This is a genomic window from Methylobacterium sp. FW306-05-D, assembly GCF_058782155.1.
The window spans coordinates 1-49,381 of record NZ_JBYSXL010000033.1 but is presented as its reverse complement, the minus strand read 5'-3'; the positions used below and the strand labels follow the sequence as shown (position 1 = coordinate 49,381).

General features: G+C 66.8%; 46 protein-coding genes and 1 pseudogene. 20 read left to right on the top strand and 27 right to left on the bottom strand.

All coding sequences use genetic code 11. The features are described from left to right. Positions 1-171 precede the first annotated feature (171 nt). Positions 172-936 carry a lysis system spanin subunit gene (locus AC3WLN_RS13220; RefSeq protein ID WP_492481862.1) on the top strand — a complete coding sequence of 255 codons (765 nt, stop codon included), beginning with the start codon at positions 172-174 and terminating at the stop codon, positions 934-936. Positions 937-956: 20 nt separating this feature from the next. On the opposite strand, the gene AC3WLN_RS13215 is transcribed toward AC3WLN_RS13220, so the two are convergent. The 10 genes from AC3WLN_RS13215 to AC3WLN_RS13170 all read right to left on the bottom strand — a co-directional run bounded on the left by AC3WLN_RS13215 (position 957) and on the right by AC3WLN_RS13170 (position 8,936). Further along, entirely contained in the window at positions 957-1,637 is a 681-nt protein-coding gene (locus AC3WLN_RS13215; protein WP_492481860.1) for a hypothetical protein, read from the bottom strand. After that, entirely contained in the window at positions 1,637-1,828 is a 192-nt protein-coding gene (locus AC3WLN_RS13210; protein ID WP_492481858.1) for a hypothetical protein, read from the bottom strand. The genes AC3WLN_RS13215 and AC3WLN_RS13210 overlap by 1 nt, the downstream gene beginning before the upstream one ends. 2 nt (positions 1,829-1,830) lie before the next feature. Beyond that, entirely contained in the window at positions 1,831-2,079 is a 249-nt protein-coding gene (locus tag AC3WLN_RS13205) for a hypothetical protein (protein ID WP_492481856.1), read from the bottom strand. Next, positions 2,076-2,681: a hypothetical protein gene (locus tag AC3WLN_RS13200; RefSeq protein WP_492481854.1), complete on the bottom strand. Its 606-nt coding sequence runs from the start codon at positions 2,679-2,681 to the stop codon at positions 2,076-2,078. Before AC3WLN_RS13200 ends, AC3WLN_RS13205 begins: the two co-directional genes overlap by 4 nt. 34 nt (positions 2,682-2,715) lie before the next feature. Next, complete coding sequence (locus AC3WLN_RS13195) at positions 2,716-3,036, bottom strand: hypothetical protein (protein WP_492481852.1); 321 nt, start codon at positions 3,034-3,036, stop codon at positions 2,716-2,718. Between the two features lie 15 nt (positions 3,037-3,051). Next, on the bottom strand, positions 3,052-4,374 hold the full coding sequence (locus tag AC3WLN_RS13190) for a virulence-associated E family protein (protein WP_492481850.1): 1,323 nt from the start codon (positions 4,372-4,374) through the stop codon (positions 3,052-3,054). Then, positions 4,374-4,976, bottom strand: a complete 603-nt coding sequence (locus tag AC3WLN_RS13185; protein ID WP_492481848.1) for a hypothetical protein — start codon at positions 4,974-4,976, stop codon at positions 4,374-4,376. Before AC3WLN_RS13185 ends, AC3WLN_RS13190 begins: the two co-directional genes overlap by 1 nt. 522 nt (positions 4,977-5,498) lie before the next feature. Beyond that, the gene (locus AC3WLN_RS13180; RefSeq protein WP_492481846.1) at positions 5,499-6,071 is read right to left on the bottom strand and encodes a hypothetical protein; all 573 of its coding nucleotides are present in this window, start codon (positions 6,069-6,071) and stop codon (positions 5,499-5,501) included. Then, the gene (locus AC3WLN_RS13175) at positions 6,061-7,395 is read right to left on the bottom strand and encodes a tyrosine-type recombinase/integrase (protein WP_492481844.1); all 1,335 of its coding nucleotides are present in this window, start codon (positions 7,393-7,395) and stop codon (positions 6,061-6,063) included. Before AC3WLN_RS13175 ends, AC3WLN_RS13180 begins: the two co-directional genes overlap by 11 nt. A 689-nt stretch (positions 7,396-8,084) precedes the next feature. After that, positions 8,085-8,936, bottom strand: a complete 852-nt coding sequence (locus tag AC3WLN_RS13170) for a hypothetical protein (protein ID WP_492481842.1) — start codon at positions 8,934-8,936, stop codon at positions 8,085-8,087. A gap of 846 nt (positions 8,937-9,782) precedes the next feature. Here AC3WLN_RS13170 and AC3WLN_RS13165 point away from each other — a divergent pair. Continuing rightward, on the top strand, positions 9,783-10,784 hold the full coding sequence (locus AC3WLN_RS13165; protein WP_492481840.1) for a helix-turn-helix domain-containing protein: 1,002 nt from the start codon (positions 9,783-9,785) through the stop codon (positions 10,782-10,784). 58 nt (positions 10,785-10,842) lie between these two features. On the opposite strand, the gene AC3WLN_RS13160 is transcribed toward AC3WLN_RS13165, so the two are convergent. The 3 genes from AC3WLN_RS13160 to AC3WLN_RS13150 form a co-directional block, all read right to left on the bottom strand. Next, entirely contained in the window at positions 10,843-11,310 is a 468-nt protein-coding gene (locus tag AC3WLN_RS13160; RefSeq protein ID WP_492481865.1) for a Ros/MucR family transcriptional regulator, read from the bottom strand. 70 nt (positions 11,311-11,380) lie between these two features. Then, the gene (locus AC3WLN_RS13155; RefSeq protein WP_492481838.1) at positions 11,381-11,530 is read right to left on the bottom strand and encodes a hypothetical protein; all 150 of its coding nucleotides are present in this window, start codon (positions 11,528-11,530) and stop codon (positions 11,381-11,383) included. Positions 11,531-11,801: 271 nt separating this feature from the next. Next, positions 11,802-12,155 (bottom strand): sensor histidine kinase, encoded by a 354-nt coding sequence (locus tag AC3WLN_RS13150; RefSeq protein ID WP_492481864.1) that lies wholly within the window; start codon positions 12,153-12,155, stop codon positions 11,802-11,804. Between AC3WLN_RS13150 and AC3WLN_RS13145 the strand changes: the two are divergent. Together AC3WLN_RS13145 and AC3WLN_RS13140 are read left to right on the top strand one after the other, a co-directional pair. After that, positions 12,156-12,599 (top strand): annotated as a pseudogene (locus AC3WLN_RS13145) (efflux RND transporter permease subunit); the annotation flags it as partial. Positions 12,600-13,161: 562 nt separating this feature from the next. Further along, positions 13,162-14,559 carry an O-antigen ligase family protein gene (locus AC3WLN_RS13140; protein WP_492481836.1) on the top strand — a complete coding sequence of 466 codons (1,398 nt, stop codon included), beginning with the start codon at positions 13,162-13,164 and terminating at the stop codon, positions 14,557-14,559. 147 nt (positions 14,560-14,706) lie between these two features. Here AC3WLN_RS13140 and AC3WLN_RS13135 read toward each other — a convergent pair whose 3' ends face one another. After that, positions 14,707-15,267 (bottom strand): hypothetical protein, encoded by a 561-nt coding sequence (locus AC3WLN_RS13135; protein ID WP_492481834.1) that lies wholly within the window; start codon positions 15,265-15,267, stop codon positions 14,707-14,709. 241 nt (positions 15,268-15,508) lie between these two features. After that, positions 15,509-15,751 (bottom strand): PilZ domain-containing protein, encoded by a 243-nt coding sequence (locus AC3WLN_RS13130; protein ID WP_492481832.1) that lies wholly within the window; start codon positions 15,749-15,751, stop codon positions 15,509-15,511. Positions 15,752-15,981: 230 nt separating this feature from the next. Between AC3WLN_RS13130 and AC3WLN_RS13125 the strand changes: the two genes are divergently transcribed. Both AC3WLN_RS13125 and AC3WLN_RS13120 read left to right on the top strand, forming a co-directional pair. Further along, positions 15,982-16,224 (top strand): hypothetical protein, encoded by a 243-nt coding sequence (locus tag AC3WLN_RS13125; protein WP_492481830.1) that lies wholly within the window; start codon positions 15,982-15,984, stop codon positions 16,222-16,224. Between the two features lie 290 nt (positions 16,225-16,514). After that, positions 16,515-16,949, top strand: coding sequence for a hypothetical protein (locus AC3WLN_RS13120; protein WP_492481828.1), 435 nt, complete (start codon positions 16,515-16,517; stop codon positions 16,947-16,949). A gap of 118 nt (positions 16,950-17,067) precedes the next feature. Here the strand turns inward: AC3WLN_RS13120 and AC3WLN_RS13115 are convergent, their stop codons facing one another. Next, complete coding sequence (locus AC3WLN_RS13115) at positions 17,068-17,436, bottom strand: hypothetical protein (RefSeq protein WP_492481826.1); 369 nt, start codon at positions 17,434-17,436, stop codon at positions 17,068-17,070. A 369-nt stretch (positions 17,437-17,805) separates the two neighbouring features. Here AC3WLN_RS13115 and AC3WLN_RS13110 point away from each other — a divergent pair, with 369 nt between their 5' ends. Continuing rightward, positions 17,806-18,558 carry a hypothetical protein gene (locus AC3WLN_RS13110; protein ID WP_492481824.1) on the top strand — a complete coding sequence of 251 codons (753 nt, stop codon included), beginning with the start codon at positions 17,806-17,808 and terminating at the stop codon, positions 18,556-18,558. Between the two features lie 56 nt (positions 18,559-18,614). Here the strand turns inward: AC3WLN_RS13110 and AC3WLN_RS13105 are convergent, their stop codons facing one another. The 4 genes from AC3WLN_RS13105 to AC3WLN_RS13090 form a co-directional block, all read right to left on the bottom strand. Further along, positions 18,615-19,217 (bottom strand): transglutaminase-like cysteine peptidase, encoded by a 603-nt coding sequence (locus tag AC3WLN_RS13105; protein WP_492481822.1) that lies wholly within the window; start codon positions 19,215-19,217, stop codon positions 18,615-18,617. A gap of 273 nt (positions 19,218-19,490) precedes the next feature. Continuing rightward, positions 19,491-20,195 carry an alpha/beta hydrolase gene (locus AC3WLN_RS13100; RefSeq protein WP_492481820.1) on the bottom strand — a complete coding sequence of 235 codons (705 nt, stop codon included), beginning with the start codon at positions 20,193-20,195 and terminating at the stop codon, positions 19,491-19,493. Positions 20,196-20,233: 38 nt separating this feature from the next. Next, complete coding sequence (locus AC3WLN_RS13095; RefSeq protein ID WP_492481818.1) at positions 20,234-20,629, bottom strand: YybH family protein; 396 nt, start codon at positions 20,627-20,629, stop codon at positions 20,234-20,236. A 31-nt stretch (positions 20,630-20,660) separates the two neighbouring features. Continuing rightward, complete coding sequence (locus AC3WLN_RS13090) at positions 20,661-21,104, bottom strand: OsmC family protein (RefSeq protein WP_492481816.1); 444 nt, start codon at positions 21,102-21,104, stop codon at positions 20,661-20,663. Positions 21,105-21,438: 334 nt separating this feature from the next. Here AC3WLN_RS13090 and AC3WLN_RS13085 point away from each other — a divergent pair, with 334 nt between their 5' ends. Continuing rightward, the gene (locus AC3WLN_RS13085) at positions 21,439-21,867 is read left to right on the top strand and encodes a PAS domain-containing protein (protein ID WP_492481815.1); all 429 of its coding nucleotides are present in this window, start codon (positions 21,439-21,441) and stop codon (positions 21,865-21,867) included. A 122-nt stretch (positions 21,868-21,989) separates the two neighbouring features. After that, the gene (frc, locus tag AC3WLN_RS13080; protein WP_492481813.1) at positions 21,990-23,240 is read left to right on the top strand and encodes a formyl-CoA transferase; all 1,251 of its coding nucleotides are present in this window, start codon (positions 21,990-21,992) and stop codon (positions 23,238-23,240) included. A 313-nt stretch (positions 23,241-23,553) separates the two neighbouring features. Here frc (AC3WLN_RS13080) and AC3WLN_RS13075 read toward each other — a convergent pair whose 3' ends face one another. Continuing rightward, positions 23,554-23,688 (bottom strand): hypothetical protein, encoded by a 135-nt coding sequence (locus AC3WLN_RS13075; protein WP_492481811.1) that lies wholly within the window; start codon positions 23,686-23,688, stop codon positions 23,554-23,556. A gap of 759 nt (positions 23,689-24,447) precedes the next feature. Then, positions 24,448-25,764: an oxalate/formate MFS antiporter gene (oxlT, locus tag AC3WLN_RS13070; protein WP_492481809.1), complete on the bottom strand. Its 1,317-nt coding sequence runs from the start codon at positions 25,762-25,764 to the stop codon at positions 24,448-24,450. A 737-nt stretch (positions 25,765-26,501) separates the two neighbouring features. Between oxlT and AC3WLN_RS13065 the strand changes: the two genes are divergently transcribed. The 4 genes from AC3WLN_RS13065 to AC3WLN_RS13050 all read left to right on the top strand — a co-directional run bounded on the left by AC3WLN_RS13065 (position 26,502) and on the right by AC3WLN_RS13050 (position 29,625). Next, complete coding sequence (locus AC3WLN_RS13065; protein WP_492481807.1) at positions 26,502-26,909, top strand: CBS domain-containing protein; 408 nt, start codon at positions 26,502-26,504, stop codon at positions 26,907-26,909. A 272-nt stretch (positions 26,910-27,181) separates the two neighbouring features. Continuing rightward, a complete protein-coding gene (locus AC3WLN_RS13060; protein WP_492481805.1) occupies positions 27,182-27,463 on the top strand; it encodes a hypothetical protein in 282 nt (93 codons plus the stop codon). A gap of 66 nt (positions 27,464-27,529) precedes the next feature. Beyond that, the gene (locus AC3WLN_RS13055) at positions 27,530-29,356 is read left to right on the top strand and encodes a hypothetical protein (protein ID WP_492481804.1); all 1,827 of its coding nucleotides are present in this window, start codon (positions 27,530-27,532) and stop codon (positions 29,354-29,356) included. A 107-nt stretch (positions 29,357-29,463) separates the two neighbouring features. Continuing rightward, on the top strand, positions 29,464-29,625 hold the full coding sequence (locus AC3WLN_RS13050) for a hypothetical protein (RefSeq protein ID WP_492481802.1): 162 nt from the start codon (positions 29,464-29,466) through the stop codon (positions 29,623-29,625). Between the two features lie 101 nt (positions 29,626-29,726). On the opposite strand, the gene frc (AC3WLN_RS13045) is transcribed toward AC3WLN_RS13050, so the two are convergent. After that, a complete protein-coding gene (frc, locus tag AC3WLN_RS13045) occupies positions 29,727-31,001 on the bottom strand; it encodes a formyl-CoA transferase (RefSeq protein WP_492481800.1) in 1,275 nt (424 codons plus the stop codon). A gap of 142 nt (positions 31,002-31,143) precedes the next feature. Further along, the gene (gene oxc, locus AC3WLN_RS13040; RefSeq protein WP_492481798.1) at positions 31,144-32,925 is read right to left on the bottom strand and encodes an oxalyl-CoA decarboxylase; all 1,782 of its coding nucleotides are present in this window, start codon (positions 32,923-32,925) and stop codon (positions 31,144-31,146) included. 633 nt (positions 32,926-33,558) lie between these two features. Here oxc and AC3WLN_RS13035 point away from each other — a divergent pair. Beyond that, positions 33,559-34,251, top strand: coding sequence for a GntR family transcriptional regulator (locus tag AC3WLN_RS13035; protein WP_492481796.1), 693 nt, complete (start codon positions 33,559-33,561; stop codon positions 34,249-34,251). A gap of 22 nt (positions 34,252-34,273) precedes the next feature. On the opposite strand, the gene AC3WLN_RS13030 is transcribed toward AC3WLN_RS13035, so the two are convergent. Next, complete coding sequence (locus tag AC3WLN_RS13030; RefSeq protein WP_492481794.1) at positions 34,274-35,314, bottom strand: sensor histidine kinase; 1,041 nt, start codon at positions 35,312-35,314, stop codon at positions 34,274-34,276. Then, on the bottom strand, positions 35,301-36,866 hold the full coding sequence (locus AC3WLN_RS13025) for an ATPase domain-containing protein (RefSeq protein WP_492481792.1): 1,566 nt from the start codon (positions 36,864-36,866) through the stop codon (positions 35,301-35,303). Before AC3WLN_RS13025 ends, AC3WLN_RS13030 begins: the two co-directional genes overlap by 14 nt. Positions 36,867-37,160: 294 nt before the next feature. Between AC3WLN_RS13025 and AC3WLN_RS13020 the strand changes: the two genes are divergently transcribed. From AC3WLN_RS13020 to AC3WLN_RS13000, 5 genes are all read left to right on the top strand, one after another. Next, a complete protein-coding gene (locus AC3WLN_RS13020; RefSeq protein ID WP_492481790.1) occupies positions 37,161-38,255 on the top strand; it encodes an OpgC family protein in 1,095 nt (364 codons plus the stop codon). Next, positions 38,219-39,178, top strand: coding sequence for an SGNH/GDSL hydrolase family protein (locus tag AC3WLN_RS13015; protein ID WP_492481788.1), 960 nt, complete (start codon positions 38,219-38,221; stop codon positions 39,176-39,178). The genes AC3WLN_RS13020 and AC3WLN_RS13015 overlap by 37 nt, the downstream gene beginning before the upstream one ends. Positions 39,179-39,260: 82 nt before the next feature. Further along, on the top strand, positions 39,261-40,619 hold the full coding sequence (locus AC3WLN_RS13010; protein WP_492481786.1) for a lipopolysaccharide biosynthesis protein: 1,359 nt from the start codon (positions 39,261-39,263) through the stop codon (positions 40,617-40,619). Beyond that, a complete protein-coding gene (locus tag AC3WLN_RS13005; RefSeq protein WP_492481784.1) occupies positions 40,616-41,767 on the top strand; it encodes a GNAT family N-acetyltransferase in 1,152 nt (383 codons plus the stop codon). Before AC3WLN_RS13010 ends, AC3WLN_RS13005 begins: the two co-directional genes overlap by 4 nt. 72 nt (positions 41,768-41,839) lie before the next feature. Next, positions 41,840-42,259 carry an FKBP-type peptidyl-prolyl cis-trans isomerase gene (locus AC3WLN_RS13000; RefSeq protein WP_463774068.1) on the top strand — a complete coding sequence of 140 codons (420 nt, stop codon included), beginning with the start codon at positions 41,840-41,842 and terminating at the stop codon, positions 42,257-42,259. A gap of 52 nt (positions 42,260-42,311) precedes the next feature. Here AC3WLN_RS13000 and AC3WLN_RS12995 read toward each other — a convergent pair whose 3' ends face one another. Further along, positions 42,312-43,361 (bottom strand): PAS domain-containing protein, encoded by a 1,050-nt coding sequence (locus AC3WLN_RS12995; RefSeq protein WP_492481782.1) that lies wholly within the window; start codon positions 43,359-43,361, stop codon positions 42,312-42,314. Between the two features lie 1,104 nt (positions 43,362-44,465). On the opposite strand from AC3WLN_RS12995, the gene AC3WLN_RS12990 reads away from it, so the two are divergent. Further along, on the top strand, positions 44,466-49,325 hold the full coding sequence (locus AC3WLN_RS12990; protein ID WP_492481780.1) for an NAD-glutamate dehydrogenase: 4,860 nt from the start codon (positions 44,466-44,468) through the stop codon (positions 49,323-49,325). The last annotated feature ends 56 nt before the right edge of the window (positions 49,326-49,381 follow it).

The window sequence follows — 49,381 nt, the reverse complement described above, 5'->3', positions numbered from 1 at the left end:
GAATCAGTAGCTCCTCGCTCGTACGCGCGACTGACCTCCAAAATTTTTGTTTTCCGAATGGTGCCCGCTGTTCGGAGGGTCCAGGATCGCCGTATACGGTTCATAGAACCTCCGCAGACATCCTCTCGAATCTCCAGCGCCCAAAGAAATTGTATTCAAGGAACAGAGTATATGATGCTCGTCCCTGCTATTATCATCGTAAATGTAGTTGTGCTGTCTATAGCGGCACTGAATTTTATGCTTCCATCCGCCTCTATATTAGACAAGCTTTCGAATCTGCCTGCCGCTTGGGGAGCGTGTTTGGGAGCTCTGTTGGGGCTTTGCGGAGTCGCCTGGACGACGAAAAAGGGTTTCGAAAATCTCATTAAAGCCCAGTCTCATCGCGCCGAGATCGAGCGCGCAGCTCGCGAACACCAGGGGCAACTCAACGATAACGCAGCAAGAGAAGCCAAGAACGCACAGGCTAGAACTGTCGCTGCTGCACTTATGGCTGAGTTCACGACGCTGCTAAACGATATTCACAGTCAGATGACCATACTACGAACCCAGATTGCATTACTCAGAGCGGCTGGCCGAAATCCCCCAGCGTCAATGCTAAGCTTGAGACCAGCAACTTGGCATGTGCCCATTTGGGAGAAAGTCATGCCCGACATCGGTCTCCTGGGCCCATCTATCGCCGGAGATGTGTTTTCAATATATAGCAGAACGAGATTTAAAAATACTGGGGAACAAGTGGCTTTCCCAGACGAGAAAATGGCGATGGCGGTTTATGAGCACATGCACAGCAATTTTCTCGAATGGACGGAAGATCTCGTCTTTGTTAATGCACGGCTTGGCGCTTTTTTCCGCGGCGTCGAAGACACTGGCTCGCTGTACAATTCACCGCAGAGCAAGGCACGTAGAGAAAAACTCGCGATAGAACTGTCTTCGTTCTAAATACGATGGGAACTTAGAAATCAGCCCCGCGGCTTTATATGGTAGGGCTTAATCTGAATCGGACGCGGGACGTCCTGGGCGAACGTCCGCCTTCTGAACCCAGGCTCCGTTGGCTGCGAGATCAAGGGCGCGGGGGTCGACTCCTGGCGAACCTCTGCCGCCTCCTCAGGCTCCTCGCCCATGTCCACCGGGCCGCGCAGATGCGCAGGGGGCGACGCGAGCAAGACGCGCTGCGTCGGTGTCACGTCCCGCATCGGCGGCTCCGCCTCGTCGTCGCTTAGATCCACGATCAGGCCGGGGCCGATCTTCACCCCGACGTTTACAACGGTGCCCGGCCGCAAGTCGGTACCCTCGAGGTGGCGGACAGCTTCCAGGGCCACGCGTTTGTCGGCAGCCGAGGCGTTCGGTTCGAATCCGTCGTCGCGCAGCTTAAGCGCAAGGGCCAGGTTCCTCGGGCCCTCTGCGGCGCGGACGGCTGTCATGCGCCGGAACAGCTCGGCCCGGAACTCTGGCATCGCGATCAGATTGCCGGCCTTCCACTTCGGCACCCCAGATGCGCGGGCTGCATCGGCCCATGGCATGCCTTCGACGAGGCGATCGAGGAACCGCACCTCCGCGAAGTTGAACCCGCGGTCTTTCATGTCGGCTCGGATCTTCCGCCGGGCGGCGATGTTGCTGCGGCGTCGTTCGTTGGGTGTCATCACACATCCCCTGCCATGCTGTCCGCGATCTGCATCTCAAGCGCGATGGCGAAACCGCGTTCGATCTCGTCGATTGTGGCGTCGGGCAGACGCGTCAGGATCTCCGCCGTCCAGCCCGCCGGTGACGTTCCGGGGGCGCACACCTCCCCGTTGACCAGCCATTCGGCGATCTGCGCAGCATGGTCAGCCATGGTCACATCCTCCGGGCCAGGCCAGAATAGGCGCCGAGGACCTGCCGCCGATCGAGGGGGGCGAGGCGGTCCAATGCCTGGGCCGCTGGTTCCAGGGCGCCCGAGTCGGTTTCAGCCTCGGCAAGGCGGAGGCAGAGGTCCCGCGCCCGCGGACCGCAGTAGGCGCGCGCCAGGGCGCGCAGGCTGCGCAACCGGGCGCGCTGTTCGCTCGGGTCCAGCCCGGGCGCCCAAGGGCCGAAGCCGGCGCTCATGCGGCATCGTCCAGCACGCGTCGCGCCTGAGGCGGCAGGGAGAGGCTGGCCCGGGTATGGTCCTCGAGGCTGCCGTAGATCGCGCTCGACGGGCCAGTTCCCATCTGCTCCTGCAGACCGCTGGCTGATAGGGCGGACATGAGCGGGCCGGCGTGCGTGAGGCCGTCGATGATCTGGCCTTCGACGATGCCGAGCGATCGAAGCTGTTCGAGCAGTGCGCGCCGCTTGACCAGCAAGCCGGCTGCCTTCTGCATCGCTGCATCGGCGTCAGCGCTGAGGCAGCCGGCTTCCTCGATCAGAACCTGGGTCGATCGGCAGCGCCGGCGGTAGCTCTCCACCTTCTCCCGCTCGCCCGCTTCGCGCTGGAGCTTCAGCGCTGTCTCACGGGCGGCGGTCAGGTTGCGGCTGCTGGTGTCGAGGAGACGCGCCCGCTCCTCGACCTGGCGCAACTCGGTGATGGCGTCGGCGTCGTCGGTCGCCGCCGCATAAGCGAGTTGGCACCGGCGCTCCTCCACGGAACGGGTCTCCGTCGCGTTGTCCCGGAGGCGCTCGTCGAAGGTCGCGACGTCCCGGGCGTAGTCGGATGAATTCTTGGCGGTCATGGGGGCCTCCGGTCCAGTGGTGGGGGTTGGCCGCTTAGAGCGGCCAGCCGTTGGCGTTCTTCGGGGGCTCGTAGTGCTTTGCGTCGGCGCGCTGCAGGTTCAGGGCGTCGTCGGCGGCCATGGTGCGGACCGTGGGCGGCAACTGGATGCCGGCGAGGTACGGGGCCAAGCCGGCCGCACTGATCGCCTGCAGAAGGGGCATGCGGTCCTGGTGCCGGCCAAGCGATCGGACGGCCGGGATCTGTACCGCCAGGGCGGCCCGTGCATCCAGGGCGGTCTTCAGAGAGGCGAGCGCCGTGTCGACGGCGGCACTCTGGATGAGGAGGGAGGCGAAGTTCTCGCTGTCCGTAGGCATGGTATGTCTCCTGAGTTACGATTCATCGACGTCTGACGTGTCAGCGTCGATCGGTCTGAAAGGCTTGTTGCCCTTCCAGTCCTTCTTCTTCGACGCAGCCCATCCGAGCCTGCGCAGAATGGCGGTGATCCGGTTTCGGTCCCTGGTGTCGACGCGACTGATCGAGCTAAACCCTAAGGAGTCGGCGGCGATGTCACGGACGAGGACGCTAGATTTGCCGATCAGGTACTCGCGGACGTCATCTTCCCAGACATCGGACTCAAAGCGCGCTTCCTGCTCGGGCGCGAACAGCTCGGCTTCTTCCTCGCGGCTCGGCCACCAGGGGACGCCGTTCCGATACTGCACGACGGCCTCGGCCAGGAGCTGATCCCGATCCTGGGTCAGCGCAGCGAGATCGATGCGGCCGAGCTTCACAGGCCAGAAACGGCGCCCGCCGGTCTCATCACGCAGAAACGCGTCGCTGTTCGTCGTCCCCACCAGGATGCAGCGACGAGGCTGGATCACTTCGCGTCGGCCGTACGGAGGCCGAAAGCGCTCCTCCTGACGGGTGGTGAACGCCTTCAGCTCAGCAGCTGTCGCCTTCGACATCTGGTTGAGCTCGGCAATCTCAACGATTGTACGTCCGAGCAGGTGCTGGCTCGCATCCTTCCCCGTGAGCGATTCCGGCAAGCTGTCCGAGAAATGTCGGCCGCCGAGTACTCGAAGCGTGGTCGATTTTCCGGCCCCTTGAGCACCAATCAGAATCGGGACGTGATCAACTTTACATCCCGGTTGATACGTCCTCGCGATGAGAGAGATCAGCATCTTCGGGCCGATAGCCCTGACGTACGGGGTATCGGCTGCACCGGCGTGACTGATGAACCAGGTGTCGAGCCGCTTCACTCCATCCCATACGAGATGGTCGAGTTCGTCGCGGAACGGATCGAATGATGCTTCGTGAGCTACGAGGTCGATGCCGTCGGATATTGCGTCCTTGCCGATGCGCGGCAGACCGCAGTTCCGCTGTACGTGAATCTGAGCCAGGGAGGTGTCGGTGTCGGAAAGCGGCCGGGTGCTGAAGCCCTCGGCCTTCATTCCAGGCAGGGGACGCGTAAGCATGCATGCGCTTGCCCGCTCGTCGAAGGCGAACGCTCCTTGGAACTCAGGCGCGTTCCGCAGCGCAATCTCGGCGTTCGAGGTATTGGCGTAAGGTTGCCCCCGATCGTCCCGAGCATAAGCATCCTGCCAATCACCGGTCGATGCCGAAGGAGGCGTGCGAGCTTGGCGCCGTCCCTTCAGCGGGATCGGCTCGTTTGGCTGGCTGAAAACGGGATCATCGACCGAGGCGAGCTTGCCCATCAGCGGGCCCGATCTGGAATGGAAGCGAGGATGCGGCTGGCCGGCAGCTTGCCGCTCAGTAGACGGGCCAGATCTCGGCCGTGGTCAATGTCCTCCGCCGCGATGGGCCCCAGCGCGTCGGGCAGCCACTCACGAGCCGATGCGCGATCGAGAATGACGACGCCAACGCATGAAGCGCGCAACCAAGCCAGCGGGGTACGGTGCACGCGAAGCGCGCGGCCGCCATAGAAGCTGGCGGGATTGCGTATTTGCGCCAGGCCGAGACCGGTGGCAGCTCCGATTGCTGTTGCAACATCTGCGGGCCGATCAGGGTGCCAAAAGACGAGGTCAGCGACTGTGACGCCATCCGGCTCGAACGCCTCGATGGCAAGGTGGCGTTCACCGTCGGGGTCGATGTAGCAGCGTTCGAGCCCGCGACTGGCGCGGATCAGCCGAAGCAGGCCGGCATGCGCGAAGATCTCCGGAATGGCTTCGCGCGGGATGCCATAGTCGGCGACATGGGCGGTATAGCTGTTGTCGTAGAATTCGGTGCGGATCGCATCGAGTTCCCGATTCCGCACCCACAGCGGAGTGGACTGCGCAGAAGGCTCTACGTTACTCATCACGGGCCTCCCTGCCGACAGCTGCGGCACATCGATCGACCACGGCTCGAGCTGCCGCGCCGAGCGACACCCATGCGTCAGGCTCCGGCTTCTCGGTGGAAGCCGGCTGTTGCTTTGAAGTCGGGTGGCCAATATTGCTTCGAGCGTGATCCGCGTTACCGCGCGGTCCCGTTCCGAAGCCCGTCCGCGCTCCACTCGCGGGCGGGTTTCTTTCGTCGAGCACTATGCAGCGATCTGAACATCGCTGGTCGAGCGACGGCGGCGCTCTGCCTTCCAGGTATCAATCGCCGTCTCTTCGTAGAAAACGAGATGCCCGGCCTTAATATACTCCGGACCATCTCCGGACATCCGCCACTTTGCGAGGGTGTTTGGCCTGATACCGAGCATACCAGCAACAACAGCGCTTGGGATTAGCTTCGAAGGGCGCGGGGTATTCATCAACTTCGTCCCTCGTCATCGCCGGGCAATCGGCCTGAACGAGGAGAAATTTGCAGGAGCCTCTATCCCGCTAAAAGGTAGGTGCTATTGCGGGATTTTGGGATGGTCGCCTTCTTTACCCTGAGTTCGTGCCCGCGATACCCTGTTGCGAAGCGTCTTAGCGCGTTGCTGTATTTCGGCATTGTCGTGAGGGCGTCGTAGTATCTCATCAGTAGAGGCCGCGATGACAATTACAAGATATTCTGCCGCCTCCTTGTCATCGCGCGCAATCCCCTCTGCTTTTACGATGTCAAAAAGCTTCATAACAACATCATCTGTGTAATATTCAGGCGTATGGCTGGGCGGGCCTTTCTTGCTCAGCGCGTTCGGAAGACCAAGGGCGCGGGCTACAGGATCGTCGTAGACAACCTGGAACCCGGGGACGAATTCGCGAGCAAGCTTCTGAGAAATCAGAAACCACGTGGCCGGGCTTTTCAGATCCAAGCCCATGCTGTCCGCTATCAATTCGAACTTGCGCAACATCTCTGCCGACACGTACGGATCGGTTTCCACGATAAGCCTCCCGGCTTCGTCGTGACGAGCCATTCTGTGCTTGGCATGTATTGGCGTCCGCAGTTCCCGATCGAGACTTTTTTCGTCCCTCGCCTCATCCGACATGCGTCTTCCTCATAGCCATGATGTCGGCCGGCTCCTGGCCGGCAAGCGCCGCCGCGATCGATCCGCTGATCGAATCCGATGCATGGCGCAACGGATGATCCGCAAGGTGCGCGTATCTCGATGTCGTCTCCGGCCGCGAGTGGCCAAGTAGCCGGCCGATCACCTGCAAGCCCAGACCGGAACCGGCGCCTACGCTGGCGAAGCTGTGGCGGAGGTCGTGGATACGCACACCGCCAAGGCCCGCATGCGTCGCGATCCTAGTCCACGGCTTGTGCAAATCAGACCGCGGCTTCTCACCACCCGCCGCCTCTCCGCCCACTTCCGCCACCCGGGTGTAGCCTGGGATTACGTAGGTGCCGACGCGCGGCAAACCCGCAAGGATCACCATGGCAGGGGCGCCGAGGACGACAGGCTTCCGTCCTGTCTTTGAGTCGGCGAGGAGAAGCAATCCCCGCTGTAGATCAACCTCCGACCAGCGGAGATGCAAGATCTCACGAAGTCGGCAGCCCGTCAGAAGCAGGAGACGAAGAGCGGCAACGGCGAAAGGATCGATCACCACCTTGCGGTGCTCAGCCCTTGGTCCGCCCCTCAGCTTCTTGTCGGCGGACCAAGGCAGACCGTCTGTTTCTGCAAGCCGCAGCGTGTCTCCCAGAGAGCCAATCTCCTCCATGGACAGGTAGCGCTCGCGCCCTTCCTCCCGGTACTTCTCGATGTCGCGTACCGGATTGACGAAATCCTTCGGCAGAAGATCGGCCTTTGCTGCGTACGTGAACACGGTCCCCAGGAGCGTTAGGACGCGGTTGGCGGTTACTTGGTGATCGCGACCGATGGAACGATGCAGCTTTACGACGTCGGCGCGGGTGATGCTCTCAGCCTTCCGGCTTCCAAGCGCCGGTTCGATGTGGACCTTCACGTAGCTGTCGAAGGTCACCGCCGTCCGCGGCTTCTTCGTCGCCCGTATCTCGCCCATGTAGGCGGCAACAACCTCGCTAACGGTGCCGGCTTTCCTGCTGGTGGAGCGATCGCCGGCGGGATCTTCGCCAAGTTCGACACTGGCGAGTAGGCGGCGAGCTTCACGCCTGGCCTCTTCGGGAGAAAGCGTCGACATCGAGCCGAGCGTCAGGCGCTTCTTCGAGACGCCGCGCCCTCCGCCATCAGGGCGGTACTCGATGATCCAGGAGCGGCTACCGGAGGGCATGGCGCGCAGCCCGAAGCCCTTCAGTTCCTCGTCGAAGAAGATCGTGGGCCGGGCGATAATTGGCAGAGTTGCGAGCGTTCGGCGGTTGAGACGTACGACGGGCATTCGAGTGATCTCCGCGACCATGTCGCCACCATGTCGCCACCGCGACAGGAACGAGCAGGAATGAGGGGAGATGCAGAGGAACTAGCTAGTCAAGCGATCTCAACGGCTTAGGAATGTTCAGCAACGTTAAGGAACGTCAAAGAACGTGGATATGTTTATTTCCCAAGCTGAATGTCGTCGGTTCGATCCCGATCGCCCGCTCCATAGATTCCCCCTCGCTTTGTCCTCGGGCCTGTACAGCGGTTTTTGCTGGCATCCTGATGCCTTCCGCTCCGGCACGGTCGGCGGGGACATTCTCTCGCTCCCGTCCGCATCGGCGATTCGAAGAATCGGGGTGTTCCTCCCTCCTCCCCGGACCTCCAGCAGGGAATCGACTCCGACGGTAAGACGTCGGCCGGCTCGTCCCCCCTGGCCAAGCTGTTGAACTCGACGATGCGCGGCGCCCGAGACCTGGGCGATCGCCTCGCCGCCCCCACTCCAGCCGTAGCGGCAGCTTCACATCCGGCTCGAGTCTCGGCAGACAGGATCGATACGACGGCGCACCGGGAGTGCCCGACGGGTCGTTGGAACGACCGCGAGCGTCTCTCGTGGTCAAGCGCCATGGAGCCGGGTCTTTCTGACGTGTCCGCTCGGCGCACGCGATGGCCTGCCGGTGACGCCCCGGCGGCCGACGGTGCCCCCTCCGGATTCGCGGAAGGGGGACCGTCGGATCAGGGCTTGGCGGTCTGCGCTTTCTCGGCGTCCGCAGTGCGGGCCTCCACCGACACCATGAAATCCTCCGGCGTCTTGTCGATGAAGTCCTGGATGCTCCGCTGCAGCTTCGGTGCGTCCTGCGCGGGCGGGCAGCGGGGCTCCGGGCGCTTGTCGACGCCGGCCTGAAGCTCGGCCTCGAGCGGGCCCATCTCGTTGCGCAGGACGGCGAGCTTTTCCCCGAACGCGGCACGCTGCTTGCCCGTCGTGGGGACATCGCATTCCTTCATCGCAGCCTCGAACATGGCGCCGAGGAAGAAGGCCTTGATGCGCGCCTCCGCGGGCTGTGCCGCGACCGGTGCCGCGACGACCTTGGCCGGCGTGGCATCGCAACGGCGCAGGCTCTCGTAGGCCTCCGGGAAACCCGCAAGGTCGAAGTCCGCATCCGCCCCATCGAGCTTCAGGACCATCTTCTTGGCGGCAAGCAGATTCGGAACGATGCTGTCCGGCAAAACCGTGCTGAGAATTTGCCCATCCCCGGTCCAGGTTGTCTTGGCGATGGCAACCTTCTTGTCCAGGAGGAGGGGCACGCGGACCTTTTCGTCCTTGTCCCAGGTCCAGTGCTCGTAGACGAACGTGATGTAGGCCTGTCCGTCGGACAGGATGAAAACGAGTCCGTTCTCCGCATTGTCGTCGGCTGGATCCTTGTACGACTTGCTCATCATGCAAGTCTGCGCCTTCGCGTTTGGGGCGGACCGCTCGATGTCCCAGCCCTTGGCCTTCTCGAAGGGGATTTCACCTTTCGCGAGCGCAGGAGCCGCGACGAGTGTCAGGCAGAGGGCGAAGCCCGTGAGGGTGGAGATGCGCGTCATGGCTGTCCTTCCGGCGGCGGGATGCCCCCACGACCTGTCCGCCGGCGCGGTCGAACGAGGCGCAGAAGGCAGTGCCCGAAGACGATAGCTCTGGATGGCACAGGATTGCCACCGCGCAGTCCAAGACCATCCGACGATCATCGGAAGGTGGTAAACATGACTCATCCGTCGTCGGAGCCGACTTCTCAGACCGGCCGGTCAACGTGAGCAGATCCCTTGATTTGTTTCCCGCTTGGCGGATGATGTCGGACGGAATTTTGCTGTCCCGATCAAGACTCAAATCGCGGAATTCGAATTCTGTTCAGTATCGAGGCCGGCAACTCCGCGACCCTTGCGCCGCCGGGCGGAAGCAGCGTCGAGAGCAACCTCTCGGTTGGTGGTGAGCGGACCCGTCCACTGCCCGGCTCGGGCGACTTCGGGCCGACCCGCATCGACGACCGACGCGGCGGGCTGACGGGCCGCGCGAGGATTGCGTTGATTTCCCCGACGCATTGAACGACTGACTTGGATCAGATCTGTCGCGATCAAGGCGATCGAGGCCCTGCAGCATCGCCCTGTCGAGGAACGGAAGGACTGGTCCGTCGCGGCGGCAGCCAGGGCTCGTGCCTCGGTACTCGAGAGACAGACCGTCGCGAGGGCGATGACTGCCGGGATCACGCCTGTCGATGCGAAGACAAAACTTCGGGCCCACGGGGCTCCAGCAGATAAGGAAGGTGATCGATCCGCTTTCGTGAATGCAGAACGATGCTGCATCTTCCCCAGCCGAAACACGGCTCGAGCCGTGACTGTCGGACCGCTCTTGACTAGAACTCGATCAATCCGACGATCCGAGGTTCTGCAAGCCGCATGACCATCGTTCCCACCCTGAACTTCAATACCGATGGTCTTGATCCGGCCCATGCGTTTGCATCATGGCGGGATCTGATGGCCCCGATCATCCGGGTCGAGCAATGTGAGGGGGCCGCGCCACCGCGCGGCAATCTCTCCTGCACGATGCTCGGCGACATCCTCGCCAGCCGGATGGTCTTCACGCCGCAACGCATGATCCGAGACCGCCGCCACGCAGCGGTGACCCCCGATCACCTGACGTTCATGCTCTACGTCTCGGGAGGATTGACGGGCGAGATCGCAGGCTGCGCGGTGCTGCAGCAGCGGAACAGGGTGATGGCTGCCGACATGGGGAGAGAACTGGATGCGCGGGGCGCGCGCTCCAGCGCGATCGGGCTGACAGTCCCTCGCCGGCTCCTGGCGGAGATCGAGATCGAGCGCATCCCGATGTTCTTCGATCCGGCGCGCAATAGATTGCTGCTCGCGCGCCTGCATGCGCTGTATCGGCTTCTTCCGTCGACACGGATGGACGACATCGGGGATGTCGCGGCCGAGCTGACCGGGTTCGTGCGGCGCCTCCTCGACGGATCCTCGGCCTCGGACGTTCTCCAGGGGCGCGAACTCGACGCGGGCCTGGTGGCGATGGCCGAGCGCCTGATCGACCTGAACCTGCCCTCATCCGAGCTCTCTCCCGCTTGGCTTGCCGAACGTCTGGGAACGTCACGGACCTCGCTCTATCGCGCGTTCGAGCGGACGGGCGGGGTCATGCACCGCGTTTGGGAGAAGCGGCTGGAGGCAATTCGCACGGCGTTGGAGGACCCGCTGGAAACGCGGTCGATCACGCGCTTGGCGGGCGAATTCGGGTTCAGGACTCTCGTCCATCTGAGCCACGCCTTTCGAAGCCGCTATGGCGTGGCGCCTCGCGAATGGCGCCACGCCTATCCTGGTCGTTCGGCTCTGACGTTCGAGCGGTCCCCCGCCCAGGCGCACGACTGGTACGAACGACTCGGCCAGCGCTGATCCTTCGGCGAAGTCTGCCGGGCCACGAAGGGTGAATTCGCCGCGGCAGCATCCGTAGCTATGCCGCCTTGGTGCGCTGCTTGCCTCTGGGCTGCTCGACGTCGGTGCGATCGGCCGCCCGCCCGAGGCCGATGGACTTGGCCAGTTCAGAGCGACGCGCCGCGTATTCCGGAGCCACCATCGGATAATCGGCCGGAAGACCGTAGCGTTGCCGGTAGCTCTGCGGATCGAGCCCATGACCGGCCAGGTGCCGCTTCAGGGTCTTGTAGGTCTTGCCATCGAGGAAGCTGACGATCCCATCCGGCGTCACGGATTTGCGGATCTGCGAAGCGCTCGGCTTCTCGGGCGCGACGTCTTCGGCACCATGTGGGGCGCCGGTGACGAGGCCGGTCAGAGCGGCGTGAACGCTGCGGATCAGGTCTGGGAGATCGGTCGGCCGAACCGGGTTGTTCGACACGTAGGCACTGACGAGGTCGCCAGTGATTGCGATGAGATCGGGAGTTTCCTGAGTGGCGCCATCAGACATATCGATGATCATCTCCATCTATTTCAAGTCAAACTGGACCTTTATCACTTTCCATGAGCCATCGCTCTGGTTACGATCCGATTAATGGCCTTCGGCCGAGGCTATTGGGGCAGACATCGCCGCAACCGGTGATTTCAGCGCCGCCGAGCCACACCGCGACGGCGTCGAGCAGGCCGAAGCTGTGATCGATCCGGCTGAGCGGATACGGCCCGCTGTCCATTGGCGGATCTGATCCTCCCCCCGGTTTCACGGACACCTCCGATCCGCTCGTTCCGGGCGGGGACGGTGTTCGATGGCCAAGACGAGACGCGGGTTCACCCCCGAGTTCAAACCGAAGTCTTCCCCAGCGGCTCTTCCGCTACGCCAACGCTCCCATGGAGGCCTTCCTCCAGACCCTCAAGGTCGCGCTCGTCCGCCACCGACGATGGAGGACCCGGGAGGCGGCTCGCCGATCGCGCCGCGCCCGCATCGGCCGCGCCGTTCAGTCCTCTTCATTCAAGGCAGCCCATCTCGGGCGGTGCCGTCGAACAGTTCAACGAACAGGTCTGTTCGGCCCTGCAGTACCATTGCAGCGAACCGCGACTGATGCAGGAAGCCGCGCAGTGCTTGTGCGGCACGCCGATGGGCTCGGTGACCCGGCCGCCCGCGGGCGTGAACTTGACGGCGTTGTCGAGAAGGTTCGACACCGCCTCGAAGATCAGGCTGCGATCGCCCGCGACGGGCGGCAACCCATCCGCGACGTCCAGGACCAGGGCGACCCCCTTCTCCTCGGCCAGCGGCGCGAACAGCTCCCCCGCTTCGCTCACCACCAGGCGCAGGTCGACCGGACCGAAGCCGGACGCCACGGGGGCATCGCCGCCCTTTACTTGCGCGACCTGCCGTTCTCGGTCTCGGCGGCCATCGGCTTCATCGCCACCTTCGGCATCGCCATCCTCAACGGCGTGGTGCTGACGAGCTACATCCGCGACCTGGAGCGCCTCGGCCTCGATCCGCGCGAGGCGGCGACCCGGGCCGCCGAGATGCGCCTGCGGCCGGTGCTGATGACCGCCCTCGTGGCGACCCTCGGCTTCCTGCCGATGGCGCTCTCGACCAGTGCCGGCGCCGAGGTGGAGCGCCCCCTGGCCACGGTGGTGATCGGTGGACTCGTCACCGCGACGCTCCTGACACTGGTGGTCCTGCCGACGCTCTATCCCCACCTGGCGCATCTCCGGCTGCCCTGCCGCCGCCGCCGGGCCCCCGAACCCGTCACGCCCGCCCGGCGCGACCGGCCGCCGCGCATCGATCTCTAGGATGCGCGCCCGCCGTCGCTCCCCGGCGAGGCCGCCCTGCACCGAGCCTCCGGTCATGAGCGCGATCTCACGCGCCGCGTCGGCCGGGATGATCCGGAGCTGCACGGGGCACTGTCGAAACGGCCCGCGCAGCGGATGATTGTGCGGTGGTCGCGCGTCTATTGGGAACCTCCTGAAGCTTGGGAGTCGTCAACTTCACCCGCCCGGAGCAATTCGGGCGGGATTTTCGCGCCTGTTGCTGGATTGTTGCTGCGAATCGATTGCGGGTCGTGTGAGATCGACGTGTTGAGGTCGACGCCCGATCAACCGTTAGGTCTCACGCCCATGCCCGCCCGGCTTCGGCCGCGGCGGGTTTCTTCGTTCACCGACGGTCTTTGCTTCGCTCCGGCGGACCGGCATCCGGCCGATCCGCCGCCGGGGCGCGGGTTCCGAGGGCCTCTCGCGCGCGGTCTCGCGCGCGGAAGGCACGCGGAGGCTTGCGCGGGATCGGCCTCGGACGTCAGGGTGGCGCGGGTGGATGTCGGCTTCGATCCGCCGAACGTGGTGATCCGGGACGGGCCCTGTGCTGAAGGCGGTTGATTGGAGTTCGCGCGGGCTCCTGTACCTGGTGGTGGCCGCGGCGCCCCTGCCGTTCGGCGCGATCGAGCCGCTCTGGACCGGCCTGTTCCTGATCCCGGCCGCGCTCAGCTGCCTGAGCGCCCCGTGGGGCCGGACCCTGCCGCCCCTCCGGCGGCCGGCGGCCTGGATCGTGCTGTCGCTCCTGGTCGTCCTCGCCGTCACGCTTCTCCAGTTCCTGCCCGACCCGTGGTTCATCGCGCCGGACCCGATCTGGGCCGCCGTCGCCCCGCAGATCGACCGGACGCTGCCGCCGCGCGCCTCGGGCATCGCGACCCTGCCGTGGGACACCCTCGGCCCGTCCCTCCTGTTCGCCCTGACGGCGCTGCGGGCCCTGCCGATCGGGCTGGATCGCGAGGCCGCCACGCGGCTCTTCCAGGTGATCGCCTGGTCCGGGCTTCTCTACGCCGGGATCGGCATCGTCCAGCTGGAGCTCGAGCCGGATCGCGTGCTCTGGGCCGCGAAGACGGCCTATGTCGGAAACCTGACGGGCCCCTTCGTCAACCGGAACACGGCCGCGACGTATTTCGGCAGCGTCGCGGTCCTCTGGCTCATCCTGGCGCTCCGGGCCTGGTCCGGCTCGACGCGGCTGCGCCGCCGCCTCTGGCGGGCGACCACCATCGCCGGATGTCTCGCCTGCTTCGCGGCCGTGACGCTCACCGGTTCCCGCGCCGGCCTCGTGCTGACGGCGGCGGCCCTGGCGCTGACCCTGATCCTCCTCCTGCCCACCTACGTCACGGTCTGGCGCTATCGGAAGCGGATCGCGCTGGGTGCGGTCGTCGCCGGCCTCGTCCTGATCGAGACCTGGGGCGGCCAGGTCGGTCAGCGCGTCCAGAGCCACGGCTTCGCCGATCCAAGCCGCCTGGAGATGTATCGGATCGCCCTGGCGATGGTGGCGGATCGCCCCTGGCTCGGCCACGGGGCCGGCTCCTTCGAGGCGGCCTTTCCGCCCTATCGCGGCGAGGCCCTGGGGATGTTCGGCGTCTGGGACATCGCCCACAGCACGCCCCTGGAGATCGCCGTCGAGTGGGGCTTGGTCGTCCTGGCCGTCCTCTGCGCGCTCTGGGGGGCGGCGATCGTCTCCCTCTGGCGCGTCTGCCGCAACAGAGGCCGGGGGCGGGACCGGTCGGTCGTGGTCGCGGCGCTCAGCGTCGGGGGGCTCGGCACCCTGCATTCGATGGTCGATTTCTCCCTGCAGATCCCGGGCTACGCCGTGGTGTTCGCCGCCATCGTGGGCTGCGGGCTCGGACGATCCCGGCGCCTGAGCGTCGACAGGCCGGCGCCCGGTCAGCCGCCGGTCCCGGCGCGGGTCGGCGCCGGGGCGGCCTCGGCCGCGCCGGCCTGAGGGCCGCCGCTCCGGACGGCCCGGGCGCGGAGAGCCCCGCCACGGGAGAAGGCCCGGGGCGGAGGCCGCCGCGAGGCCGGGAGACGCTGGGGAGACGCTTGGAGGCGAGTCGCCTGGAGGAGGCGAGAAGCCCGGGCCCGCGGCCGGTCAGGGGGATCGATCCCGATCCCTGCTCCAGCCCCATTCGCGGATGGGCGCCGAGGTGCCGAGCCGTTCGCCCCGTCGCGGCGGCTCGCCGCCGGCACCGGCGCCACCGGCCCGGGGGGCGTTCGCATTGCCGCGCACGATGTCGCCCTGCACGATCGCGTGTCCGGAGGCGACGGCCAGGATCAGCTGTGTCGCGTAGGCGCGCGGTCCGCTTCCCTTCAGCGACATCCCGGGTCCCCCCGGGCGGAGCTTGCTGCCGATGAGGCCCCAGGGCGGCGGCGCGGTGATCCGGCGAATCCCGAGCCCCCGATCGATCAGGGCCGCCGCCGCCTCGACCTGTCCGTCGAGGAGGAGCATCCCCGGCCGGGTGATCCGAAACGCGTAATTGCCGTCGTCGTCCACTTCCACCAGGGAGGCCAGCTTCAGGGACAGGGCCTGGCAGGCGATGTCGACGTGCTCACGGGTGAACTCGGCCTCGAGGCTGAGGGGCTGCAGCGCCAGTCCGGACGTCCGGCAGGAGACCCGTTCGAGGAACAGGCGGCGTTTCGATGGCTGAGACATGTCCCTCGATGAACCGATCGCGCAGGCCGGGCCGATCACGGCCGCCAGCATGGCGCCCGGAACGTTAGAGAGTGGTTGCACCCCGACCGGAAATGCGGCGGTGCGGGCGGCGCCCCGGCGGGCCCTCCGTTCGCACCCGGGGGGGAGAAGACCCGACGCGGCGCGAGACCCTGGCTCGGCGCAAGATCCCGGCCCGGCGCGAGAGCCGATGGTGCCGTCCCTCGGGCCGACGCTCTTCGGCTCAACGCTCCTCGAATGCGACGCCGACCTCGGCCGGACTCCGCCAGGCGACCCGCGCGGGAATGTGCTCGGCGCCGATCTGCAGCGTGAAGCGGTCGGGGATGCCCAGGACGCTCACGACCTTCAGCCGCGCCCCGCCCTCCGAGCGATCGAGGAGGGCGCAGCTCACGGAACCGGAAAAATCGATCAGGATGCGCGCGCTTCCGAACTGCGCTGCGCGCTCGTGCGATCGCCTGTCCTGCATCGTCCGATCCTTCCTCGGCGATCCGCCCTTCCACGCGCATCGTTTCGCCCGGGACGCGTTAAGATTGGGTAGTGCGCCGTCGCCCGGGGGACGACGGCGCAAGGATGCCCGCGCAGACCGCCGCGACATCGAGCGACGGATCGCCATCGCTGTCCCGAAGGGGCGATCGATCCCTTGCTGTTCGCCGATACCGCCCTCTGTGTAGGGACAGGATCGCCCGGGAGGCCGACATGACGAAGCTGTTCATCGCCAAGATCCGGTCCGCGGGCGGGACGAAGCCGCTGGTGACCGTGCGGGCCGCGGCGGAGGGCGAAGCCCGGCTGTTCCTCGAGGCGGCCTATCCGGAGGACGAGATCCTGGAGGTCGCGGAGCCGAGCGGCTGGGCCAGCGACGCCGATACCGGCAGTGCGCCGGGCGATGTCCGCGAGCATCCCGGCGTCGCGTGGCAGGCTCCGTCGAGCCACGCGGGATAAGGGCCGGGCGCGCCGCGCCGGCCCCGAAGGCTTACCGGCCCCGAAGGCTTACCGGCCCCGAAGGCTTACCGGCCCCGAAGGCTTACCGGCCCCGAAGGCTTGCCGGCCCCGAAGGCTTACCGGCCCCGAAGGCTTACCGGCCCCGAAGGCTTGCCGGCCCCGAAGGCTTACCGGCCCCGAAGGCTTGCCGGCCCCGAAGGCTTGCCGGCCCCGAAGGCTTGCCGGCCCCGAAGGCTTGCCGGTGTGGTGGAGGCTTGCCAGCCCGGCGACCGGCGGGTTTCTAGGCGCCCATGCCGATTCGCCGCGAAGACCGCGCCTTCTACCCGATCGACTGGCCCGAACTTTCGGCGGTGATCCGCTTCCGGCGGGCGCGGGGGCGGTGCGAGGGCTGCGGGCGCCCGCATCGCCGGATCGTCTGTCATCTCGGCGACGGGCGCTGGTGGGACGGGGACGCGGACACCTGGCGCGACGGCGCCGGCCGGCGCATCGCCGTCGCCCTCGGGACCGACGACCTGCTCGGCACGGTACGCACCACCCGGGTCGTCCTGGCCACGGCGCACCGCGACCACGACACGGCCAACAATGCCGGCCGGAATCTCGCCGCCTTCTGCCAGCGCTGCCACCTGATCCACGATCGCCCGGAGCATCGCCGCAGGCGCTGGCGCACGCTCTTCCGCCGCAAGGCGATGGGGGACCTGTTCCACGGGCCCTATCCGGGCGCGTGAGTCCAAGATGGAATGCGTGAGCCCGGGACGGACGCGCCGGGCGCGCCCGCGCGACGCCGCCTCACGGAGCGACCGGAGGCACCGCGCGGCCGTCGGTCGGGGGCGGCGGTCCGCTATCCTAGGCGGAGGGACCCGGCATGCCCCGGAGCACGGCTTCGTGCAGGAGGCGGAGCCAGTGAATCGCCTCCCTGGCCTTGGCCTCGGCGATCTCCGCCCGTCGCTCGGCATCGGCGACGAGGGTCCGGCTGGCATTGTTCGCGTCGACGATCGCCTCGATGTTGGCCAGCGTGATCGACCAATCGAACTCGTCGGCTTCCGTCCGGGCGGCGGGATCGCTGCGCCGCGACAGGGTCCCGGTGAAGTTTTCCGGAATCAGGCGGTTCAGATCGTCGCTCGCATGCGGAAACGAGGTGTTGAAGATGTTCCGGATACGGTCCGCCTCCTGATCGATCGAATCGACGGGAACAGGTTTCTGGGCGGGTTCCATCACGCATGCACCTTGGTCTGACGCGGCTAGTCTGCTTTCATTGAAGCGAAATCTCGTAAAGATCGGATTAAAGTCAGTGGCTCCGGCGCGGTCCCGGCGAAGAGCACCCGTGACGCTTCACCCCCGCGAGCCGGCGATGGCGGTGCGGGGCAGGGCGGTGCTGCCGGTGCGGGCGACGCGAGACGGTCCTGCCCGCTGCCGGCGGCCGAGGGAACGGACCGGTCCCGCCCGCCCGTGGCGAGGCCCTGGACCGGCTCTCCAGAATTTCCCACGGCGGGTCTGCGGGATAATGCCGACCGAGGTCGCATCGGCTTGATGTCGCCGGGCCCGTTCACTATCGAGAGCGTCATGGTTGGGGCACGCCGCTGAATGATGAGCTCCGGTGCTGGCCTCGCCGCCGTCATCCGCTGCCTCTGCGTGGCGGCGATCGTCGGCGCCGTCCTTCAGCTTCGTGCCGTCGCCCTCGCGCCCGACAACGGCGCCTCGACGGCGATGTCGATCCTGCGGGGGCACCATTTCGACATCGAGACCCTGAGGGCGCAGGCCAACCGGCGCGACAAGGCGTCCCCCGTCTGCGCGGGGCGCCGGATGCGCCACTGGCTGGTCGTCCGCTCGCAACTGGCCGGCGCGCTGATGCAGCGCGCCGACATCACCGGCATCGACGTCGAGCTGTGGGAACTCGACCGGCGCAGCCGGAACCTGCTGGCCTGCTATCCCCGCGACGGACTCGGCTGGCTGACCCTGGCCTGGATCGAGATGAACAGCACCGGCGTGACCGAGGCCACCTTCCAGAAGCTGCGCAACTCCTACGCTTTCGCGCCCCGGGAAGGCTGGATCGCGGCACAGCGCAACCGCCTCGTCCTCCAGCGCTATGGATCGATGCCGCCCGACCTTCGCGACCGCGCTGTCGCCGAATTCGTCGAACTCCTCGAGGGCCGCTTCGTCGACGAATCCGTGGCCACGTTCCTGTCGCTGAAGCCGGCCCTGCAGACGCTGCTCATCGCCCGGTCGGCCGGCGTGTCCGTGCTCTGGCAGACCAAGTTCCAGCAGGCCTTGAGGCGGCTCGGCGTCGAAATCCGCATGCCGGGTGTCGCGGTCAAGCCCGACCGGCCCTGGCTCTGAGCGCCGCGGCGCGGTGATCGACGCCTCGGCGGGGGCTGGGCCGCCGATCGGATGCGCTAGCGCGCGTAGCCGAGCGCCACGCGGCGGGCGGAGGCCGGCACGTCGAGCCAGGTGTCCGGGTTCCCGGCGGCCTGGATCTTGGTCCAGTGATAGTCCGTCTGCGTCCAGGGCCGGATGTCCGGGTGGAGGTTGTCGAGGACGAGGTCGGCGGAGGCGTGCCGGACGACGAGGACGAGGTGGCCGACGCCCTCGGGCGTGACCACGACCGCCAGCGACAGGGCCCCGATCGGCCAGCCGCGCGCGAGGAGTTCGTGCCGCTTCTGGAGCGCGTAGGTGTTGCAGTTTCCCTGGCGGGCCGTCAGGGACCAGGCCCCGGCCTCCGAGAGACCGGCCTTGGGGGCGATCCGCTGATTCACGGCCTCGTTGACGGAGGCCAGCTCCTTCAGCCGCGCCGGCGTGAGGTCGAGGGGCTGGTCCTGTCCGTCCGGCGTGCAGTCCCGGGGCGCCCGCTGGCAGAACCGCAGGTAGGCGAAGGGCGCGAAGGCCGGCCGTCCGGCGAGGATCGAACCCGCCGGCCTCGGCTGATCCCTCGCGTCGTCCGGCCTCTCCGGCCGGGCGGCGGCGTCGCCGATGCCGAAGATCCAGAGACCGACGAGCATCAGAGCCGCGGACAGCCCGCCCGCCGGCTTCGATCGAAGCGAAGATCCACGCCGTGCCAAACCCAATCTCCACCGAGGCGGACGGGCACGGTGGAGCGACGACCGGTCCCCCCTCCATGCGAGAGGGAAGCCTAGGTCCGGACCCTTAAGAATTTTCGGCCGCCGACGGCCGCGACGCCCGAACCGTCCAACAGGGTTACGATCGAGGAAACGCCGGGATCGGGCGGCGGCCGGCGCGCGACACCGGGGAGGGTCGTTTACGTCACCCGGCGTTCAGGCCGCTCCGTCCGGCGGGTCGGCCTCGGCCAGGACGAAGTCCACGCCCCGCGCCACGACCGCCGGATCGTAGGCGTGCGGACCGTCGTATTCCACGGATGTGACGTCGTAGCCGGCCTCCCGCAATCGCGTGACGTGGACACGTGCACTACGGTCGACCGGGATCTGTTCGTCGCGCGTCCCATGCGACAGGAAGATGCGCGGCGCGCCCGATTGGAGGTGGACGGAAAGGAAGCCGGCGGAGGAAACCAGGAGGTGGGTGACCACGTGCCCGTTGGCGAGGCCGAGGGAGAGCGTGTAGCTGCCGCCGTCGGAATGGCCCGCGAAGACCAGATGTGTCGGATCCAAAAGGTAGCGACTGCTGACCTCGGCCAGCGCCTCGTCGACCCGCTCGCGGTCAGGGCCGTGGCCGCCGATCACGAGGTCCCAGGTGGGAAACACCGACTGGGGCGCCAGCAGCAGGAACCCCCGGGCCTGGGCATGTGCCTCCAGCATCGGCAGAATTTTCTCCGCGCTGCCGCCTCCGCCGTGAAACAGCACGACGAGGGGAGTCGGCCGGCGCGGGTCGATCCCCTCCGGCACCACGAGGATCGCATCGCGTTCGGCGCACAGGCCGAGGCCGTGGCGGCCCGGGGGCAGGGGGGCCTTCGTGGGGAGGCGGTGCGCGAAGGCGAGCCGGCCGGCGAGGCGGGGATCGATCATGCGGGGAACCTGCGTCTCGGGAGCATCGGTGGGCGCCGTCAGCCGGTCTTGTCCGCCGGGAGCGGCTTGATCTTCAACTGGTCGATGAGCCAGCGCCATCCGCCATCCGCCTGACGCCGCGCGGTCTCGGCGGAGATCGTCCCGTTCGGCAGCCGCGCGAAAGTCATGGCGAGATCGCCATTTCTGATCGCCGGAAGGGTCTCGGCGGCGGGGAAATCGGACTTGCGAGCCAGGAGGTCGGCATAGAACTGCCGGATCTCGGCGTGACCGGTGGCCACGACCTTGCCGGCGGCCAGCACCGCCTCGCTCTCGTAGAGGGCGACGAGACCGTCCACGTCGCCCGCATTGGCGCGTTCGTTGAAGAGACGGGCAAGGTCTTCAGGCTCGTGGGCAAGGGGTGCGCTGTCGCTGGACGCGGGGGGCGATGTCGTCATGGCGAATCCTTCCTGGAAGACGCTGGGAGGTTCAGATCAGAAGCGTGCCGGCGCCGTCGCGTACCGAGACCGACACGGGGATGCCGGTCTGAACGCTCTCGGAGACGGTGCAGAAGCGCTGGAACTGCTCCAGCACCCGATCGATGCGTGGCACGGCATCGGCGGTCACCCCGAGGCTGATCGAGACCGCGATACCGGTGATGCGCAGACGGTTCTCGGCGTTGCGGGTGACCTCGCAATGCGCCTCGGCCCGGATGCCGTTGGCCTCCTGCTTGTATTTGCCGAGGGCGAAGACGAGGCTGGCGCAGAGGCAATTCGTGACCGACGAGACGAGAAGCTGTTCGGGAAACGGGCCGTCGCCGTTGCCGATGGGAACGGCCTCGTCGACCACCAAGTGGGGCAGGATTCCACCGAAATCGATCGCGAACGTGTAGCCCTCGATCTGGGTGATCGTGATGCTCGGGCCTGGACCCATGGCGGCTCTCCCCTGCCGGTTCTCATTGCCCGCGACGTACCGGTTTGGTTCGAGAACGCCGTCGGCGCGGCTCGGGCTCCGACGACCGGTTGACGAGGCCCCCGCGATTTGACACCTTGTCCTTGTTGGCATACCAAATACCAACGATTGAGACACTGAAAAAATCAAGTCCTCGCAACGCTACCGGACGGCTTCACGCCCGACGGATCAGGAGAGGAGTGTTCCATGCCGATGGATGAGTGCCGTCCCGCCCGAGAATCGAGCCCGCAGCGTCGGTGAGGCGCAAGGCGGAGACGGCATCCGCAGCCTGGACAGGGGGGATGGGGGTCAGCGCATGACGAGCCCGATCGATTTTGCCGCGCTGGTGGCGGCGGCCGGCGATGCCGTCGTGGTGTCGGACCCGAGTGGTGCGATCACTGTCTGGAATCCTGCTGCGACGCGGATTTTCGGCTACGCGGCTGAGGAGGCGATCGGTCAGCCTCTCGATCTCATCACGCCGGAGCGACAGCGCCGGCGCCACTGGGAGGGCTACGCCAAGACCATGCAGACGGGGGTGACCAAGTACGGCGCCGACGTCCTGCGCGTACCGGCCATACACAAGGATGGTCACACGCTCTCCATCGCCTTCACCGTCGGGCTGATTCACGGGCCCGACAATGCCGTCACGGGCATCGCCGCGATCATCCGCGACGAAACCCAGCGCTGGAACGACGAGCGCGAATTGCGCCGCCGCCTCGCAGACCTCGAATCCCGCGTCGCCTGAAGGGGACGCGCGACATAACGCCGGGACCGCTCACGACGGGAGCCCGGCCAACCCAGAACCCGGATCGACCGGGCATGCTTCGAACTCCGACAAACGTCTAAGCCAACAGGGAGAACGCCACGATGAGCAAGCCGCTCGAGGGTATCAAGATCATCGATTTCACCCACGTCCAGGCGGGCCCGGCCTGCACGCAGCTCTTGGCTTGGTTCGGCGCCGACGTGATCAAGGTGGAGCGCCCCGGGGCCGGCGACGTGACCCGTACGCAGCTTCGCCACGTCGAGGATGCTGATGCGCTCTACTTCACGATGCTGAACTCCAACAAGCGCTCTCTGACGCTCGACACCAAGACCCCTGAGGGTAAGGAAGTCCTCGAGAACCTGATCAAGCAGTCCGACGTCATGGTCGAGAACTTCGGCCCCGGTGCCCTCGATCGCATGGGCTTTTCCTGGTCGCGCATCCAGGAGCTCAACCCGGGCATGATCCTCGCCTCGGTGAAGGGCTTCTCGGACGGCCACCACTACGAGGACCTGAAGGTCTACGAGAACGTGGCGCAATGCGCCGGCGGTGCGGCCTCCACGACCGGTTTCTGGGACGGCCCGCCCACCGTCAGCGCCGCCGCCCTCGGGGACTCGAACACGGGCATGCACCTCGCCATCGGCATCCTCACCGCGCTTCACCAGAAGAACAAGACCGGCAAGGGCCAGAAGGTCGCCGTCTCGATGCAGGATTCGGTGCTCAACCTCTGCCGGGTGAAGCTGCGCGACCAGCAACGCCTCGACGCCCTCGGCTATCTCGAGGAGTATCCGCAATACCCGCATGGCGAGTTCTCGGACGTGGTGCCGCGTGGCGGCAATGCGGGCGGCGGCGGCCAGCCGGGCTGGGTGCTGAAGTGCAAGGGCTGGGAGACCGACCCGAACGCCTACATCTACTTCACGATCCAGGGCCATGCCTGGGCCCCGATCTGCAAGGCGATCGGCAAGCCGGAATGGGAGAACGACCCGGCCTACAACACGGCCCGCGCCCGCCAGGACAAGATCATGGACATCTTCGGCACGATCGAGGCCTGGCTCGCCGACAAGACCAAGTTCGAGGCCGTCGACATCCTGCGCAAGTTCGACATCCCGTGCTCGCCGGTGCTGTCGATGAAGGAGATCGCCAACGATCCGTCGCTGCGCGCCAGCGGCACCGTGGTCGAGGTGCCCCATCCGAAGCTCGGCTCATACCTGACCGTCGGAAGCCCGATCAAATTCTCCGACATGCAGGTCGAGGTGAAGGCTTCGCCGTTGCTTGGCGAGCACACCGACGAGGTCCTGCTCGACCTCGGCTACACCCAGCAGCAGATCGAGCAACTCCACCAAGCCCGCGCCGTCTGAGGCAGCGTGAGGCGGCAGCCGCCCCCTGGGGGGCTGCGAACGAACTGTTAGACGGCGCGTCGAAAGGTGCGCCGTCTCTTTTCGTTTGGGGCGTGGAACTTCGGTGTATCCGCCGGCGAGGTCGATCCTCTGCCGAAAGCTACGATCGCTCCAGGCCGGAGGGCTGGGGCTACGTCCTGAAGCCGACGTCGCACGCTCCTAAGATCGTGGCGAACGATCAGCCTGTGAAATGGCGCCACCGGAAGCATGTCGAAGCGATCGACGGCACTGCACGTGACGACCACACCGTGATCGTGAACCGAAGGTCCTGCGCTCAGACGCAAATCATGACGTCGAGGTGCCGATCCCGCTCCTCAAGGATCAGCATGTCCGCATCGGTGGACGCCACAAGGAAGTTCCAGCCTTCCTTCGACGCGCAGCGATGCCCGGGCGCGACCGCTGTACCCACCAATCGTCCTTGTGCCGAAGCGCGTGGAATTCATCTCGCGCACGCGGAATGCCCACCACATGAGCGGTCGCGGTCCCTCGGTGCTGGGAGGCCATGTTTGGACCGCTGTCACCGCGACCGGTAGGGGGGAGCGACTGGACATCATAGAAGTCTCAATCGGATACCGGCCGGAAAACGGTCGTAGGAGACGGTGATGAAAGACCGTGCCTCTGACGGTCACGACCCAGACGTTAGCTCGTATGGCTACATCTCACGTAAAGTGCTGTCGCGCCCTTCGGGGCATGTGCTGCGATCAGCGGATTTCTTGCCCAGAGGTGATCTGAATGGGCATCAAAGATAGCCTTCCGTGCTCATCCGCGTGCAATCGAGGCCCGAACCATACGGCAAGCCGTGTCATCGACGGGGGAACGAGGCGCGGTGTCGGTGTCTATCGCAGCGGGAAGGTCCCCCAGCGCTTCGTAGGGAAGCCAACCGCTGAAGGGCTCGAGGGCATCCGGCTCGGCTGGGCGGTACCAGCGCCAGACCTGGCGAGCTGCGCTCGGCGCGTACCAGCGACCGGGTCGGCCCTCGGCCAGAATCGGCCCGAGGGTCAGGTGATTGAGCCAGACCCGCGCGACGGATTGCGGAGCCGTACTCATCGGGCGCCAGATCGGGGGCATCGGAGATCTCCGGGGCGATCGGGTGGAATTGAAACGGGCGCGGGGGCCAGGACTTGGTGTCCGGCCCCCGCGGGTCATCCTGGCTGGTTGGGTCAGGCCGTCAGGCCGTGATGATGCGCGGGGCCGGCTTGGCCTCGTCGGAGACGGCGAGAGCCTGCGCGACGACGCGTTTGCGCCAGGGCTTCAGCACCGCGATGGCCAGGAGCGAGGCGAGGATGTTCGCGCCGGCGGCTACCAGGAACACCCCATCCCAGCTGTTGGTCGCCTGCTGCAGGTAATTCGCCACCGGGACCAGGAGCGCGGCGGTGCCCTTCGCCGTGTAGAGCAGGCCCGCATTGGTCGCAGCGAACTTGGTGCCGAACGTATCCGTGCAGGTCGAAGGGAAGAGAGAGTAAATCTCGCCCCACGCGAAGAAGACGAAGCCCGAGAGCAGCACAAACCACAGCGGATCATGGCCCCAGAGGTAAAGCATGTAGATACCGAAGCCTTCCATGGCGAAGGCGACGAACATGGTGTTCTCGCGACCGATCTTGTCCGAGACCCAGCCGAAGAACGGACGAGTGAGGCCGTTGAGGACGCGATCGATGGTGGCCGCGAAGGTGATGGCGACCATGGTGATGCCCATGATGGTCACCGGCACCTTGTCGACGCCGATATCGGCAGCGATCGGCTTCAAGTTGGCAGTGATCATCAGGCCGCCGGCGCCGACGATGACGAACATGAAGTACATCAGCCAGAAGATCGGTTGACGGGCGACTTCACCAGGGGTGTAGTTGCGCCGGGTCTGGATTACATTGGCATTGACGGTGGCGTCCGGGACCTGCCCCTTCTTCGGTGAGGTAAAGAAGAACGCCAGCACGGCGACAACGAGACCCTGGCCGATGCCGAAATTGAAGAACGCGGCCTGGAAGCCGTGATCGGCGATCATCCACTGGATCGGCGCGACGGTGAGGGCCGAGCCAGCGCCGAAGCCCGCGGCGATGATGCCGGCAGCCAGACCGCGCTTGTCCGGAAACCACTTCAGGGCGCTGCCGACACACGTGCCGTAGACCGCGCCTGCGCCAATGCCGGCGATGACTTGGCCAAGATAGAACATATTCAGAGTGCTTGCGTAGGAATTGATCACCCAGCCGATGCCGCAGAGTACGCCGCCGAACAGCACCACGACCCGCGGGCCGTATTTGTCGACGAACCAACCCTCAACCGGCACCAGCCAAGTCTCGAACAATACGAATAGTGTGAAGGCCCATTGAATCGCGGCGCGATCGAAACCAAACTTCTTCTGAATGTCGGGGACGAAAAACGTCCAGCCGTATTGCAGGTTGGCAATCATCACCATGCAGATGACGCCGATGACGAGCTGTCCCCATCGATAACTGTCGGATACGCGCTCGGTTGTGGTGTCCGCCCTCGACATAGCTTTTCCTCCGGTAGGCTCTTGCTGGAACGAGATGCACGATCGGCTCTGCGTCCGATTCCGCACTAAGGGGCCGTTGACCGCCGGACTTATCGCCGGCTTGGTATGTGGAATACCAGCCTCTCTCGCGTCGAACTGATCGTCAAGGGCCGGTTTTCAAGAAATCTATTCTGCAGTGCAGCGTATTAGGCGGATGCCAGCGATATTTCCTAGGCAGATAGTCCCCCGTCAGGCACCCCAGGCGCACGTTCAGTCGAGTTATGGGATCGATCAAAGCTCTGAGCATAATAAACAATGGCCCTCTATCATACCTCAGCGTGTTTCCTGCTCGCGCAGCGTTTCCGCCAGACGCCGACGTTGTCTCGGCGCGGATTCGAGCTTGTTCAAAGTGTGTTAGGCAGCGTTGACCCCTTGCGTCCTGATGGATAATGCAAATTTGGCAGCGCTTGTGCCGTGTCGGCCATCCTGCACGACGAAAGCAGATAATCGCCGTGGTTGCAGTTCCGGCCGAGTAACTAGGGAGTATCTTGCTGCACCGCAACATAAATCCAAATCAAATCAGTGGTTTTGTTGGGTTGCCTGAGGATTTCGTGCCAAGCGTCCGCGGCAGACCGGGACGACAATCCGGCGGATCTGTTTCACATATTTGCACGATAATTCAGAATGCGCATTGACTCCTGAAATTCTGTATACCAATGCTCTTCAACGAAGATGTCACAAGGTGGAGGAGTGGCGCTATGAGCGCGAGCCTGAAGCCTGGCAATGAAGCCTCTCGCGTGCGCTACATCCGTATGAACCGTTCAGTGCGCGAGGCGATGCGCGTTCTCTCTGCGGCGGATGTCGATGCTTTGATCGTCGTCGATGGAGCCTGCGACGAGACTGGTTCACTTATCGGAATACTCACGGAGAGAGAGATTTTCCGTGCCATGACGGATGGCGGCTTGGAGATCCTCGATAGCCTCGTGTGGATGCTGACCACGCCGGAATTCGTGACGGCTGATGTCCGAACCCCGCCAGCGGACCGATTGCAGTTGTTTTGCGAGCACAAGACCAACCACATCGCGATCATGGATGGGCTCAGTTTACACTCAATTCAGAGTATTTGGGATTGTCTCGCGGAGGCTCCACACGCATCGGCTGCCTGATGAAGAATTTCTTCCAGGGATTTGTGCCGTCGGTCTTGGAAAATTTTGCTATCTACTGTACTGCATCGAGCTCTCCGATAGCAAAACGTGCACATGTTAGTCGTAGAACCTATTGGGTTGCACTGCCTTGGCGCGGAAGGCATTTGAAACGAGGTTCTTGCTGCCCTTGATGTTGAGCGAGGCAAGGCTGGCTCAAACGAGCCTGCGCCCATCCCCGCTCGTAGCAATGGCAGGGTGCCACCCGTGGTGACGGAGTTGAAGGAGTGAATCCCATGCGTTTCCTGGCAATCCTCGACTGCCCAGTGATCTTCAGCGGCGAGAATAGCTACGGGATGACCAGCATCGACGTGTGCCCATCGACGGGGATTACGAGCGGGCTGATCAGCCGTCATGTGAAGGTGGTCGATGGCCGCCTGATCGCCGTCTGCATCTGGACCAGTGAGTTCTGCTGTCGCAAGTACTTCGATGCGGCTTGGTACCAGAAGGCGGCTGATCTTTGGGGCGACCAGTATCAGCTTCGCCTCGAGACGATCGAGGAACCTCAGGTCGCCTGAGCGAAGGCGTCCGGCCGGCATCCGGAAGAGGGTTTTTTCGGTCCGTTCAATGCGGAGTGCTTCGGCATGACTGGCCGTGCCCTGGCAGATCTTCGACAGGCCGCCGATGCGGACGGCTATGGGGCCTGGAATCCTGGCATCGAGTCGAGTCTGCCGCGCGCGGTCCTGCCCCTCGCCACAGTCTTCCGCGCCGAGAACGTCGAAACTACCCTCGCTGACGCCTATGAGATGAGCGATGTCAGCGGCCTACCGCTGACCCAAGTCGTCCGTTTCCGGCCTGATCGGCTGGTAATCCATGAGGTTCTGATCCGCGTGATGGCGGATCTCTCCGTGCCCATGGGACAGACCTACGGCGATCTCGGCGTGAACTTTCGCGCGATCGTCTCCACTATCCTTAGCGAGGGCATCGCCGACCATGCCCGAGAGATCACCGCTCGCCACGCGGAGATATGCGCCACCGCCGCCGCGCTCCTCGACGGTGAGATTGCTGCAATGTTGGCTGAGCGGCGCTCGTGCGCCGAGGTACCGAAGCGGGCGTCTTGGCTTCGTCTCTGGCCTATGTGCAACCCGCTGACGGACCGTCGGGCTTTCGAGCATTCGGATCCCATCCGCCGGGCGGAGCGGCATCTCGAGGACTGGCAGGCTCGAGCTGTCGCGGCCGACGATACTCTCGGCATGGCAGCCTGCGCAGCACTTCGCCGCGTCGTCACAAGTCTGGTCGGCCGGCGCGGTTTCCTCATTCGCGACAAGGTACTTCTCGGCAGGCTCGCCGGCATCCTCGTGTCGAATGGTTACGGCAGCGTCGCACTCGGCGAGATGATCGATCCGTGGATTCAGGCGGTGGTGGTGCGGCACGGCTACGCCCGGCTCAAGCCGCAGGCCGCCCCGGTGATCCTCAACGTCAAGGGCTCATCCGCCTCGGGCAAAAGTACGATTCGCCCCTATCAGCGTGCGCTGGTCGAGGCTGTGGGACTCAACTGGTCGGACTTCGCGCTCATTACGCCCGATGTCTGGCGCAAATTCCTACTCGACTACGACAGCCTTGGACCTGAGCGGCGCTATGCCGGGCCGCTGACTGGCCACGAAGTCGAGATCGTCGACAGCAAGCTCGACGGCTACATGGCGCGCAAGGCTGATGCCGGGCGGACATCTCATCTTCTGATCGACCGGTTCCGTTTCGACAGCTTCGCGATCAATCCCGGCACCGAAATGGGGAGCCAACTTCTCACCCGCTTCGGGCGTAAGGTCTACATGCAGTTCATGATCACGCCGCCCGACGCCACAGTGGAGCGCGCCTGGAGGCGCGGCGAACAGTTCGGCCGCTACAAGGCGGTCGAAGACCTGCTGGCGCATAACGTCGAGGCTTATACGGGTATGCCGCGGCTGTTCTTCACCTGGGTTCTGAGGCCCGACAAAGAGGTCCATTTTGAATTCCTGGACAACAGCGTCGCGGAGGGGCAGCGGCCTCGCACCGTCGCCTTCGGGGCGAACGGCGTCATGAACATCCTCGACGTCAAGGTTCTGCTCGACATCGATCGTTATCAGATGATCAACATCCAGGCGCGCGACCCGACGGCAGTTTATATCGGCGTGCCAGCCGGGGAGGCGCCCGGTGAGTTACGCTTCCTGCGGGATTGTTTGCGTCGAATGACCACGATCCGCTTCGCCGACCATGCGACTGGACGTGTGCTCGCACGCCTTGACCATGGATGCCTCACCGGCTTTCTGCCATCGCTCGCGCAGGAGAGCCCGGTTGTGCACCGGGTGCTGTCCACCCTGTGTGTGCTCCCGTCGACTGACGCGAGCGCGGACTTCAGCGAAACCCTGCGTGTCAGCGGAGCATCTACCCTCGGTGCCTGGGGCGAGGGTACGGTGACCGCATGGCCGACCTGACGACGTTCACGAAGGCGTAAGGCCTTGGAAAATCTCGGGTGACCAGCTGTCAATTTGCGGCGCAGCATGACAGGGTTGCATCGCAATATGGCGCCAGGAGATCGTCCGTGCTCGCATCCATCCTCGTCACGACCTTCGCCCTGATCGCTCTGCAGATCGTGCTGGTGGTCAAGCTCGCCGATTGGCTTTCGCAGGACATCGGGTCGGTCGAGGGCCAGAACAAGGTGGTCGTCGGCGCCGGGAACGGCCGCTTCGCTGGGGTCGCCTGAGTCGATCGATCGTCCGAAGGACCGGTCCGCTCAAAAAGGAAGCGCGGCGTCGAGATCGAGGCCGCGCAAGGTGGGAGAAGAGACCGGGTTCAGAGGCGCTGCTACTCGGCGGCGATCTTCCGCACGGCTCCGATCGCGCCGGATTCGGCAATCTTGAGGCGCTCGGCTTCCGAGTATCCCAGAACTCGGGTGAGGATCTCCTCGGTGTGCTCTCCCAGAAGCGGCGACCGGGTGATCTCGGTTTCGCTCGCCGAGAGCCTGATGGGGTTGCCCACCGTGAGGTACTTGCCGCGCGTGGGGTGATCGACCTCCACGACGGTTCCGGACTTGCGCAGGGATTCGTCCTCCGCGATCTCCTTCATGGAGAGGATCGGGCCGCACGGCACGTGAAGGGCGTTGAGAATCTCCATCGCCTCGAACTTGGTCTTCGACATCGTCCAGGATTCGATGCGGGTGAAGATCTCGTTCAGGTGCGGCAGGCGAGCCTTCGGCGTGGCGTAGTCGGGATGGGTCGCCCAGGCCGGTTCGCCGATGACGTCGCAGATCTGCGGCCAGACCGCCCCTTGCGTGATGAAGTAGATGTAGGCGTTCGGGTCGGTCTCCCAGCCCTTGCACTTGAGGATGCGGCCGGGCTGGCCGCCGCCGGAATCGTTGCCGGCACGCGGCACCGAGTCGCCGAACGGTATGCCTTCGCCGAACTGGCTGTATTCCGGCAGAGGGCCGCGCTCGAGGCGTTGCTGGTCGCGCAACTTCACCCGGCACAGGTTGAGAACGCCGTCCTGCATGGCGCAGTCGACCCGCTGGCCAAGGCCGGTCTGGGTCCTCTGGTAGAGCGCAGTGACGATGCCCAAGGCCAAGTGAAGACCGGTACCGGAATCGCCGATCTGGGCGCCGGTCACCATGGGGATGTCGGTGCGGAACCCCGTGGTCGAGGCGGCGCCCCCGACGCATTGCGCCACGTTCTCGTAGACCTTGCAGTTCTCGTAGGCACCAGGGCCGAACCCCTTCACCGAGGCGAGGATCATGCGCGGGTTGGCGGCGTGGATCGCCTCCCAGGTCAAGCCCATCCGGGCAAGCGCGCCGGGCGCAAAGTTCTCGACCAGAACATCGCATTCGTCGATCAGGCGCCAGAGCACCTCGATGCCCTTCGGGTTCTTGGTGTCGAGGGTGATCGAGCGCTTGTTGTGATTCAACATCGTGAAATACAGGCTGTCCACATCGGGAATGTCCTGCAACTGCTGGCGCGTAGCATCGCCCACGCCCGGCCGCTCGACCTTGATCACGTCGGCGCCAAACCAAGCCAGCAACTGCGTGCAGGTCGGACCCGATTGGACGTGGGTAAAGTCGAGGATCTTGACGCCTTCAAGGGCTTTCATGGCACAGGCTCACCTATCCGGGAGACTTCAGCGCAGTTTTCGGAACCGCTCTACGGAGCGCGCGAGGCGGCCTCCGGGAGGCCGCCCGCGTGCGGTGCCTCCGGGGATGAAATCCATCTCCGGAGAAGCCGGTGACTTCGGCTCAAGCGGTCTTCTTGCGGACCACTGTGCTTGTCGGGTTCAGGCTACCGATATTGCCGCTCTCCGTTCCCGCGGAGGGGTCGATCACTGCGTTGATCAGAGTGGGCTTGCCCGAATCCATCGCTGCGTTGACGGCCTGAGAGAGTTCGTCCGGGGTCGTGACATGAACGCCGACGCCGCCGAAGGCCTCCATCATCTTATCGTAGCGGGAGTCCTTCACGAACACCGTCGTGCCGGGATCGCGCCCGGTCGGATCGGTGTCGGTGCCGCGATAGATGCCGTTGTTGTTGAAAACCACGATGCAGACCGGCAGATCGTACCGGCAGATCGTCTCGACCTCCATGCCGGAGAAGCCGAAGGCACTGTCGCCTTCCACCGCGAGGACCGGCTTGCCGGTCTCGACGGCAGCGGCCACGGCGAAGCCCATACCGATACCCATGATGCCCCAAGTACCCACATCGAGGCGCTTGCGCGGCTGATACATGTCGATGATGCCACGGGCGAGGTCGAGGGTGTTGGCGCCTTCGTTGACGAGGATCGCGTCGGGCCGCTCCTTGATGATGGTCCGGAGCGCGCCGAGCGCCCCATGGAAGTCCATCGGAGCCGAGTTTTTCTTCAGCTTCGAGGCCATCTTGGCGAGGTTCTCCTCCTTCTTGGTCCGGATCGCATCGGTCCAGGCCGCGGGAGGTGCTTGCCAGTTCTGGCCCATGCCATCGAGGAGAGCGGAGACGCAGGAGCCGATATCGCCGACCACCGGGGCGACGATCTCGACGTTCGAGTCCATCTCCTTCGGCTCGATGTCGATCTGAATGAACTTCTTGGAGCCCGGTGCGCCCCAGGTCTTGCCCTTGCCGTGTGAGAGCAGCCAATTCAGGCGCGCGCCGACCAGCAGGACGACATCGGCTTCCTTCAGGACGAGGGAGCGGGCCGCACCGGCCGATTGCGGGTGGGTGTCGGGCAGAAGACCCTTCGCCATGCTCATCGGCACGTAAGGAATACCGCTGCGCTCGACGAGGTTGCGGACCTCCTCGTCAGCCTGCGCGTAGGCTGCGCCCTTGCCAAGCACGATCAGGGGACGCTTGGCACCCTTGAGCACGTCGAGGGCCCGGGTGATGGCGCTCGGCGCCGGCAACTGTGCAGGCGCCGCGTCGATCACCTTCACCAGCGACTTGGCGCCGGCTTCGGCGTCCATGACCTGACTGAACAGCTTGGCGGGAAGGTCGAGGTAGACGCCGCCAGGACGACCCGAGACAGCGGCGCGGATGGCGCGCGCGACGGCAATGCCGATGTCGGCGGCGTGCAGCACGCGGAAGGCGGCCTTGCACAGGGGCTTGGCGATGGCGAGCTGATCCATCTCCTCGTAGTCGCCCTGCTGCAGGTCGACGATCTCGCGCTCGGAGGAGCCGGAGATCAGGATCATCGGGAAGCAGTTCGTGGTCGCGTTCGCCAGGGCTGTCAGGCCGTTGAGGAAGCCGGGCGCCGAAACGGTCAGGCAGATGCCGGGCTTCTTGGTGAGAAAGCCCGCGATCGCGGCGGCATTGCCAGCGTGCTGCTCGTGGCGGAAGGAGATGACACGCATGCCGGCAGCCTGCGCGAGACGGCCGAGATCAGTGATCGGAATGCCGGGCACGCCGTAGATGTTGTTGATGCCGTTGAGCTTCAGCGCATCGATGACGAGGTGGAAGCCGTCGATCTGCTCGCCCGTATGATCGGACGTGACACCGACGCCGGTGGCGACGTCGTGGACGGCCTGCGTGGATTCGGAGCCAGCGGTTCTATCCATGATGTTTCCTCCAATTCGGGCGCTTCTTGTTGGATGGCGCGCCATTCTTGATCGTGTAGGGGCTCGTAGGGCAGATGCGGACGGGATCGCGTTCTGAAAGATTTAGAATTTGTAGCCCGGACCGAGATTCAAAATTCGGAATATTACCGATTGAATCTTTTCTGGTCAGTTATTCAGCTTTATGAGACTGGAAAAATACGGAATTATAACAGTCTGCGTCGGAGCGATCACTTGACGCTTGGCGTGCGTTGCGAAACGATCTGAGCCGAGGATTGTGCTGGATACAGTGCCGCTAGTCCCGATCGGACGGTTGCCAGTCCAAGAATGGTGGCATACCAAATACCAAGTGTCAAACTAGATCTGGTCCGGGCGTGAGGCCTCTTCCATCCTCGCCGTCGGGTCGGGCCGAGTACGCGGCGTTGGACGAAATGGATGATGCGGCTCAGCTTGAGTCACCCCCGAGTCGTCACAGCTTGGTGAGGCGACGCAGCTATGTTGTTGTTGCAGGGGGGATATTCAAATCTTGTCCCGGCTCAATCGCTGAGGTTTCCTTGTGTTCCGGAAGCGGGTTCGGCATGTTCCAGACCAAATTGGCGGTGCGTCAGCGTCCCAGCGATCGTTCCAGGTGTAAGCATGGTTGAGTCCACGACCTTTCAGATCAAGCCGCTGGCAGCGACGTCGAGCTTGCGTGCGCTCGCCTACGATGCGCTGAAAGAAGCCATCACGAACATGAATATCTACAGCCAGCGCGATGAGGTCAGACTCGACGAGCGGAAGCTGTCCCAGGATCTCGGTGTCAGCCGGACGCCGGTCCGCGAAGCCCTTACGGTGCTGGAGCAGGAGGGCTTCGTCCGGTTCGAGGCCCGGCGCGGCGTCTTCGTGATCAAGAAGTCGAAGAAGGAGATCGTCGCCATGATCCAGGCCTGGTCGGCCCTGGAAAGCATGGCGGCACGGCTCGCTTGCTCGCACGCCACCGACGAGCAACTCGGCTGCCTGCGGGTGCATTTCCCCGAGTTCTACGAGGGGCGCCCCACCGACCATATGGATGAGTACTCGGACGCCAATATCCGCTTCCACCAGAAGATTATCTCGCTGGGCGGCTGCGACGTGATCAAGGACATCACCAGCAACCTGCTGATGCATGTCCGCGGCATCCGCAACACCGCCTTGCGCCAGGGGGACCGGGCTGCGAACTCGATCAAGGAGCATGTCGAGATCATCCAGGCGCTCGAAGCGCGGGATGCCGAGCGTGCCGAGCGACTGGTGCGCGAGCATGGCCTGGGCCTCGCCCGGCATGTCGAGAAGTATGGCGACTACCTCGACTGACGACGCCCAAAGCGGTTGCGCTTCAGTAGGTCGGGACCAGCCGTTCCTCCGGCAAGGGTGCCTCCATGTGGAAGCGCAGCCCGCTTTCCGCATAGTCGATCGCCACGGTGGCATTGCACTGCTGCGCCAGGACCCGCTGGAGCAGGGTCGAGCCGAACCCCTTGCGCTGGGGTGGCGAAACCGCAGGTCCGCCGGATTCCGTCCAGTCGAGGATCAGGCACCGTCCGGTCTCCCCCGGCACGACGTTCCAGACGATCGAGATCCGTCCGCTGGGCTGGGACAGAGCTCCGTGCTTGGCGGCGTTCGTCGTCAGCTCATGAAATGCCATCCCGGTCGGGACGGCGAGATCGGCGGCCAGCTCGATCATCGGTCCGTCGAGGTGGATGCGCTGACCCTTGGCGTCGTTGTAGGGGCTGAGTTCGTTCTCCAGGAGTTCGTGCAACGGCGCCGTCTGCCAGTAATCCTCGGTGAGCAGGGTATGGGTCTTGCCCAAGGAGACGATGCGGTTCGAGAAGGACTGATAGAAAGTTTCGACGTCGTGGGTCGAGCGCGCGGTGGCGCCGAGAAGGCCCTGAACCGTCGCCAGCGTATTCTTGACCCGGTGATGCAACTCGCGAATCAGTAGGGCCTGACGCTCATGGGTCTTCTGCCTTTCGTCGAGATGGGCTGCCACCTCCCATTGCCGCCGCCGAGCCCGCAGCGCGGAGCGCACCGCGTTGGCGAGCACCGCCGGGTGGAAAGGGCGTTCCAGCAGCGTGACATTGCCGAGAAGGCCGCTCAAGCGCTCATCGGGCGAGGCGCCGCGATGGTTGAGCAGGATGAAGGGGAAATCGGACCACGGGGGCTGCCGCTCGGACCACTCGGCGATCGCCCGGCGGTCGGAGTGAAGGAGCGCCTCTTCGGTGATCACGGCGCAGGCCGCCACATCGAGGTCTGCAACGAGATCGGCCAGACTGTCTTTGATCCGCGAGTCGATCCCGACCTCCGCCAGGATCGCGGCGGCGATCCGCGCGTCGCGCCCGCCCGGCGCCAGGATCAGCGCGATGGGATCAGGCTGCGCCATGAGAACCGGATGGATCTTCGGAGCCTGGCGGGTTGCCGGTGATCCGTGCCGCCAGCGGCGGACGGTCGTCGAGGAGTTCGGCGCGGCTGCCTTCGAAGGTCGGTACGCCAGTGAGCACTCCGCGGAAGTCCTTCAGCACCGCGCCGACTCTCAGACCCTGGGAATCGATCCGGAACTCTCGGATGGTGTCCTCATGGGGACCGGTCCGCTTCTTCAGAACAGAGAGCGCCCGGCGTACGTGGCCAGCCGCCTCGAAGAAGCGCAGCATCACCACCGTATCGCTGACGTAGGTCAGGTCGACCGGAGCTTCCATCCGACCCACCATGCCGTGCTGGGCGAGCACCAGGATCGTCACCACGCCCTGTTGATTCAGGTAGGTGGTCATCTCGTGCATCTGCAGCACCAGGTGGGGCTGCCCACTCATGGCGCTCATATAGCCGGTGAGGCTGTCGATCACCACGACGCGTGCCCGGTCGGTCTCGACCGCGTCGCGGATGCGTCCGGCGAAATCGCCGGCTGAGACGTCGGCCGGGTCCATCTGCTCGATCCGCAGGCGACCGGATGCGATGTGGGGACCGATCGCGAAGCCGATCCCGGCGGCGCGACGCTGCAGGATGCCGGCGGTCTCGTCGAAGCTGATGACCAGACCGTGCTCCCCCCGATCGAGGGCGGCCATCAGGTAACCGAGTGCCAAAGTGGACTTGCCGGCGCCGGAAGGCCCGATGATGAGGTTGGTGGTACCCCGGTCGAGGCCGCCACCGAGAACCGCGTCGAGTTCCGGTACCCCGCAGGCGATGGTCTCGGCCTCGAACTCGGCATGATGGTCGGCTGCGACCAGGCGCGGGAAGATCCTCACGCCGCCTCGCCTGAGGACGAAATCGTGATAGCCGCTCTCATAGGGCGTGCCGCGCATCTTGATGACGTGGAGCCGGCGGCGCCCGGCCCCGTAGGTCGGAGTCACCTGTTCGAGCCGCAGGACCGCGTGGCTGATCGAGTGCAGGTTGAGGTCGTCGTCATCCGAGCTGAGGTCGTCGAGCATCAGCACGGTGGCGTCGTTGAGCAGGAAGTAGCTCTTGAGGGCCAGCACCTGCCGCCGATAGCGAAGGGACCCCTGCGAGAGCAGCCGGATCTCGGAGAGGCTGTCGAACACCACCCGGACCGGGTTCACGCGTTCGATCTCGGCCAGGGCCATCCGGACCGTCTCGCCGAGTTCGAGATCGGAGGAGTGGATGAGGCTCTGCTGCTGCTCGGAATCGAGGCTGAGCTCGGGCGGAACCAACTCGTAGATTTCTATGCCGTCCAGGGACCAGCCATGGCGCCCGGCGACCGACAGCAACTCGCGCCGGCTCTCGGACAGGGTGATGTACAGACCGCGCTCGCCCCGCTTCAGGCCGTCGAGCAGGAACTGCAGCCCGACGGTGGTCTTGCCGCTGCCCGGCCGTCCCTCGATGAGGTGGGCCCGATGGGCCGCGTAGCCGCCGTGGAGGATCTCGTCGAGGCCTGGCACTCCGGTCGGGATCGGCGCGGCATCGCCGACGACGGGGGTCTGCATGGATCATTCCGAAACGTGTCGAAGGAGGCCCACCATAGGTGCGGGACCCCCCGGCGTCGCCGGTATTTATGCCACACCGCACGCAGGATACGCGCCAGAGACCCGCTGCGAGGCACACCATGCCGTGTTCCGCCCTCCCGAACCGCAGAGGAGTCGCCGGAGGCACGCCGTCGCCGAAGGTTGCCCTTTGCAGAAGCGCGGGGGCACCGTATCAGGACCAGCCCTTGCAGCGCGGCCGCGACGTCCAGCGCGCCTAGCGCCTGTCCTTTCGAGCTGCCGGAGTGCGGAGACACGATGCGCGAACCGAACGCGGTGGATTTCTGGCGGGGTCTCGCCCTCGTCACGATCTTCGTGAACCACATTCCCGGCAACACCTTCGAGCGTTACACCTATTCGCAGTACGGCATCTCGGATGCCGCGGAGCTGTTCGTGTTCCTGGCCGGCTGGTCGATCGGGATCGCCACGCGCAACCGCGACGGGAGCCCCGAGCCGCGCCTGAAGACCGTCCTGCGCCTGATGTCGCGCACCATCGAGGTCTATCGCGCCCAGATCACCACGATGGCGCTCGCCCTCGGGATGATCGCGGGCACGGCCCTGGTACTCGACAACCCGCTGCTGCTCGAATGGCACAATGCCGGCGGCTTCTTCGCCGATCCGATCCAGACCATGGTCGGTTTCGTCCTGCTGACGCACCAACTCGGCTTCTTCAACATCCTGCCGCTCTACGTGGTGCTCCTCGGGATCGCGCCGATCTTCGTGCTGATCGGACGGGTGAGCCGCCTCGGCGCACTGCTCCTATCCTTCGGCCTCTATGCAGCGAGCCTCGTCTTCGAGTGGAACCTGCCGTCCTGGCCGGGGGAGGGGGATTGGTTCTTCGACCCATTCTGCTGGCAGCTCCTGCTCGTCCTGGGCTTCACCATGCAGGACTTCAGCCGAACCTCCTCCTGGCTGAAGCGCTGGTCGCGGCGCCTCGTCCCGGTCGGTGTCGTGATCGTCCTCACCGGCATCGTCCTTTCGGTGCTTGAATTGCGACCCGATCCGCTCCTCGTGCCCGATCCGCGCCTCGTCTTTACTTTCGACAAGACCTACCTGTCGCCGGCGCGCGTCATTCATTTCCTGGGCGTGCTCCTCGCCTTCCAGACGCTCTATGCCTTTCTCGCGCCGCGCTTGGGGTGGATCACCACGTTCCTCGCCAGCCTCGGGCGAAACTCGCTGGCGGTCTTCTCGATCGGCTCTCTGCTCAGCCTCGCCGCGCAACTCGTACGCTTCTGGACCGGCGGCGGTGTCGTTGTTGACGTTTTCGTCGTAGGGTTCGGCCTGTTCGCACTGGGTTTCACCGCATGGTTCGTCGAATGGCGCTCCCGCAAGCCGCGGCTCTCATCACCCTGAGCCTCGCTCTCCTCTGCCCTATCGGCGGGGGCAGGGTCCGGGCGCAGGAGCCGTCTGCACATCAGGAGCCTGCCAAGGTGGGGGCTCCGCCGCCGACCGTGGTCTCGCCGCCCAGCGTCGCGGTGCCTGGACAGGGCGCGGATGCGGAGGCCGTCGACGTGACCTTGTCGCCCGAATGCCGCGTGCCCGGCTCGAAGCTCTACACCGTGGCCCGCCTCGGTGCGGTGAAGGCGGCCCTGAAGGAGAAGCGCCCCGTCCGCGTCCTTGCCATCGGGGCGTCGACGATGGGTCTCGGTTCCTCCGCCACGTACCCGGTCAAGCTGGAGACGGCCCTCGAGCGGTCCCTGCCGGATGTCGACGTGGTGGTGGAGAGCCGCGGATTGCAGGGTGAGATCGCTTCCGGTGCCGGCGAGCGGCTGCGCGGCATGGTGGCGGAGCTGGAGCCCGACCTCGTGATCTGGCAGGTCGGCTCACACGACGCTCTGGCGCGGGTCGACCTCGACGCCTTCGGCACCGCCCTCGATGAGACGGTGCAGTGGATCAAGGGCCACGCGATCGACGTCGTGCTGGTCAGCCCGGTCTACACCGCGAGCCTCGCCCAGGACGCCTACTACACGAGCCTCGTGGGCAAGGTGCAGGAGGTCGCCCTGCGGGAGGGCGTTCCCCTCGTGCAGCGCTACGAAGCCATGCGGTATCTCGCCCGCCGCAACGACAAGGGCGAGGGGCACCTGCTCGGCAGTCAGTTCCGCCTGAACGATCTCGGATTGCGCTGCATGGCCGAGCACGTCACCCGCGCCATCACCCTCTCGCTGCTCCAGCCCGATCCGGCCTCGACGGGCAGCGCGGGTCGCCCGGCCCTGACCCTGGCGCCACCGAAGGATTCGGCCGGGGTCAAGCTCGCTCCGGTGCCGGGCGGTCCCTGAACGCAAAGCTTTAACCGCTCGGCTTAACGGCCCCGAAATGGCCGAGGCCCTACACCGTTCCGGATCGGGCGGGGGCCATTCGGTGAGCACAGCGACGGACAGGATCGGAGCCGCCGGGCTGTGGACCATCCTGGCGCGCCTGCGCACCGGCGCGGCCAGCGCCGCGATCCATGTCTTCGCGATCCGCATCGGCGCCGCGGGCTTCGCCTATGTCGGCCAAGTCCTGATGGCCCGCCTGATGGGGGGAACCGAATACGGGGTCTTCGCCGCCATCTGGGTCTGGATCGCGATCCTAGGGCATTCGGCCACTCTCGGCCTGTCGCAGGGCGCCTGCCGCTTCATGCCGGCCGATCAGGCCCGCGGAGACCTGGCGGCCGTTCGGGCCTACCTCGTCGGCGGCGCTGTCGTGACCCTGGTGAGCGCAGTCGCGATCGCTCTCGGCGGCCTCGCCCTTGTTTGGTTGGAGGGCTCCTTATTGGAAGGGCCCTATGCCGCCCCGCTCCTCGTCGCCGCGCTCGTGCTTCCGCTCTTCGCGCTCCAGGATTATTGCGAGGGCGTCGCCCGGGGCCAGAACTGGGCCGTGCTTGCCATCGCGCCACCCTACCTCCTGCGCCAGGGCCTGATCATGGCCACGATGCTCGCCGCGGTGGCATTCGGCGCCCCGGCGGAAGCCCGCATCGCCGTCCTGTGCACCCTCGTGGCCACCGGCGTCGCGGTGGCGATCCAGGCGACTCTGCTGCTCAGGGGCCTGCGGAGAGTTCTTCCGGCGGGCCCACGCCGCTACGCCTGGCGGCGCTGGTTCCGCGCCTGCCTGCCGATCACCGCCAGCGATTTGGCAGGGGCCGCTTCGAGCTTCATCGACGTCGTCGTGCTGAGCCTGCTCGTTCCGCCCGCGACGGTCGGCCTCTACTTCGCCGCGACGCGCATTCAGCAATTCGTGGTCTTCGTGCATTTCGCCGCCACCGCCGCCACGGCTCAGCGCTTCACGGCCGCCCATGCCGCCGGTGATCGCATGCAACTCGACACCCTGGTGACCCTGCAGGCCCGCCTGACCCTGGCCGCGACGGCCGTGATCGGCATCGCCATCGTCGCGGCCGCTCCCCTTCTGCTCGGTCTGTTCGGCCCCGAGTTCCGGGACAGCCTGCCCATCCTCGCTGTCCTCGTCGCCGGCAGCGTCGTCGCCAGCGTCTTCGGGCCCGGCGAGGACCTGCTCAACATGCTCGGCGGCGAGCGCCTTGCCGCCGGCATCGCCCTGGGAATGCTGGTCCTGGCCGGCGGCCTCTGCCTCGCGCTGGTGCCGGCCTTCGGCGTCGTCGGAGCGGCGCTGGGGATGGCCATCGCCACCGTGGTGCGCGCCGTGGCGATGGCCTGGGCGGCGCATGCGGTGCACGGCCTGATCACTCCGGTCCGGCTCGGTCTCCTCGGGAGGCGGGGTCGATGAGCGCTCTTCACGCCAGGCCGCCTGCGCCGACCTATCGCCATACGATCACCACGCTGGCATCCCTCGGGCAGGAAGCGGCGGCCTGGGACGCGCTTTCGGTCCGGTCCGGGGACGCCCATCCGTTCTTCAGCCGGCACGTGATGCAGGCCCATCTGGCGAGCGGTCTGGCGTCGCCGGACCTGCGGGTCGTCCTGGTGCACGGCCCGGATCGCCTGGAGGCGATGCTGCCGTTTCGACGGTCCTACGACATCTCTGGCCTCGGGCGATCCGTGGCGCTGCCGTTCCTGTCGCCCTTCATCACCGCCACCGCGCCGTTGGTGGCGGCGGGTTCGGACCGGCCCGCGATCCTGGCCGCGCTGGTCGAGGGCCTCGCTGCCGCGTCCGGCGGGCGTGCCTGGCGCTGGCCGCTCCTCTCGGTCGAGGCGGCCCCGGGTCGCGACCTGATCGCCGCCATGGCGGCGGCCGGCTGGGATCTCGGCGAGGTCGCGCGGTTCGAGCGCCCGGTCCTGGACCGACGGACCGATCACGCCGCGTTCCTTGCCGGCCACCCGCATCCCTCGCGGCTCAAGGACCTGCGCCGCCGGCAGCGCCGCCTTGCCGAGAGTGGTGCGGTGTGCCTGGTCACGGCGACGGAGGGCCCCGCCCTGGCGCGGGCGGTGGAGGACTTCCTGGCGGTGGAGGAGGCGGGCTGGAAGGGCGCGGCCGGTAGCGCCATGGCCTGTCGCCCGTCGCATGCGAGCTTCGCCCGGGCGCTGTTCCGGGCGGGGAGCGGCCCCGTCGGTGTCCGGGCCGACAGCCTGACCCGGGACGGGACGTCCCTGGCCGTCAGCCTGGCCCTGGTGGCGGGTGGGACCGCCTACCTCCTGAAGACCGCCTACGACGAGAGCGCCCGGGCCCTGGCGCCGGGCCTCGTGCTGGAGGCCGAGATCGTGCAGTCCCTGCACGCGGACGCCTTCGCCGACCGGCTCGATTCGGCGACCCTGGCGGGCTCGGCCCTGGAGAGCCTCTATCGGGAGCGCGACGCCGTGGCGGAGATCATCGCGGTGCCTGCGGGCGGGCGGGGGCTGATCGGCCTGGAGCGGCGCCTCCGGCTGGCCCGGTTCGAGGAGACGGCGCGGGGCGAGGCGCGGCGGTTGCTGCGGCGCTGAAGGGCGCGGGGTTGTGACCTCCTGCCCGGTCCGTGCTACTGCGCCGCCTCGGCATGCCAGACAGGACTTTCCATGCGCCGTCCCCTCGTTGCCCTCACCGGAGCCTTGATCCTCGCCATGACTGCATCCGCATCCGCCGAGACCGTCACCACCCCCTCGGGCCTCCAGTACCGTGACGAGGTCGTGGGCACCGGCCCCGAGCCGAAGGCCGGCCAGAAGGTCAGCGTCCACTACACCGGCTGGCTCGACGAGGGCGGCAAGCCGGGCAAGAAGTTCGATTCCTCGCGGGATCGCGGCACCCCCTTCACCTTCACCCTCGGCGCCGGGCAGGTCATCGCCGGCTGGGACACGGGCGTCGCCACGATGAAGGTCGGCGGCAAGCGCACGCTGATCATCCCGCCCGACCAGGGCTACGGCCCGCGCGGCGCCGGCGGCGTGATCCCGCCCAACGCGACCCTGATCTTCGACGTCGAGCTTCTCGGCGCCCGCTAGGATACCACGCCGGTCGCGTCGAGGTCGCGCGACCGGCGACCTCTCGGACGCGTCACGCCCCGGCGGGTGACGCGGACCCGCCGGCCGGCGGCCGGTAGACCAGGCCGACCTCGCCGGACAGCCGCGCGATGAAGGTGATCCCGGCGGCCTCCAGGGCGTGCCGGATGGCGGTCCGGGTCCGCGGCCGCAGCACGCCGCCGCCGTTCTCCTCGAATCGCTTGATGCTGGACCCCGAGACCTCGGCGGCGGCGGCCAGGTCCGGAATCGACCAGTTCAGCATCGCCCGGGCGCTGCGGATCAGCGCGCCGGAGATGTCGGCCAGGGCGAGGTCGTCGGGCTGGGTCATCACGCTGGCGGTGCTCGTCATGTCGATGACGAGGCCGATCCATTCCCGCACGGTGCGGTCGGGGTTGAGCACCGGGACGGCCCGGCTGCTGACCCAGCGGTAGTTTCCATCGGCCCGGCGCAGGCGGTAATTGGCTTCGTAGGGTTCGTGGCGGGCGAAGGCGGTCGCCCAGGCCTCGGCCGCCCGCTGCCGGTCTTCCGGATGGATGGCCGCGGTCCAGCCGCCGGCATGCCACTGCTCGGCGGTCTGTCCCGTGAGGGCGCACCAGCTCGGCGACGGCCGACGGACCCCGTCCGGGGTCATCAGCCAGACCACGGCGGCGATGGCCTGGACCAGCCCCTCGTAGCGGGCCTGGTTGCGGACGACCGACTGGGTCGTCTCGTGGCGGCTGGTGACGTCGAGGAGGATGCCGTCGGCGCGCACCGGGCCGGCATCCGCGCCCAAGACCACGTTCCCCTTGAACTCGACCCACCGCACCGTGCGGTCGGAGCGCACGATGCGGAAGCCGCGATCGACGGGGATTCCCGTGCGCAGGGCGGTCGAGACCTCCTCGAAGATCGCGCGGTCCTCCGGATGGATGAGGGCCCGCAGCGCATCCATGCCCGTCATCTGCTGCGGCAGGCCGGTGAGGCGTGCGACCCCGTCCGAGATCGAGAGGGAGCCCGTCCGCAGGTCGAAGGACCAGAGTCCGATCTGGGCCAGTTCCTCGACCAGCCGGACGACCTGGCCGTGGGAGGCCGGCGCGGGCGGCCGCACGTCCTCGCGCGCCACAGCAAACCCGGGACGTATCACGCTCGCGGAAAACAAAGGTTCATCTCTCATGATGCGTATGGTTGTGCAGCACGCCGCCGTACCTTCGACTATTATCAGTCAGCGCTCAAGCCGATGCAATTGCAAGGACTTCGGACTTGTAAATTGTATGCATGATATCCCTTTTACGTGACGGGCCCTGTCGCGTGCGGCGGGCTGTAAGGCCCGGTACGGCGTGATGCGACATCGCAGATCTCAGGACATTCCGTCCTCCCGCGTCGATCAGCCCGCGTCTTTCCGGCGCCTCCAGGGCGGGCGCGATGGAACGCCAGGGTTCGCCCGGGGCAGGGCGAGGTTCGGCCTGGGCAAAAACTCGGGTTTGTCCTGCATGTGTCTGAAAAGTCGGGTCTATGATCGCCCGTTCGGCCACCGCGATTGCACCAAGACTTGTCGATCGCGGCCCTTGTCCTCCGTGCCTGCGCTGGAGAAGCCTCGTGGGCCCGGCGCCCCTTGCCTCCGTCCGGTTCGAGGACGGCCGCGCCCTGCAAGATTTGCACGTCGAGCGACACGCCACGGCATGTATCTGCATGCATTACGCATGAAGTCCAATCCCGCAGATTTCGGCTGAAATCAGGAGTTCTTTCAACATTTCGTGAGGAGAGCGGCATAGAGTCTGGAGGTTTTCGGATCGAATACGACCTTTGAGCGATCGGTGACCGGGGCTTCAACGTGCCGTATGGCGCCGTCTTCACCCCCCGGCGACACGCCTCCGGCGGCGCGGACCCGATTCGCCGTCCGGAAACCCCGTCTGCGGGCGGGGCGAAAGCCTGACATCGGGCGCCGGTCGTAGCCGGCCGGAGCCGATCCGGCCTCCCGGCCCTGGAAAGACACCGGTGCGGGTGCTCAAGTGCCGGCCGGACGGCGTGCGGCGCGAGCGAGTCGCCGGCACGGGTATCGACCCGGGCGCAAGCCCCGGGCTGAACGGGATCGGCGACCGAGCGATGCGATCCAGCCACCGGCACGCCGCCCTCCGCCCGCAGGGGCGTCCCGCCTCCGTCCCCCTCGCCGGGGCCTGAGCGCGCCGACGCCCGCCGCAAGGATGACAATCACATGGCTCTGGAACGGAACGCCGCCCTCTCCACCCCCGAGGCCCGGGGCGCACGCACCGACCTGCTCGGCGCCGCGTCCGACCGGGTCGCGGCGCAGGGCGGGCCCGGCGGCTTCGTCACCGACCTGTTCGGGCGCGTGCCCCCCGAGGACCTCGCCCCCTACGCGGCGCAGGATCTGGCCGACCTCGCCCTCGCGGCCCGCGCGCACCTGGCCGAGCCCCGGCGGCCGGGCGCGCCCGCCAACCTGGCGGTCAGCGACCTCGCCGTCCTGCGCGACGGCCGCGCCCGCGACCTGACCATCGTCGAGATCGTCAACGACAACCGCCCGTTCCTGCTGGATTCCGCCCTGGCCGAGCTCACCGAGCAGGGCCTGGCGCCCCACCTCGTCGCCCATCCGATCCTCGGGGTCGAGCGCGACGGCACCGGCGCCCTGGTGCGGGTGGTCGGCGAGACCACGGCCGACACCCAGGCCGGCTTCGCCCGCGAGAGCTTCATCCACATCCACCTCGACCGGCTCGATGCCGGCGAGGCCCGCACCCGGCTCGTCGAGGGCCTGGCCCGCGTCTTCCGGGACGTCGCCCTGGCCACCGACGACCAGGACGCCATGGCGGCCCGCCTCGCCGGCCTCGCGGACGGCTACGCCCAGGCCCCGCCGCCCCTGCCGCAGGGGGAGGTGGCCGAGGCCCGGGCCTTCCTGGCCTGGCTCGGCGCCGGGCACTTCACCCTGCTGGGCCTGCGCGAGCACGGCCTGTCCGGCTCCGAGCATTCCCTGGTGGAGGGCTCCGGGCTCGGGCTCCTGCGCGATCCCGCCGTGGCAGTGCTGCGGCGCGGTGGCGCCCTCGTGGACATGACGCCGGAGATCCACGCCTTCCTCGAAGGCCCGCAGGCCCTGATCATCACCAAGGCCAGCGTGAAGTCCCGGGTCCACCGGGCCGCCCATCTCGACTACATCGCCTGCAAGCTCTTCGGCGCCGACGGCGCCCTCACCGGCGAGGTCGGCATCGTCGGCCTGTTCAACGCGAGCGCCTACACCCTGCCGACCCGCGAGATCCCCTACCTGCGCGAGAAGGTGGCGCAGGTGGCGATGCGCGCCGGGCTCGACCCGACCAGCCATGCCGGGCGCGGCCTCCTCGACGTGCTGGAGACCTATCCGCGCGACGACCTGTTCCAGATCGACGCCGACCGGCTCTACCGCTTCAGCCTCGCCATCGCCCACCTCGCCGACCGGCCGCGCCTGCGGGTGCTGTCGCGGCCCGACCGCTTCGGGCGCTTCGTCTCGCTCCTCGTCTATGTGCCGAAGGACCGCTACGATTCCACCGTGCGGGCCCGGATCGGCGCCTATCTCGCCAGCGAGTATGGCGGCCGGGTCTCGGCGGCCTACCCGTACTTCCCCGACGGGCCGCTCGCCCGCACCCACTTCATCATCGGCCTGCCCGAATCCGGCGCGCCCGAGCGCGACCCTGCCGCCCTGGAGGCGGGCATCGCCGCCCTGGTCCGGACCTGGGGCGACGAGCTGCGGGCGGCGCTCGCCGAGACCCTGGACGGCCCGGAGGCCCGCGCCCTGGCGGCCCGCTACGGCGAGGCCTTCTCGGCGGCCTACCGCGAGAGCTTCGCGCCCCGCGTCGCCATCGCCGACATCGCCACGCTGGAGCGGCTCAGCCCCGAGCGGCCCCGCGCGGCCGATATCGGGCGCCGCGCCACCGACCCGGACTCGCAGATCCGCCTCAAGGTGTTCTCGCGGGGCGCCTCGCTCTCCCTGTCCGAGCGGGTGCCGGTGCTGGAGAATCTGGGGTTCCGGGTCATCAACGAGCGGACCTACCGCATCCTGCCCCCGGGCACCGACGAGGCCGCCCGGGTCTGGCTGCACGACATGCTGCTGGAGCGGGCCACCGGGGCGGCCATCGACCTCGGTCGCCTCGAGACCTTGCTGGAGGAGGCGCTGCTGGCGCTCGGCACGGGGCTGGCCGAATCCGACGGCTACAACCGGCTGGTGCTGGAGGCCGAGCTGCCCTGGCGCGAGGCCGCCCTGCTGCGCGCCCTCGGGCGCTACCTGCGCCAGCTCCGCATCCGCTACGGCCAGGACTACCTCGCCGCCACGCTGAGCGCCCATCCGGGCATCGCCCGCGCCCTGGTGGCGCTGTTCCGCGCCCGGTTCGACCCCGCATCCGAGGCCGATCGCGACGCGGCCCAGGCCGAGATCCGCGCCGGGATCGAGACCGATCTCGCCGCCGTGACCAGCCTCGACGAGGACCGCATCCTGCGCCGCTTCGTCAACCTGATCGAGGCCGCCCTGCGGACCAACTTCTTCCAGGTCGCGCCGGGGGGCGGGCGCCGCGAGGCCATCGCCTTCAAGTTCGCCTGCGCCAAGGTCAGCGGCATGCCGCTGCCGCGCCCGTTCTTCGAGATCTTCGTCTATGCGCCGCGCGTCGAGGGCGTGCACCTGCGCTTCGGCTACGTCGCCCGCGGCGGCCTGCGCTGGTCCGACCGGCCGGAGGATTTCCGCACCGAGGTGCTCGGCCTCGTGAAGGCCCAGCAGGTGAAGAACGCCGTGATCGTGCCGGTGGGCGCCAAGGGCGGCTTCTTCCCCAAGCGCCTGCCGCCGGCCTCGGACCGGCAGGCCTGGATGGCCGAGGGCACCGAGAGCTACCGGATCTTCATCCGGACCCTGCTCGAACTCACCGACAACATCGTGGGCGACGCCATCGTGCCGCCGGCCGACACGGTGCGACACGACCCCGACGACGCCTACCTCGTGGTGGCGGCCGACAAGGGCACCGCCACCTTCTCGGACATCGCCAACGCCCTCTCGGCGGAGCGCGGCCACTGGCTCGGCGACGCCTTCGCCTCGGGCGGCAGCCAGGGCTACGACCACAAGGGCATGGGCATCACCGCCCGCGGCGCCTGGGAGGCGGTGAAGCGCCACTTCCTCGAGATGGACATCGACACCCAGAGCGACCCGATCACGGTGGCGGGCGTGGGCGACATGTCCGGCGACGTCTTCGGCAACGGCATGCTGCTGTCGCGCGCCCTGCGCCTGGTGGCCGCCTTCGACCACCGCGACATCTTCCTCGACCCGAACCCCGACGCGGGCGCGAGCTTCTCCGAGCGCAAGCGCCTGTTCGACCTCGGGCGCTCCTCCTGGCGCGACTACGATGCCGGTCTGATCTCGCCCGGCGGCGGCGTCTATGCCCGCAGCCTGAAGACCGTTCCGCTCTCCCCCGAGATCCAGGCGGTGCTCGGGCTGGCGCAGGACGCCGCGACCCCGGCGGAGCTGATGCAGGCGATCCTCAAGGCGCCGGTGGACCTGCTCTGGTTCGGCGGCATCGGCACCTATATCCGCGCCACCTCGGAATCCGACGAGGAGGCCGGCGACCGGGCCAACGACGCGGTGCGCATCACCGGGGCGATGCTGCGGGCCAGGGTCATCGGGGAGGGCGCCAATCTCGGGGCGACCCAGCGCGGGCGCATCGAGGCGGCCCGCAACGGGGTCCGCCTCAACACCGACGCCATCGACAACTCGGCCGGGGTGAACACCTCCGACGTCGAGGTGAACATCAAGATCGCCCTGATGAGTCCGGAGCGGGACGGGCGCCTCGACGGGCCGGCCCGCAACGAACTCCTGGTGGCGATGACCGACGAGGTCGCCGCCCTGGTGCTGCGCAACAACCAGCTCCAGACCCTGGCCCTCTCGCTGGCCCAGCACCGGGGCCTGCCCGAGACGGGCTTCGCCATGCGCACGATGCAGGCCCTGGAGGCCGAGGGGCGCCTGGACCGCAGCGTGGAGCTGCTGCCGGACGACGCCGCCATCGCCGAGCGCATGCGCAAGGGGGAGGGGCTGACCCGGCCGGAATACGCGGTGCTCCTCGCCTACGCCAAGCTCGCCCTCTACGACGCGCTGCTGGCGAGCCCGGCCCCGAACGACCCCTATTTCGACCGGGAGCTGCAGCGCTACTTCCCCGCCGCCCTGCGCCAGCGCTTCCCCGACGCGGTCGGCGGCCACCGCCTGCGCCGGGAGATCATCAGCACCGCGCTCTCCAACATCATCGTCAACCGGGGCGGCCCCTCCCTGGTGACCCGCCTGATGGAGGAGACCGGCGCCGATGCGAGCGCCATCGCCAAGGCCTACGCGATCACCCGCGACGCCTACGGCCTGATGGAGCTGAATCTGGCCATCGACGGCCTTTCCGGCGCCATCGGCGGTCAGGCGCAGATCGCCCTCTACGCCGAGGTGCAGGACCTGCTCGTCGGCCGGATCGTCTGGTTCCTGCGCAACCTCGACCTCGCGGGCGGCGTCGCGCCCGTCGTCGCCCGCTACCGCGAGGGCATCAGCGCCCTGCAGGCGGCCCTGCCGGAGGTGATGGGGGAGGCGGTGAACCGGCAGCTCGCCGCGCGCGAGGCCGAGCTCGTCGGCCTCGGCATGGCCGCCGCGCCCGCCCGGCGCCTCTCGGCGCTCACCGCCCTGACCTCGGCCCCCGACATCGTCCGGATCGCCGAGACCGGCGGCGGCGCGATGCCGGACATCGCCGCGACCCACTTCGCCCTGGACCGGGCGCTCCAGCTCTCCGAACTCGCCGCGGCCGCGCGGGGGGTCGCCACCGCCGACACCTACGACCGCATCGCCCTGGAGCGGGCGGTGGCCAACATCGCCACGGCGCACCGGCAGCTCACCGCCGAGATCGTCGGCACGGTGGGGGCCGGGGCCGACGCGGTGGCGGCCTGGAGCCGGAGCCGCGGGGCCGCCCTCGACCATGCCCGCGCCACCCTGGAGGCGGTGACCGCCTCGGGGCTCACGGTCTCGAAGGCGACGGTGGCGGCGAGCCTGCTGGCGGACCTGGCGCGGCCGAAGGGCACGGCCGGCTGAGCCGGACGGGTGTCCGCCGACGGGGACACGGGAGGCGGGGCGATGGGGGGCCCGTC

Bases quoted from the DNA above. Each gene is read 5' to 3' on its own strand.
- frc (WP_492481800.1), bottom strand. From the start codon at position 31,001: ATGAAAGCCCTTGAAGGCGTCAAGATCCTCGACTTTACCCACGTCCAA.
- AC3WLN_RS13180 (WP_492481846.1), bottom strand. From the start codon at position 6,071: ATGTCGGATGAGGCGAGGGACGAAAAAAGTCTCGATCGGGAACTGCGG.
- AC3WLN_RS13000 (WP_463774068.1), top strand. From the start codon at position 41,840: ATGCGCCGTCCCCTCGTTGCCCTCACCGGAGCCTTGATCCTCGCCATG.
- AC3WLN_RS13220 (WP_492481862.1), top strand. From the start codon at position 172: ATGATGCTCGTCCCTGCTATTATCATCGTAAATGTAGTTGTGCTGTCT.
- AC3WLN_RS13115 (WP_492481826.1), bottom strand. From the start codon at position 17,436: ATGGAACCCGCCCAGAAACCTGTTCCCGTCGATTCGATCGATCAGGAG.
- oxlT (WP_492481809.1), bottom strand. From the start codon at position 25,764: ATGTCGAGGGCGGACACCACAACCGAGCGCGTATCCGACAGTTATCGA.
- AC3WLN_RS13085 (WP_492481815.1), top strand. From the start codon at position 21,439: ATGACGAGCCCGATCGATTTTGCCGCGCTGGTGGCGGCGGCCGGCGAT.
- AC3WLN_RS13170 (WP_492481842.1), bottom strand. From the start codon at position 8,936: ATGACGCGCATCTCCACCCTCACGGGCTTCGCCCTCTGCCTGACACTC.
- AC3WLN_RS13125 (WP_492481830.1), top strand. From the start codon at position 15,982: ATGACGAAGCTGTTCATCGCCAAGATCCGGTCCGCGGGCGGGACGAAG.
- AC3WLN_RS13155 (WP_492481838.1), bottom strand. From the start codon at position 11,530: ATGGACAGCGGGCCGTATCCGCTCAGCCGGATCGATCACAGCTTCGGC.
- AC3WLN_RS13175 (WP_492481844.1), bottom strand. From the start codon at position 7,395: ATGGTCGCGGAGATCACTCGAATGCCCGTCGTACGTCTCAACCGCCGA.
- AC3WLN_RS13065 (WP_492481807.1), top strand. From the start codon at position 26,502: ATGAGCGCGAGCCTGAAGCCTGGCAATGAAGCCTCTCGCGTGCGCTAC.
- AC3WLN_RS13060 (WP_492481805.1), top strand. From the start codon at position 27,182: ATGCGTTTCCTGGCAATCCTCGACTGCCCAGTGATCTTCAGCGGCGAG.
- AC3WLN_RS13120 (WP_492481828.1), top strand. From the start codon at position 16,515: ATGCCGATTCGCCGCGAAGACCGCGCCTTCTACCCGATCGACTGGCCC.
- AC3WLN_RS13195 (WP_492481852.1), bottom strand. From the start codon at position 3,036: ATGCCTACGGACAGCGAGAACTTCGCCTCCCTCCTCATCCAGAGTGCC.
- AC3WLN_RS13005 (WP_492481784.1), top strand. From the start codon at position 40,616: ATGAGCGCTCTTCACGCCAGGCCGCCTGCGCCGACCTATCGCCATACG.
- AC3WLN_RS13055 (WP_492481804.1), top strand. From the start codon at position 27,530: ATGACTGGCCGTGCCCTGGCAGATCTTCGACAGGCCGCCGATGCGGAC.
- AC3WLN_RS13135 (WP_492481834.1), bottom strand. From the start codon at position 15,267: ATGTCTCAGCCATCGAAACGCCGCCTGTTCCTCGAACGGGTCTCCTGC.
- AC3WLN_RS13015 (WP_492481788.1), top strand. From the start codon at position 38,219: ATGGCGCTCCCGCAAGCCGCGGCTCTCATCACCCTGAGCCTCGCTCTC.
- oxc (WP_492481798.1), bottom strand. From the start codon at position 32,925: ATGGATAGAACCGCTGGCTCCGAATCCACGCAGGCCGTCCACGACGTC.
- AC3WLN_RS13100 (WP_492481820.1), bottom strand. From the start codon at position 20,195: ATGATCGATCCCCGCCTCGCCGGCCGGCTCGCCTTCGCGCACCGCCTC.
- AC3WLN_RS13160 (WP_492481865.1), bottom strand. From the start codon at position 11,310: ATGTCTGATGGCGCCACTCAGGAAACTCCCGATCTCATCGCAATCACT.
- AC3WLN_RS13215 (WP_492481860.1), bottom strand. From the start codon at position 1,637: ATGACACCCAACGAACGACGCCGCAGCAACATCGCCGCCCGGCGGAAG.
- AC3WLN_RS13205 (WP_492481856.1), bottom strand. From the start codon at position 2,079: ATGAGCGCCGGCTTCGGCCCTTGGGCGCCCGGGCTGGACCCGAGCGAA.
- AC3WLN_RS13110 (WP_492481824.1), top strand. From the start codon at position 17,806: ATGATGAGCTCCGGTGCTGGCCTCGCCGCCGTCATCCGCTGCCTCTGC.
- AC3WLN_RS13020 (WP_492481790.1), top strand. From the start codon at position 37,161: ATGCGCGAACCGAACGCGGTGGATTTCTGGCGGGGTCTCGCCCTCGTC.
- AC3WLN_RS13030 (WP_492481794.1), bottom strand. From the start codon at position 35,314: ATGGCGCAGCCTGATCCCATCGCGCTGATCCTGGCGCCGGGCGGGCGC.
- AC3WLN_RS13190 (WP_492481850.1), bottom strand. From the start codon at position 4,374: ATGGGCAAGCTCGCCTCGGTCGATGATCCCGTTTTCAGCCAGCCAAAC.
- AC3WLN_RS13165 (WP_492481840.1), top strand. From the start codon at position 9,783: ATGACCATCGTTCCCACCCTGAACTTCAATACCGATGGTCTTGATCCG.
- AC3WLN_RS12990 (WP_492481780.1), top strand. From the start codon at position 44,466: ATGGCTCTGGAACGGAACGCCGCCCTCTCCACCCCCGAGGCCCGGGGC.
- AC3WLN_RS13185 (WP_492481848.1), bottom strand. From the start codon at position 4,976: ATGAGTAACGTAGAGCCTTCTGCGCAGTCCACTCCGCTGTGGGTGCGG.
- AC3WLN_RS13105 (WP_492481822.1), bottom strand. From the start codon at position 19,217: ATGCTCGTCGGTCTCTGGATCTTCGGCATCGGCGACGCCGCCGCCCGG.
- AC3WLN_RS13200 (WP_492481854.1), bottom strand. From the start codon at position 2,681: ATGACCGCCAAGAATTCATCCGACTACGCCCGGGACGTCGCGACCTTC.
- frc (WP_492481813.1), top strand. From the start codon at position 21,990: ATGAGCAAGCCGCTCGAGGGTATCAAGATCATCGATTTCACCCACGTC.
- AC3WLN_RS13025 (WP_492481792.1), bottom strand. From the start codon at position 36,866: ATGCAGACCCCCGTCGTCGGCGATGCCGCGCCGATCCCGACCGGAGTG.
- AC3WLN_RS13035 (WP_492481796.1), top strand. From the start codon at position 33,559: ATGGTTGAGTCCACGACCTTTCAGATCAAGCCGCTGGCAGCGACGTCG.
- AC3WLN_RS13095 (WP_492481818.1), bottom strand. From the start codon at position 20,629: ATGACGACATCGCCCCCCGCGTCCAGCGACAGCGCACCCCTTGCCCAC.
- AC3WLN_RS13210 (WP_492481858.1), bottom strand. From the start codon at position 1,828: ATGGCTGACCATGCTGCGCAGATCGCCGAATGGCTGGTCAACGGGGAG.
- AC3WLN_RS13090 (WP_492481816.1), bottom strand. From the start codon at position 21,104: ATGGGTCCAGGCCCGAGCATCACGATCACCCAGATCGAGGGCTACACG.
- AC3WLN_RS13130 (WP_492481832.1), bottom strand. From the start codon at position 15,751: ATGCAGGACAGGCGATCGCACGAGCGCGCAGCGCAGTTCGGAAGCGCG.